Origin of the sequence: Schinkia azotoformans LMG 9581, from assembly GCF_000307855.1 — a bacterium.
GTDB classification, from domain to species: domain Bacteria; phylum Bacillota; class Bacilli; order Bacillales; family Bacillaceae_J; genus Schinkia; species Schinkia azotoformans.
Genome location: NZ_AJLR01000069.1, coordinates 1 through 46,573, shown reverse-complemented (window position 1 = coordinate 46,573; position 46,573 = coordinate 1). Strand labels below are relative to the sequence as shown.

Below are 46,573 nucleotides of genomic sequence, written 5' to 3'. Positions count from 1 at the left end.
ACGCCACCTACTAATGCTGCTGTTGTCATTACGTTAAGAACTTTTTTCATTGTTGGTTGTTTAGACATATTAATGTATTCCTCCTGATGTTTGGTATTATAATTTTTCTCACTTGTTTTCTTTTTCTATATAAGTGAGTTTGTTAACTAACTTAAAATTTACTATTCTAGTAAATCATTTTTGAATCACACATTCAATAGTAACTAATTTCCAATTCTTTTATAGTTTAATAATAGGTAACAAGTTACTACTTCATGATTGATTCGTTTATCAGCACGTTTTTCAGTTCGATTCATGTCACTGTCGTGCCTCACAAGTTATATTAAACTACTTTTCAACGATCATCTCAATGACAATTTTCTTCCAGTTTGGGTTAAATCTCCTTATAGACAATATTCTAAAATAATAAAACTCTTATCCATTAAACAGACAAGAGTTTTATTAGTCTTTTCAATTAATCTTATTAATCTTCAGTTCCCACAGCAATCGAATTTTCTTCATATGTAATCCAATCGCTCCAGCTTCCTACATATAGTTTTACATTATTAAATCCTATTTCATTTAATGCAACAATATTAGGACAGGCAGATACTCCTGATCCACAATATACAATGATTTGATCGTCACTGTTTAATTTCTTAAATTGTTCCTTTAACTCGTCTAAGGACTTCCACTCATTTTGCTCATTGATGACATCTTTCCAGAAGTAATTAACCGCTCCCGGAATATGACCTGCCTTTATATCAATGGTTTCATTTTCACCTAAATATCGGTCTTCTGCTCTTGAATCAAGGAGAACTGCTTTTTTTGTTTCAATGTTTTTCTTAACTTCTTCTACACTGCTTAAAAGATCGTGTTGAATGCTTGCTTGAAATTCTTTGCGTGGAAATGAAGGAATTTCATCATTTACCGGATATCCTTTTGACATCCATTTGCTAAAACCACCATCTAATACATAAACTTTTTCATGTCCTAAATATTTCAGCAGCCACCAAAAGCGTGATGCCATCATACCACCTTGATCATCATAGGCAACCACTTTCGTATCAGCATCAATTCCTGCAGTACTAAGCTTGTCTATAATTCGGTCTAATTCCGGCATAGGGTGTCTTCCACCGTGCTCAGTAACCTTGCTAGACATATCCTTTTCAAGATCAAAATATAATGCACCGGAGATGTGTTCATTTACATAAGCGTCAAGGCCTTTTCCTGGGCTTCCTAATACAAATCGACAATCAATAATACGAATGGATGGATTATCAAGGTTCTCATATAGCCAGTCTACATTCACAATATTTTTCAAATTCTCCACTCTCCTTAAGCAATCTTTCTTTTTTAGTTTGATATCTTTTCAACATACTCCTTCACCATTTCAACAGTAACCTGTTTTCTAACAGGTAAAGAGGTAACAATTCCTTTTTTGCCAAGTTCATTCATTTCTTTCGTAACGGCATTAATTTTATCTGTTGAAAATGCCTCACCTTTTTTACACAATTCAACCGCTTCTTCTATGTAAGCTTCTCTTTGTTGGTCTAATTCAGTAAATCTTTTCACTATGTAATGTTGTTTTTCTGAATGATCGCTTATCGCATGATGTACACTCACCGCTAGTCTCTCCTTTATAATTGTTTCTATATTATTATTCATTTTATATGAATTAGATAAAAAGTACAAAAATACTTTTGCTTTCTTTTTTAGTATTCACCAAAGAAGTCTATCTTCCTTTAAAATTTTAAAGGAAAATTAAAATTTTAAGCGAAAACTAATATATGTCAGTATAATATTTCATTTTTTACATTACAAAGGAGATCGATATAAATGAAAATTGGTTTTATCGGACTTGGAAATATGGGCTTGCCTATGGCAAAAAATTTAGTGAAGGCAAACTTTGAAGTTGTAGGAAAAAACCGCAGCAAAGGCAAAGAAGATCTTTTCGTTGAGGCGGGCGGGAAAAGCGGACTATCAGTTGCCGAAATGGCAAAGGAACTTGACGTAATCTTAACATGTCTACCTTTACCTGCAGATGTGGAGGCTGTTTATTTCGGAGCAGATGGCTTAATCGAAAATGGTCATGAAGGACTAATTTTAGTTGACCATAGCACGGTTGCTCCAGGTTTAAATAAGAAAATTGCGGATGCAGCAAAAACAAAGGGAATCGAATTTTTAGATGCTCCAATCAGCGGTGGTAATTTCGGAGCAGAGGATGGAACGTTAACCATCATGGTTGGCGGTAAAAAGGAAATATACGAAAAGGTCCTTCCCTTATTTAATGTAATGGGTAAAAACATCTATCATATTGGAGAGATTGGAAGCGGATCTGTGGTTAAATTAATCAATAATTTGATGGTTGCCTTTCATACACAGGCCGTTAGCGAGGCTGTAACATTGGGTAAAAGAATGGGTGTGGACTTAGACCTCTTATTTAATATTTTAAACAACAGCTATGCTCAAAGCCGTATTTATGATCGTCATTACAATAGCTTTATAGCAAAAGACCAATTTGAAGCTGGATTTGCAATTAAGCTTTTACATAAGGATATGAAACTTGCTGAAGAAATGGCAAGTGGAGCCAATATGGAATTGCCGATCGGTGGACAGCTGACCAATATTTTGAAGGATGCGATTGAAAACGACCTCGGTGAACAGGATATGTCCGCACTGTATGTTCTTTTAAATAAGAAATTATCAAATTTAAATTAACGATAAAAGCCAACATTTCTGGGAATCATAGAAATGTTGGCTTTTCATTCATTAAGCTAAAAACGGTATTCGTACCATATCAAACGGGGTGGCCAGCCCTAGTAATTCTTCATCGGAATGGCCATTTTCAGTTATTAACACCGCTTCAAGTCGTGTTGCAAAAATGTCAAAATGATTTAAAAACTTTTCACGGACATCATATATATTTTGATTTTTATTCATAAAAATATAGTTTCTTTTAATTTTTTCAAAAGACATTACATCTGAAAGATAGGCGTCTAAACAGCTGTCCATTGGAGTCTTTTCGATATTCTGGGAAATCCACATTGTTATTCCCTGATTCGTTAAAAGACCTACAAATTTGTTATTATCGTAAACAGGGAATTGCGAATAACCATGTTTTTTTATAGTTTTTAAAACAGCTGTTAAATGGTCCGTTTTCTGGAACGTTTTAACCTTTCGTTCAAAAAACGGAATAATCGTTTTTGGTTTTGTTAATTCGCCTGCAATCTTTTCAACTAGTTCAACGACTGATAGATGCGGCTCCGCAATTGTAAACGCTGGATAGTGACGTCCATGGACAATCGCATTTCTAAGTTCAGATAATTCTTTTAGATCGTCTTTATAGGTCATAATTAAACCACTTTTCTTCTTCGCCATATCAACCAGACGATAAAAAGGAATATGACCACGTGCATCGACCATTTTTTCAATTTCACTGTTAATGATATTAAATGCACTAAGAAAACGCTCGGAGTTTTTTAAATCTTCTCTATTAGCTGTATTTTCCATGTTTAGTTCTCCTCATAGATTGTGTATCCATTGTCTAGATCCAGCGCCTATCGCCTAGCAAACTTCAGGTCTCCTCCAGTTTGTACGGCGATGAACAAGGCGCTTGCGCTTTTCTTATAAAATAGATTGAATTTTTGATCTTGCGCTTTCAAGTTTTTCAATATCAATTGTTTCAGACAGTGCTGCAAAATACCCTTCAAAATAGTCATCAACTTCAATAGCGATTTCTTTTAAAACGTCTTCAAGAGACGACAATAAATAGGTATGATATACATCTTTTAATAGAGCTGTTTGTTTTTCAATATAGGAATGAACAGGTTCCTTAAGCTGTTCTTCGAGTCCATCCTTTAATTTACCTTTACCACCTTGTTCAAAAAACGATTTTGGACTTTTAAATATGGATAAAACAGATTTAAAAGGATCCCGTGAAATTTTTTCAAGGGCATTCTCAAAATCCATTGTCTCAAAATGGCGGGCTTCAACAGGTAATAAAGGAATTGGATGAAGCTCATCAATCATTCCTTCCATACTACGGTGTACTTCTTTCAATAATTTATTAATATGGTTTTCAATACGTAATGACGTAGCTCGTAATTCCTGGGACAAGTCAAAACCGATATGAACTAGCAATTCATCCAAACAGCTTTGGATTGCCTTTTTCAAATCCCGACCATCATCTCGCAATGATGATGGGTTAAAGGCTTCATTGTAAAAATCACTAAAGCGGTAAAAGACACGTTGGGCCACGTAGAAAAGTAATTCTTCGACTTCCTGTGCTAACGACCTTTCTTCTACCTTGAATTCCTTTGATTTTAGTTTATCATGAATTTGTCCTTTAGCTTTCTCGGCATTTTGACGTTTTTGTTCCTTTACCTCATCACTTTCCTTAGCTGTCGCAATAATATTTTGAAGCGCAGCTACAGATCGTTTTAAGTCCTCGTGTGCCGTTTGAATGGAAATTTGGACTAAATCGTTCATAATAAACGAATAGAATGCTTGTTCAAAGGCGGTGATTCTAGATTCGCTTGAAACGGACTTCCCTTCTTTTGCTTGTAATTTCTCTTCTAGCGCCATCTTACTTGATAACGGATAAATCCTTGGGAAGCGAATTCCAAATTTCTTAAGCTCATCACCTACATAATCAACAACCAATTTTAATTCTTCCTCAGACTTCGCAAGATCGGCTGCATTGACAATAAAGAACATCTTGTCCATTTCAAATGCTTCTTTCACCCGTCCAAGTTGAATTAAAAACTCTCGATCCGCTCTTGAAAACGCATGATTATAATAGGTTACAAACAAAATGGCATCTGCATTTTTGATATATTCAAAAGCAACTCCTGTATGTCTTGCATTAATAGAGTCCGCTCCTGGCGTATCTACCAATGTGATTCCTTGCTCTGTTAGTGGACAATCATAATAAAGCTCAATCCATTCCACAAAACAAGATTTTTCCTCTTTGGCAACATAATCTTCAAATGCCTTCAAATCTACAGTTAACAATTCCCCTAAATGTGGAGCAATGAAATCATAGCCAATATGAACAGCCTTCAAAAACGAATAATGCGGCTTTTCCTTCGGATCATTCCCTTCGTATGATAACGAGTTAATAACTGAAAGGGCATCTTCCATGGAAGCACATTTCTTTTGAAACAAGGCTAATGACTGTTCAACATCTTTAAAAATTTGCTCTTTCGTTTTTATTTTAACTAAAACAGTCCCATGCGGATGTTCAGCGCTCGATGGCAATATTTTATTTATCGTCGCTGTAGTCGGGTTTGGTGAAACAGGAAGCAACTTATCACCGATTAAAGCATTTGCAAACGATGATTTACCAGCACTAAATGCTCCAAATAATGCAATCGTAAAACGATTGTCATTTAATCTATTTGCTTTTGCCGCCATATCACTAGCAAGGGTATGAATACCTTTAATCCCGTTTAATGAACTAATCGCCGTTTTTAATTTTGCAACCGTTTCTCCTAAACGTTCTTTAACATTAAAGCTATCTACAGATTGAACAAGATCTTGCTCAGGGTTCATTTCTAAAACATTGTCAATCACTTGATCAGTAGGCTCAATAGATGCTCCATTCAACTCTTTATGTTCCGCCATTTCCATTTGCTTAATTTCAATCGATGGCGTAGTTCCCTTAAACTGTTTCAACCAGTTATTAGTAGCTTCAAGAACATACTGCTCTAATGTTTCCGATAAAAGCGCCAATAATTTTATTTCTACGCTATTTCTTTCTTGTTGAAGCATTTTCAATCCATCAACAGCGCGCTTATATTGCGTGTAGTTCGCTAGGTTTGCTTCAACCTCGGAAAGTTCACGATCGATAACTGAATAAATGAGGTCCTTACCCTCTTCAAATTTTTCCAATGCACGATTTTTATATAATCGTTTTAATTCATTCGAAACATCGTTTGTATAATTTAAAATATATTCCCCGGTTAGGCCTGCTCCCTTTTTAACAAGCCCTTCTAAAAGCTCCGAACTAAATCCTACTGTTAATTCTTCAAAAATACTGTTAATAAAATCCTCATTATCTATTTGATTTTGCTTGAAAAATTTAACGGAAAAATCTTTTATATGCCAATCAAGCTGTGCCTCTACTTGCTTCTTAAAACTCTCATAAAAAGCATTTAATCTTAATACTCTTTCCTCTTCTGTTTTCTTTTTCGAAAAAAGAAATCCAATCTTAAAATCAGGCTGACAAGCCTCTATAAAAGAATGGGCTAAATCCCTTGTTGCTGCAGGCATTAAATAAGCATTATCAAGAATTTTCTTAATTTCATCTTCATATTGCTCTTTAAGGTTATTTTTTCGATATTGTAATGAAGCTTGACTTTCTTCTAAATCAGTAACCTCTTGAAGAACCTGCTTTCTTTCATTTTCAGGTAAATCCTCCAGTTGGGCTTCAAAATCCTGCCGCGCGTCATCATGCTCATTATCAAAATATAGCAAATGGTCTTCTATCAGCGGTTTTGCTGAATTTAATACACTTTGAAGCAACAGTTCTTCTTTATTATTAATCTGGTTTTTCAAAAATTGGTCGAGCTTGCTATATTCATTTAACGGATGATTCAAGTCTTTTAATGATGTAAAAAATAAACCATCGATATTGACGCCCCAGCTTTTGAACGACTCTACTACACTAGTTTTGTACGATTCAAAGCTTAACTCTTCCTCATTGTGTTTATCGATCATGTTGATTACAAGGTAAACTGGTTTTTCGCGGTCTTTTAATGTTTTCGTAAACGAAAAATTCAGCTCTGATTGAACATGATTGTAATCCATTACATAAAGAACAATATCTGCTAAATGCAGAGCAGATTCAGTAGAAATACGATGGGCATCATCTGTTGAATCAATTCCGGGCGTATCCATAATGGCAACACCTTCTGGGAGGCTTATATCTTCATCACTAATTTCAATTGAGATGATGTTTTCGCCATCTTTTGCAAAGTTTTTAACTGCTTCAAAATCATATGGAGCCGGAAATTCAACAGGATCGGCTTCTTTGTAATAAACCCTTGCATAGCTTTTTCCTTTTTTGATTTTAACAAGGTTCGCACTTGTCGGAATTGGACTGGATGGTAAAACTTCCTTTCCCATAAAATGGTTCATCATTGTCGATTTTCCTGCAGAAAAGTGCCCGCAGAAAGCGATCATAAATTCTTTGCTTTTTAGTTTTTCGACAAGCTGCTTCACTTTTTCAGCGTTGTCATTGTCCCCTTTTTCTTGCAATTCTAAGTATAGTGCTGCTAAACGATTAATTTCTAACATAATAGTAATCTTTCCCCCATATATAGTGCGGTAACTAAATAAAGTAAACCCCTTTTTATGTTATCAATTGTTAAGCTTTTGCTCAATTGTTTTTCACATCCAGTATCAAATTTTGTCAGAAAAAACAAAAAAGACATAAGGAATCAACCGATCATTCCTCATGTCAATAAGATACATTGAAAATTATGTAGTTTAAAAATACACGGTCTTAGGTCTTTAAAGGCTTAATTTGACCGTGTACGTGGGTCGACTTTGTGAAGGATATAATACATTAAAGTTCCATAAGTAACAAATGTAACCGAAATAAACGCAAATACCATTTTCCAACACCATCCAATCCCGAGTTATTACCATACCGATAGTGATAATTATTATCAATTACCCGTTACCTTTATTATAATACCATTGAGACACATTTTCAATAAGAAATTTGTAACCGATTTCTTCCTTGCCCAATTTTTTATGTTCGCTCTCTCGTAGGTGCAAATCGAGCCCGTTGATGAAATACTGCTTTGTAATTCGTTTCCCTAATTAACGCATTTTCCTCGATTGGTATGCGTATGCTTAAGACAACCATGTTTAGAAGGGTAAAAATGATGGCTGTTAAAAACGCATTAAACATCAAAGGTATAACCAATAGTTCAACTACCACCACTAAATAATTGGGATGGCGGATAAATTTATATGGTCCAGTTGAAATAATATTGACATTAGGCATGATAATGATTTTTGTATTCCAAAACTTTCCTAAGGATAAAAGGCTCCACACTCTAAGGCCCTGAGCTAAAGTGAAAAAAAATAAAAAAACGATCCATTGTGATGAAGTTGCTTTATTAAAAAACGATACTTCCATCATTAATGACATAAAAAACAGAATGTGGACGATCACAATATACTTGTAATGTTCCCCGCCAACTTCAAAACCACCATTGGCTTTCATCCATTTTTCATTCTTTCTGGCAATCCCAAGCTCCGCTAATCTTTGTAATATGACTAAGGATATGAAAAGCGAAAAAAACATAGTATTCCCTCTATTCCCAACGTAATAGTAATAATTCAGAGCTAAAGCCCGGTCCGACAGCTGCTGCCAGTCCTAAGTCGCCTTTTTTAGAGCTATTTTCAAGAAATTTCTTCAAGACATATAAAATTGTTGCCGATGACATATTCCCATAATTCGTTAAAATCTCAAGTGAATTGTTTATTTTTTCTTGACCCATTCCCAAGGTTTCAACATAGGCCTCTAAAACCTTTTTACCTCCAGGGTGAGCAACAAAATGTTCGATATCCTGAATTGTCAGTTCTTGCTCGTCCAAAAAGTTTTGAACGTTTGATTTTACCCATGTCCGAATGATCGTCGGAATATCTTTTGAAAAAATAACAAAAAATCCTTCCTTTCTAATGCTCCAACCCATGACATCCTCTGAATCGGACATCAGCATGGATTGTGTTGCTAAAATCCTAGGTAAAGCTATACTTGAATCTTTAAGTGAAAGATCAGCTTCTGAACCCGTTATTAAGGCACAAGCAACACCATCAGCAAAAAGGGAGGTCCCAACCAAATTACTTTTGGAATGATCATCTTTTTGAAAAGTTAGACTGCAAAGCTCAACACTTAATACGAGAACTTTTGCTTTCGGAAATGCCTTACAATATTCAAAAGCCCTTGAAAGACCTGATGCTCCTCCAGCACACCCCAACCCCCAAATCGGGATTCGTTTACAAGACTTCCTAAACAACAATTGATTCATAATTTTCGCATCAATACTCGGTGTTGCTAGACCACTGGACGTTATGTAAAAAATAGCATCTATGTCCTCAAATGGAATTGGTTTCTGTAAATAGGTTGGGTTATGCAAACATTCTTTAATCGCTGAAATGCCAAACTCAACGGCTTTTTCAATAAAGATTTCATTCTTTTCAGCGAAGCTATGGTCCTTGCTAAACCATTCCAACGGAACAGAAAAATAACGTTCCTTTATTTGACCGTTTTCAAACACCTTCAACAAGCGCTCGATTTCATGAAAGGAATCCTGAAACAACTCTCTTGCAAATTCGACTGTTTTTTCCTGTGAGATCCGATAGGGAGGTGTACAAAGACCTACAGATACAATACTAGCCATAAGTTCCCTCTTCTCTTTATCCATTTACTGTTATATTTTCCAATTAATAATATTTTAGTCATTAGAAAATTTTACTTATCAGTGCGAAAAAAAACCTCCCTGAATTAGAGAGGTTGAAAAAGCGGAATTCATTTAGAAAACCGACGTTTTGAAGGTTTGTTGTGCAGTTTTATTATAACCGATTCTACCCTTCATTACATTGTAAATTATTGCAAAATTAATATAAAATTTATGAATATGGAAGATTCCTAATTTACGATAATCATTTTTATGGTATCATGTACCTATTCTATTTTACATAAAAAGAAATATAGGGGGGTGGGTAAACTGTCTTTAAGCGGGAATATTACTCATATATTAAACGGAACGTTGGAATCGGTTAAAAGTGTAATCCCAATGCCACTTGTAGTCGGACAACCTTCACTTATGACAGCACCGTTGGAACAAACCGAGATTGGAGTTTTAATAGGGATGGTTGGTCATGTAAGAGGTCGGTTGGTTTTAGAAAGCGCAGCCAAGACATTCGGGGCTATTGGGGAAGCAATGTTCGGCATGCCTTTAGAAGGTGAAATGCTTCAATCATTCACAGGTGAGCTTGGAAATATGCTTGCAGGTAAGCTTTGCACAATCGTGGCCTCACATGGAGTGGATATAGATATTACTCCTCCAACGGTAATGGTTGGTTCCTCCAAATTATATGGATTTGATCGTGCTTTTCGCGTACCTGTGGCAATTGAAGGAAAAGGCGAAATTCATATTATCCTAATGCTGGAAACGAAATAGAAAAGCGGAAGCGCCCGTTTAGCGACGAGCGCTTCGACTGAACCTTTATCATATAATGGGCAGGTGTTTCACTAGCGAATCGGTTTATTTTTTTTCAATTTTTGTTCTGCCTCTGATTTGAATTTTTTCAAATTCAGCACAAAATCGCGATTCTAATATAGCTATTTCTCCATCTAAAACTAATGGTTTATGTTTTTCTAAAATATCTATTTTTCCTTTAATTTTTAATATGGCTAAAAAAAGACATTCTATTAGATAGAATGTCTCAAATCATCTTTATTCGATTTCTCAATATGTTCATTTCCATCAACAATGACATCTAATTTGCCTGTTTCTGGATCAATAATTAACCCATGTACTGGAACATCCTTTGGAAAAAGCGGGTGATTCCTTATACTGTATACAGATTCTTCAACACTTTCCGCACCATTAGTAAAACCTTTGAGCCAATTATCAATGTCAATACCTGCATGACGTAGAATGTCAATTTTCTCTCTCGAAATACCGCTTAATATGGACTTGTCCAAAATTTGATTTGCGGACAATCCTGTCATCCCACAATCATGATGTGCTACTACGAAAACTTCCTTAGCGTTTAATGAATAAACAGCAACGAGAATACTTCTCATAATACTTCCGAATGGGTGAGAGACAAGAGCCCCGGCGTTTTTAATAATTTTCGCATCCCCATGACCCACATTCATTGCTTTCGGCAATAAGTCAGTCAACCTCGTATCCATACAAGTCAAAATAACCATATTCTTATCTGGATATTTAGTTGTTTTAAACTGTTCATACTCTTTGTTGTTCACAAATTGTTCATTATGGGAAAGAACTTCCTGTAAACGATTCATAACCATGACCCCCTAGATGTTTTTTAATTTTATTATTTTGATGCATGTTTCTTCCAAAGAATAACATTTTCTCTAAATAAAATCCAAAAGCAAATGATATTTTCCAACTATGGAATGAACATTTTTGAACACTGTCTTCACATTATGTTCACATTTTTCAAAACAAAAACCCTTATGCATCAAGGTTAAAGTAATTTTCACTATTTCAATAGTAATTATACTACTTATGAACATTTTGTGAAAAGTAAAAAAATGTGATGGATTCGATTTATTTCTTTTGTAATATAAAAGCATACAGAAGGTTCACTTTTTACACTAAAATGTTTTAAAACTTAAGATCAATCGAAGGGAAGTGATTCTATGGCGAAACCAGAGCTACATCGTAAAACTGAGGTAGAAGATAGCAATTCTTTAAAAGGAACCCTACTATCTGTAGGAATACTTGGACTTATTCTTGTTGGTACTTGGCTTGGTGTTTTTAATCTATTCTTACAACGTTAATCACACAATTTGAAAGGAGTTTCAGAATCCATGCACATTCATAAGTATGAAAAGATTTGGTTGCTATTTGGTATTATATCATTACTCGCATTCACAGTCACAATTGGAGTTAGTGCATTCTACATGGGTAATCAACCACCAAGCTGTCTTGTAACGGTCGACCCTACTAAACTTGATACAACTGCTCCATTTGATCAACCCGGTCTAAAGCAGGTTGGAGAAAAAGATTATGAATTAGTTATAGTTGCTTCAGCATTTAACTATGACGTAGGTCCTGAAAAGGTAATTCAAGTTCCTGTTGGATCTAAAATAAACTTTATTGGTACTACGAAGGATGTAATCCATGGTTTTGAAGTAGCTGGTACAAACGCAAACATGATGCTTGAACCCGGCTATATTAACACAGTTGAAACAACTTTTAATAAACCTGGTAAATACACAATCGTATGTAATGAATATTGTGGTTTAGGACATCACTTAATGTTCGCAACTGTGGAGGTGGTTGAATAATGAAAGGTGTTGCAAGTATCGATAAACGAGATGCAAAACTTACAATGGCGCATCTTTACGTTGCATTTGTAGCTTTATTTTTGGGTGCTACCGCTGGTCTACTTCAAACTTTAGTTCGTTCAGGTAAGGTAACATTACCAGCTGGAATTAATTATTATCAAGTATTAACTGTTCACGGTGTTTTATTAGGTCTCGTATTAACTACTTTCTTTATTATCGGTTTTATCATAGCGGGACAAAGTAAAGTTTGTGGAACACTATCAGCTGGCGAACGTCGCTTTGGTTGGATCGGTTACTGGATGATGACAATCGGTGTTGCCATCACTGCAACATTCATATTGCTTGGTGAGGGTTCTGTTCTTTACACAATGTACGCACCATTAATGGCACATCCATTACACTATACCGGTCTTACACTAGTAGTTGTAGGTAGCTGGGTAGAAGGATTTGTTGTATTCCACCGTCACGCACGTTGGAAAAAAGAAAATCCTGGTCAAACAACACCATTATTAAGCTTCATGGGTGTTGCAACATTGATTCTTTGGTTAGTAGCTTGTCTTGGTTTAGCAACAACTGTTTTAGTACAAATTATTCCTTGGTCTATCGGACTTGTACCAACAATCGATGTTTTAATTAGCCGTACTTTATTCTGGTACTTCGGTCACCCATTAGTTTATTTCTGGTTAATGCCGGCATATATGGCATGGTACGTAATTATTCCTAAAATTATTGGCGGTAAAATCTTTAGTGACTCTTTAGCACGTCTCTCATTTGTATTATTCTTGTTATTCTCAATGCCAGTTGGATTCCACCATCAATTATTAGAGCCAGGTATTGATCCATTCTGGAAATACTTACAAGTAGTATTAACATATTTAGTAGTTATACCTTCATTAATGACTGCATTCTCTTTATTCGCAACATTTGAATTACGCGGTCGCGAATTAGGAGCAACAGGTATTTTTGGTTGGTGGAAAAAGCTTCCATGGAAAGATGCTCGTTTCTTAGCTCCATTCCTGGGCATGTTATTATTCATTCCTGGTGGTGCCGGTGGTATCGTTAACGCATCCCACCAAATGAACCAAGTTGTCCATAATACGATCTGGATTACTGGACACTTCCATTTAACAGTTGCATCAGCTTGTGCTTTAACATTCTTTGGTATCACATTCTGGATGGTTCCTTCTATTACTGGACGTAAGTTGACAGAAAAAATGAATAAAGTAGCTCTAGCTCAAACTTGGTTATGGACGATTGGTATGGTATTTATGTCTGCATCAATGCACGCAGCAGGCTTATTCGGAGCACCACGTCGTTCAGCGTTCTCAACATATGCTGGTAACGAAGATTCCCTAGCTTGGATTCCTTACCAAATTGCTCAAGCTGTAGGTGGTACTATTCTTTTCCTAGGTGCTTTATTAATGGTCGTAATCTTTATTAACTTAGCATTCTTTGCACCTAAAGGTGAAGAAGAATTCCCTATCGGAGAAGTACACGAAAAAGCTGAAAAAGTTCCTGCTATCTTTGATAATTTTAAAGTATGGATCGCAGTTACATTTACACTAATCTTATTCGCTTACACCATTCCATTTATTGATATGATCCAAAACGCACCTCCAGGATCTCCTGGTTTCACTAACGTAATTGGACGTCAATAAAAACAATTATGGAAAATTATATAATATTCTATCAAAAATTACAATCCCCTTGTTATAGTACAAGGGGATCATTTTTTTAAAGATCATATATTTTTGCGTATTTTTCTTCAAGGTATTGTATTAAATAATTGGAATTTAATCCCTCACCTGTTACATCCTTGACAATTTCTAAAGGTTTTTTTATTTTTCCGTACTGATGTATATTTTCTGCTAACCATTCTTTTATCAGTACTAAATTTCCAGCCTTCAACAGATCACCTAAGTTTGGTAAATCTTTTAACAGGGCTGCTCTAAATTGCGCTGCATATATATAACCTAGTGCATAGGATGGAAAATAGCCGAAGCTTCCACCGGCCCAATGAACGTCCTGTAAGACCCCTTCCCCATCATGTTTAGGAGTAACCCCAAGATATTCTTCCATCTTTTGATTCCAGATCACCGGTAAATCCTTTACCTCTATTTCATCATTAAATAAGCCCTTTTCAATTTCATAACGAACCATGACATGGAGCGGATAAGTCAGTTCATCTGCTTCAATTCTTATTAATGATGGTTTTGACTCATTGATTCCTTTGTAAAAATCATCAATAGCAACATTGTCAAATTGTCCATTTGAATAAGCTTTTAATTTTTCATAGAAGTAAACCCAGAAATTATAGTCCCTGGCAATATAATTTTCCCAGAACAACGATTGAGATTCATGAATTCCCATCGATGTCCCTTCGCATAATGGTGTCCCAATTAAATCTTTAGATATATTTTGCTCATACAGGGCATGGCCACCTTCATGAATGGTTCCGAAAACAGCAACTCTAAAATCATTTTCAACATATTTTGTTGTCACTCTCACGTCACCTGGATTTAAGGTAATTTCAAATGGGTGAACAGTTTCATCAAGCCGCCCCGCTTCAAAGTCATACCCCATCTGCTTCAAGACATCTATACTGAAAGCTTTTTGTTCCGCTTTAGGAAATGTCTTAAATAAAAAGTCCGTCTTTGGCTGATTTTGTGATTCTGAAATTTTCCGTACAAGCGGTACAATTTTCTCTCGTAGTTTGCCGAAGGTCTCATCTAAAATTGCCACAGTTACACCAGGTTCATACTGATCCAATAATATATCGTATTTATTTCCACCCTCCTTAGGTGGTCCCCAGTAACCAATAAATTTCTTATTAAATTCAACCAGCTTTTCTAAATAAGGGCGAAACATTTCAAAATCTGCTTTTTCCTTTGCTTCCTCCCATACTGATTCAGCTTTTGATTGAAGAATGACATATTCCTTATATTCCTCTTTTGGAATTTTCGTGTTGTGCTCATAATCCTTTTTGCACTCTTCCACCGTTTTTTTCGTTATTTCAGAAAGGTCTTTCACTTTCTCTAAGGTATCAATGTAATTCTTCATTTCTTCGGATACAGACATTTGAAATACTTCCTGCGAAATCATCCCGACGACTTCAGAGCGTTGCTCGATTCCTTTTTTTGGCGCCCCTGTTCTCATATCCCAGAAAATTAACGACAAGGCTTCATTATAGGCAGACATTTTTTTTACATATTCTAAAAACTCGGATTCCGCTTTTTGAATTGATTGTTCCATTAACAATCCCCCTTACTTTATTCAACTATATATATTCTACATTTGTAGGTAATACTCCTAGTACTTGTTCTACAACCTTTTGATCCCTTAATGGCATAAAGATTGTTACCATTCCACTGTCATGATGTGTCCTAATCAAACGGCCGACACCCTGTCTTAAACGCAAAAGCATATAGGGGATGTCCATATCCCAAAAGGGATCTTCAACCGTTTTTCGTTTTGAATCGAATACTGGATCATTCGGTGGAAATGGCAAGGACCAAATGATTACATTTTTAAGTGAGGGACCAGGGATATCAAGTCCTTCCCACAAATGAACCGAACAAAGGACTGCTTTTTCATCGTTTTGAAATTTAGAGACAAGGTCACTTATTTCTTGATCTCCTTCAAATAATACCGGCCATTCTACCTTAATATTAGATAGGTATTTTTTAAATCCTTGCAAATCTTCCTTTGAATTAAAAAGGACGATGGCTCGACCACCGGTCTGATTAATTTGATGAATCGTCAACTGGCACTTTTCATCATGTGAAAGCTTTTCCTCATTATTTGGAACATAAATCTTCATTTGATCATCATAATCAAATGGAGAGTCTACTGAAAAAGAAAGATATTCCTGAATCCCTAAACTATCCGCCATATAATGAAAACTTTCATTTTCCGAAAGAGTCGCAGATGAAAAAATATAGGGCTGCTTTTTCGAAAATAAGTTTTCCTTTAGTGTTTCTTTTACAGCCCTTGGCATAATCACAAGTGTAAGATGATAATGCTCCTCCTGCACCCAGGCAATGCCATGAGCTGAATTTAGGAATAAATGTAAGGCATATTCTGCTCTTTCAATATGTTCATCTACAATATGTAATAAATAATGATCAATCGTATAGGTTTCACTTTCAAAAACAAGTTCATCAGCTAAATTTGCCAGGAGATTTTTTAAAGACCGTGCTTCTTTTTCAAGCTTATCTGTAAAAATAATTTCTTTTCGAATTGAACCTTCTACACTAATAATACTTTTACGTAATTCTTCAAAAAATACGACACTTTGATCAATCGTAGCTTCAATTAGTAAAGCAAATTGTTCGCGAACATCATTTTCAAGTAATCTAGTTAAAATATCTTCCATGATATTTTCTTTCAATCTGTAGGTTAAAGCTTTTTGAGCAGCAAATTCCAAAAGATGCCCTTCATCAAAAATAACGGAACTGCTTTCCGGTAGTAACGGCAGCTGTCCTTCCCGTTTTCTTGAATCATGAGTCCATATATGCTCCATATAAAAATCATGGGAACAAACAATGATGTCAGTCGTTTTTCGATAATAATCTCTCGATAATGTTTGCCCGCAACGGTGACGGCTTTCGCAGGCGAAACAATCTTTGAATGGATCCCAGGCCACCTCTTCCCACTCATTATCGTTTAAATGTGCATAGTCTTTACGATCTCCATAGTGATAGAAGGATTTCATTCCTTTTGTATCAAATACAAACGAGGGGAGTGATTGATGGATTCGATCATACAATCCATCCGAATCATTTAACAATGCTCCATCCAGTTTTTGTAGACATAAATACTGATCAGGAGATTTAGCCAACCGCACATCAATAGATAAACCTAAGTGCTGTTCAAGTTTTTTGATATCTCCCTCTTCTTTGACAAGCTGTTCGATTAATGTTTCATCTGCACAAGCAATAATTGCCGGTTTTCCGGTATAACGTGCATAACAAATAGCATACAGCAGGTAAACAAGCGTTTTCCCAGTACCTACTCCAGCCTCCGCAAACATCACTTTTTTCTCTTTAAAAGCACGTTCAAGTTGAAAGGCCATAAAAACTTGCTCATCACGAAGTTCAAAACCGGCCTCAGGCAGAATTTCATAAAAAACATCGCCAATCCAATCACTTAGTTTTTGATAAAAATTTTCTGTTTTGGAAAAGGCAAATGGAATACGTTCAATTGACTTCAAAATATTTCCTCCGTTAACAATGACTTCTTTGTTACTATATCATTTCCATTATGAGCATGTCTTTCTCCAAATATCCTTTTATGCTAGGAAGAACAATCTAGCATAAAATTGTTATTAAATGTAAATACTTTTTCTAACATAACTATTGGAGGTTCAATTATAATGGAGATACTCGTTCTCATTGGAAAAGATATTGCAATAACAATCGCTGGGATGGCAGTTTTCACAATGTTTTTTTCCTTCTTGGCTTACACTTACGTAAATATGTTAAGATGACGAATGACCAAATCGCGGTTGATTTGGTCATTTTAATTTGATCATTTCTTTTGTGGGCGCTTGCCCCAATATTGATAATAATTTGTTTGAATAAAGCCATTAAATAGCTTTCTTTTCTTTGTTGCATCTTTTCCGTATAATTTTTCAAAATCCGGATGCGAGGTTAACATGTAGACGGACCAGGTATCATATGGCTCAAAAGCTTTTCCCATTTCTCTGTACATGTGTTCCACTTCTTCTTTTTCCCCAAGCCGTTCTCCATACGGAGGGTTGCCAACGATGACCCCGTACTCTTTCTTTGTTGTGAAATCTTTAACTTGCATTTGTTTAAAATTAATAATATCACCAAAACCCGCTTCTAGAGCATTCCCTTTTGCGATTTCAATCATTCTGTGATCAATATCTGAGCCGGAAATATCTAGAGCTTGATCATATTTGGCTAAATCCTCCGCTTCTTCGAAGGCTTTATCCCAATCTTCCTGACGAATCCAGTGCCAATTCTGTGAGACAAATTCACGGTTAAAACCCGGTGCAATATTTTGACCAATGAGCGCTGCTTCTATTGGGATTGTTCCGGAACCACAGAAAGGGTCCACAAACGGACGATCTGGATGCCAGTTGGTTAACAGGACGAGGGTGGCTGCCAATGTCTCTTTAAGGGGCGCAATCCCCTGTTCTGCACGGTATCCACGTTTATGCAATCCTACCCCACTCGTATCAATTGTTAATGTTGCTATATCTTTTAATAAAGCAACCTCTATACGAAATAATGGCCCATTTTCCTCAAACCAGGTCGTACGCTTATAGTGATCTTTTAAATTTTCAACCACTGCTTTTTTAACGATCGCTTGACAATCGGAAATACTAAAAAGTTTAGATTTATGCGATTTCCCAATAACCGGAAATTCTCCATTTTCGGGCAGAATATCCCCCCAAGGTAATGCTTTAGTTTTTTCGAACAGCTCATCAAACGTAGTTGCTTTAAACTCGCCCACTTTTAATTTGATGCGGTCTGCTGTTCTAAGCCAAAGATTCGTGCGGCAAATCGCTGATTCATCAGCTTCAATTGTCACTTTTCCATTATCAACGGTAACATTTTCATATCCTAAATCTCTTACTTCCTTTGCTACTAGTGCTTCAATTCCCATGGCTGCTGTTGCTATTAACGTTATTTTACTCATCGTATTTGCTCCTAAAAAAAGCCCCCTCTAACATCAGTCTTTTAGAAAGAGCTTTTTCACATTTTCATATGTACTTTTAATCAAATAATTTACTACCGAAAACATGCTTCTCTAAATTCGATAGACGTTTTAAAATATCATAATTTGTATTGCCGGTACCAACACTGCTAGCTGGCGGAGTTGTACCTTTTCTATGATTTTCCTCAAGCTGCTTTTTTAATCGGAGATTCTCTTGTTGAAGGGTTTCGATCTCCTGATGAAAGACTTCATAATCTTTAATTATTAAATCAAGGAATTGGTCGACTTCATCCTTGTTATATCCTTTAATACCACTTTTAAAATCTTTTTCTAATATTTCTTTAGCCGTTAATTTTACTTTATCTGAAAGCATGAATATTCACCTCTATATTATACCCCTACTATATTATTTTCTTCTATTTTTTCAAAATATGTGTAAAATGTCAATGGGACTGTTGTCACTAGCATCACCAATATTCTCCATCTTCCATCTGTTCTTCTTCCGCTAAAACCTGTATATCATACGGTGTAATTGATTTAATATGAAAAGTTTCGTCTTTCTCTTGTTTCTTCCTTGCTATTTCAAGAATATATTTCGGTGACCCTGGCGTATCTTCATCATATAATATTAATAACCCATTGCTTTTATTGATAAAAAATTGGTTTTTCATTCGAAACTGTGATGGGTTCTCATACGGTCTCTTTGTTAAACTATCAACAAAATCTGCCTGGGCAAGGATAAATTGATAATATTCCTGCTTTTCCTCTTTCCAGTTTGCTTCCTGTTCTAAAAACGGAGTGATAATTGCTAGTTTTAAATCAGGAAAATCTTCCTGTAACTCTATCGTAACCTCTGCCGCCCAGAGCTCTACGCCAAGTTGACCGCTGACAAGGACCCATTCCAGTGCTTCATTTTCTATTAATTGAATGATGTTCTTTTTTAATGCTTTTTTAATATATTCTACTCCAGGGTGCCGAATATCATTAAATATTCCTATTTCATGGGGCTTGTAGCCTGTAACAGTATAAATACTCAAACGCAAAACCTACCTTTGACTTTTTGCAAATAAAGAGGAATCGGTCTAATACTACGACCAATTCCTTTTTATTATACTACTTACGGTCTAAAAAATGGATTTAAGCGAGGAGCTAACATCATTTCTGGTGCCATACCCATGCCCGGTCCTGGTACCATGCCTGGTGCAAAGCCGGGTGCCACGCCTGGTGCAAAGCCAGGTGCCATGCCTGGCGCAAAGCCAGGTGCCATGCCTGGTGCAAAGCCAGGTGCCATGCCTGGCGCAAAGCCAGGTGCCACGCCTGGTGCAAAGCCATCAGCAAAGCCATCAGCAAAACCAGGTCCTACTCCCACACCTCCCATAGGTCCTGAACAGCAATCGAAATGCTGTTGAGCAACATCGCAAACTTGAGAAACTGTGTGCGGGCACGTGTGTACATGTTCAAATAACTTGTGGTTATGGAATGTTGTGTGTGTTGGATGAATATGAGGTACTTGGAACACCTCCAAATTATGAACATCGCAACATTTCGTTGGGTGTATAATTGGGCATAATACTTTAGGTCCACATTGCATATCTTCCAATCTCCTTTCTTTTTATCAGGTTCACTAATAACCTATGAAATCGAAAGGGTACATGTACTAATTGAAATACCTATTTTTATGAATTTATTTTTTCTTGCAGTCTTTCAATCCTTTTTAAAAATGCTGTTTTTTCCTGTCGTGCCGTAGTTCGTATAATTCTCTTTTTATTTTTCCAAGCATTATAGCTCATTGTTGCATAATATAACGCTTTTTCATAATCCTTGTGTTGGTGTTCATACAATTTAGAAAGTTCAGTAGCAATTTCGACATCAACTGCAGAATTGCTTTCTATTAATCTTGTCCAAATTTGCGAAGCTTTCTCATATCGCTTTTGCTTTTTATAAAGCCCGCCCAAGGCTTTCGCTGCATTATTTGCCACCTGATTTGGACTGTACGCAAGGTTTTCATACAGGCTGATTGCAAGGTTTATTTGTCCTACCGCTTCATACCAGCGAGCAATTTCATACTTTTCCTCCATGCTTGTGTGAATAGTCGGTATAATTAATAGTTTTTTTGCAATATGAATATATAACGTTATTAAAGATAAAACATCAATCTCATTATGGATAAATACACCTTCAAGTCCTTTTGGATTATGGTCCTTTAAAAAGTCAAAATAAAGCATAGGTGCCAAATACCCAGGAACATCGTGATCACGCTTAATATTTAATATTTCTTTTTCTACTATCGACAACCGGACAGATGGAAGATTATTTTTCCAAAGGCGCCTTGCCGCATGAAGCAAATCAAAATGACCAAAAGCCGGTAATTTGGGAACGGTATCCCGTAATAGGGTATGCCTTGTTTTGATCTGAGGCCAATCAAAAGCCTTGCCATTATAGGTTGTTAATTTCATCGACTGATAATCACCAATATCAGTTAAAAACCCTTGATACAAAGCAACCTCGTTGCTTGGGCTCGGTAAAAAATGCTGCTTTACAACAACATAATCAGAAAATACTTGGGCATAACCAATAAGGAATATAGTATTTCCAACCCCACCGCCAAGTCCCGTCGTCTCCGTGTCAAAAAACACCATTCTTGAAGGCTCTTCCTTTGAAAATGATAATGGATGTTCAACAGCCTTTTTCCCCCAAAGATCAACAACATCATAAAGTTCATTAAAACGATGGAAACCATGGAGATAATCCAGTGGGTAAGAAACTTCACGGATGATAGAATATTGATTGTCAAAATAAAAAGGTTTTGCTTGGAACTCAGTCCATTTTTCCCTATGAGGAATGTCTATTGTCTCTACTATCTTCATTTCAGAAAGGCTATCAATATTAGCAGCTTTATGATCCTCTTCTATGTTAACCATATGTTTTTTAAAGCGATTCAGCTTGTTTTTTAATGTCATTGTTGTTCACCCTGCTTTTACTCTATCAATCTCACTAGAATTATAACATATCGACAAAAATTAGATTGTTCTAGACAAAAAATGATAGTTTTTAATAATTTTTTTATTGATAATTTTCAGTTTATTGTGTAAAATAATAATAACCTCTAAATTCGGAATGTGGGGGTTAAGTGAAACCGGGTATTGTAAACGGTTACAATATATTGGAGGAGGTAGTATCAATGGATCATGATTGCTGTATTAATTGTGGTGAAGTATTATCTGTTATCGAAAGAAACAGGAGCGAATGTTTAGATTGCAGAGACAGAACTTCACCTACCCATTCAGATGATTTAACTGAGGAATAAATTTTGCCACTTAAGAGTTACCCCACTTATAACCTATTGAAATCGTAAAGTCATCGCTAATCCGTCACCAAATTTACCTTAGCTAAGTATTTTCTAGAAAGGAACTCCTATAATTCAAAAGTGAATTATAGGAGCATTCTCTTCTGTCCATCACGAAACAATTCAATAAGCTTTAATGACAATTGTTTTCCGTCTTCTCCAGTCGCTTCCATTCCCACACAGGATGGACAACCTGATTCACACCCACAATGACTGATAATTTGCTCTGCTTCAGCAAGCAATTCCTCCATAATCTCGTAAACTTTTTCACTTAATCCTACACCGCCAGGGTAGCGGTCATACAGGAAAATGGTCGGTTTTTCGGAATGTACGGCCTTCACCTGCGGTACAACATGGAGGTCAGAAGGATCACACATAACATGTAATGGGGCTACATGCCGCAATAAATTGGCGATCCCAATAAGCCCTTCTTCCAGTTTCTTATCAGTCAATTTATTTTTAATGCCTTCATTTAAACTGATCCATGCGGCATTTGTATGAAGCTCCTCTTCAGGAAGATGGATGGGCCCCGAGCCAATGTTTTCATGCGTGTCAAACTTAATCTTTTTAAAAACGGTCGCCATTGCTTGGACCGTGACTTCCCCATACGATACAGAGGCAAACTCTGTTTCCCGCTCCTTATCAACCTCTAACACCCGTAATTGTACAGCTAAATTAGCATCTGTATAATAATCAACATCAACTTCTCTGACGAAGGCTTTCTTTTCCTCCCAGTCTAGTTTTTCAACCTGGAACTGAACACCTTCATGCAAATAGATCGCTTCGTCATGTAATAAAGTCATGGCGCTAAAGCGGTCCATTTCACCGATGACCTTTACATGGGCTACATCGGATTGATCAATAATGACAACATTTTCCTGAGATGCTGAGCGGAGGCTGATATTATGAGCTGGAAATGATTGATTCATCCAAAACCACTTTCCATTATTAAAATGGAGAACTTGTTCTTCCGTTAAAAATTCAAGGATATCTTCAAGTTCTACTCCGTCAAAAGTGTCCCCTTTCTTAAATGGAAGCTCATAAGCTGCACATTTTAAATGATCGACTAAAATGATTAGATTATCAGGGTTAATCTGTGCTGTTTCCGGGCTACGGTTAAAAAAGTAATCTGGATGCCCGATAACATATTGATCAAGCGGTGCCTGGGATGCAACCATAAAAATTAGCGCTTCACCCTGTCTCCGACCAGCTCGACCTGCCTGCTGCCAGGCACTGGCAATTGTCCCAGGATAGCCAGTCATGATACAAACTTGAAGTTGACCAATATCAACGCCTAATTCAAGCGCATTTGTACTAACTACACCGTAAATATCACCATTTCGGAGACCATGTTCGATTTCACGCCGTTGTTTAGGAAGGTAGCCTCCCCTATAGCCACGGATTGACTTCGGTCCTAACTCCTTTTGGACAAGCCCTTGTAAATAAGTTAAGAGAATCTCAACACGGACTCGGCTCCGTGCAAAAACGATGGTCTGTATTTTATTTTTCAAAAATTCACTTGCAATCTTTCTGACTTCTAATGTTGCACTTCTTCTAATGTTTAATGGTTTGTTAACAACGGGTGGATTATAAAAAACAAAGTGCTTCTTGCCTGCTGGCGCTCCGTTTTTATCGATAAGAGTCACCTTCTCACCAGTTAATTTCTCCGCTAGCTCTTTCGGATTTGCAATCGTTGCGGAAGTACAGATAAAGATTGGATTGCTTCCATAAAATGCACAAATCCGCTTTAATCGTCTGATGACATTAGCCACATGGCTTCCAAACACACCACGATATATATGAAGTTCATCGATTACGATAAATTTCAGATTTTCAAATAATGCGACCCATTTCGTATGATGCGGCAAGATCGCAGAGTGAAGCATATCGGGATTTGTAATGACAATATGCCCGGCTTGGCGGACTTTTTGCCGAATATTCGAAGGTGTATCCCCATCGTATGTATAGCTATTAATGTTAATCCCAAGTGCCTCGATCAATTCATTTAATTCACTTTTCTGATCTTGGGCAAGGGCTTTTGTAGGAAAAATGTATAATGCTCTGCTGCTCGGATCATCTATTATTTGCTGCAGTACCGGCAGATTGTAGCAAAGCGTCTTTCCTGATGCTGTCGGCGTAACCGCCACAAAATTTTCTCTTTTTCTAGTAATATCAATGGCTTGCCCTTGGTGAGTATAAAGCTCTTTAACGCCTCTTGATTGCAAAGCTTCTTTAAGCCGAGAATCTATTGAAACAGGAAAAGGAACTGTTTGTGCCTCCCGTTCCGGAATTGTATGCCAGTTTACGATATTATTTGAATACTGTTCATCAGTTTGAATGTGTTCGATGATTTGTTGAAGATTTTTTCGAAATTGCATTATTATTCACCTCATTTGCTCTACCTCTATTTTAGCAAAAAAAGACTAACTAAAAGGAGTTTTCGATTCCTTTATTGTTAGTCTTTTTACTATGACTTCTCTTAATAAAGTTAAATTTTCGTAAACACAATTCCAAGTACTGCCGCAACAACACCAAATAATTGATATTTTTTTAGTTTTTCCTTAAAGACCCAACAGCCGCCAAGGACTACAATCAAACAGTTTAGACTAACAATTGGAAAGACAATGCTCGCAGTTCCAGTATTTAACGCGAAGAAATAGCTGCTATAACCAATCACACTTATTAAACCAACAAGTGCCCCGGTATTAGCCTCCCGCAGTATCCATTTCTCTTTCCCTACTAAACTATTAATTGCGAGATAGATACTTCCTCCCCCATACATGGAGATTAAAGTATTTAAAGAGTCAAAGTGCAAATAGGATGACGTTTTCATCAGAATTCCAAGGGCACCAAACGAAAAAATAGCCAAGATGATTCGTATAATCCATGATGAATATTGAATATTCCCGCCTGCCTTTGGTGAATATTGAATAACAATGGCAGAACCAAGCATCAATACAATGCCGACCCATTGCATCGGCGTAATATGTTCATGGAAAATAAGAGCCGCACTTAGAATTGGAAATAATGCATTCGTTCCAATCAAAGGGGACGTTAAGCTTGCCGGACCTTTTTCAAATGCTTTTGACATTTGAATATTCCCATTTGCATTTAAAATCCCTATCAATGCACCAAGACCAATGGTCAATAAGTTAAATTGGGCCATTCCGACGATCATCCCATAGCCTAGCGATAACAAAAACGCCACAAAATAAAAGAAGAACTGAATATGGACCTTAGAATATCCCTTTCCTGTACTCCATTTAAAAATAATGTTATTAAGCCCAAAGCAAATCATAGTTATAAATGCCGCTACAATCCACAAAGTGATCCTTCTCTCTATTTATTGTTTCTATTATTCTAATCCCGACACAATTATTTCACAATACTTTTTAACATATTTTATTATTTTTTAAGTTTTGATATTGATATACCAGTAATACCAGCAATAATCGTTAAAACAGGTGATAAAAGACAGAAAAACGCAAATATAGAGTACTCAATTGTAGGAACTCCTAAGACCCTTGTTAAAAAAATTCCACAGACGCTCCATGGGACTAGAGGATTAACAACAGTTCCCGCATCCTCTAATACCCGGGACAAATTCTTAGGATGAAGATTGATTTCTTTATAGGATTGAGCAAATGTGTTTCCTGGCAATAGGATAGAAAGGTATTGCTCCCCCATCAAAAAATTCACCCCGATTGAAGAAAGGGCTGTCGAGAAAATTAAAATAGAAGGTTTAATTAAGTACTTTTTAATACCATCTAATAGTGCTGATATAATACCCAGTTTTAATAGTAGCCCCCCCATTGAAAGGGCTAATAAAACTAAAGATATCGAAAACATCATACTCTCCATCCCACCTCTTGTTAAAAGAGAATCGATCTCTGCATTTCCGGTTTCAGACTTGAAGCCAAAGTATAAAAGAGACAATATCTTTTCTAAAGGAAAATTCGTCTGCACAAATGGAGTTAATATAAGTGCTGATAAAGTACTAGTTCCAAGAGTCACAATGGCGGATACTTTTTTCATGGATAAGACAGCAAGCAATATAAATGGAATAACTGAATACCAATGAACGAAATTCAACTCCAATAGCATTTCTTTCAGTTCGTCCATCTTGTCGATATTTGATATTTGTTTCCCCGGTGACAAAAATATAAATAAAACAAGAGATATGATAAACGCAGGAACGGTGGTCCACAGCATATTTTTAATATGTTCAAAAAGATCAACACCTACAACCATCGAACTAAGGGTCGTTGTATCCGATAATGGTGATAATTTATCCCCGAAAAAGGCACCAGAAACAACTGCACCTGCTGTTATCGCCAAAGATAAATCTAATGCAGTTGCTACGCTTATAAATGTAACTCCTAAAGTCGCCGCCGTTGTCAACGAGCTGCCAATAAATAGTCCAATAATTGAGGTTACCAAAAATACGATTGTATAAAAATATTGACTGCTATCCAAGCTGAGGGCAGCATAAATAAAGGTCGGTATCGTTCCGCCCGCAATCCAACTACTTATCAACATTCCAATAAAGAAAAATATAAAGACGGCCCCTATACCTGATTGCACACCGTTTGTCATACCTTTTTCTAAATCTTTGATAGACACTTTTTTTACAAGTCCATATGCTATTAACCCAATAATGGATAGGGTTATTGGAATATGGGGCACAACTCCAAGGCTAATCATGGAATAGCTAATAAAAACGAGTAATATAATAATAATAATTAAAGCTTCAAATGACTTCATTCTCAAAACAGGTATATCTTGCTGCATACATTTCCTCCTAGCCCACAAGCCATCGCTTAAACGCTTTTACGCGCTAAATAATTTTATCTTAATATATTATTCTAACAAAAATATGTCAAGGGAAATCTTTTACACTGAAATACGGATAAAATTGTAAAAGTTGGGTATTTTTAATACTATATAAGAAATGTAAGTTAATCAGGAGGAAGATTATCATCATGAACCTATCTAGTAACATGGAGTTTGAGATTAAAGGAAATTTTATGCCTAATCTACACAACTCTGAAAGGCTAAAAATATTAGAAGTATCACCAGAAAGTGTAGTTATTCAAATGCAAAATTCTAACAGTCGTGGCGTCTTTCCGTTGGACAACTTTCAATATTGGATTCGAAAAAATTCTCTCATTTATATATCTGACCATGACGAAAGAATGAATGGTACCGAAAATTAGAAAAGCGAAAGCGCACGTTTAGCGAAGTTTACGAGCCACTGGGCGCTGGAGCTGGACAATAAAACGGGCTGACTCCTAAAGTCAGCCGTTTATGTTGGTTATTTTAGCTTCGTAATAAAATGTAATTCGTTTTGAAATTTATCTAACAGCTCTGCGAAGGAGTAATTAATAAGGAAAGGAAACAGTGTTTCAAGCACTTCGATGTAATCCTGACCCAACGCTTCACGCAAGGTCACATATTGATGAAATAGAAGCGCTTTTTCAAAATCTACTCCTAAATCATATAAACCACTATAAAGGTTTTCCTTTGGAATTAGTTTAATTTTTTTTAAGATTTTTTCATTGTTTTCCACTAAATTCCTTTCTAAGTAATAGGTGACATAATCGGTATATATCATTTGTCCAATATCATCTGTATCCTTTTTCTTATTATTAAAACCGATTACTTGCTGGTCCATATTTTCACGAATGATAAATGTTTTGTTTCCTTGTAAATGTGTAATAAAATTCTTCACACTTTTATCAAATATTTTGTTAAATTGAATGATTTCATGAAGTTTAACAGCAAAATCTCGATGTTCATCACCAACAACAAATAGTCTGTCTACAATTGGTAAAATTTTAAGAACACCATCGGATAATTGACTGGATGCATCGTATATGATAATGTCGAACTGCTTTTTCAATTGTTTTACTTTCCGCTTTTGTTCTATTAATGTTAATTTAGAAAATTCATGAATAAGTTCATTTGATATTTCTTCTTTCTCTAATGGTCCGTAAGAAATGAACGCCACCAATAAAGTTGTGTTTGATTTAAGCCAGTTATAAATGGATAACGACAGCTCCGTTACACCTGACTTTGCTTTCGGTGAATAAAAACCAACTAAATACATGTTAACTCACCTGCCTTTATATATCTTATTCAAAAACCCCATAAACGTTTGGACAAACTCCTACAAAACGAAATTCAAATGGCGTTTGATAAATCTGAAAATTGTGAAATTTACTTTTTTATGATATAATCGCTTTACGGCACCAATTCCAATTTTTGATGCCATGTAAGGTCAATTGGTGATGGGGATTCTAAATTAAATTAGAAGGAGGGCTTTTATGTACCAAGTAAAAGAAAAAGAAAGAATTTTTATTTATACAGGGCCGGATGGTTCTGGAAGGAAAACAATCGCTAAGATGGTTTCCACAGTTTTCGATATGGAGACTGTTATTTCTTATACAACTAGACAACCTAGACATTATGAAACAGATGGGAAGGACTACCATTTCGTAAGTGAAGATGCATTTGCAAAAATGGAAGAGCAACAGGAATTTTTGGAAAGTGTTGAAATCGACGGAATTAAATATGGTATTCGTGAAGAGGATATTATTAAGGCTTTTGAAAACCATGATTTTATATACTTAACACTAAATCCCGAAGGAACAGAAAAACTTAAAAAGATGTATGGAGATAAAGTAATCCGCCTCTTCGTCTACGCTGATAGGGACACTGTCGTTAGCCGACAAAAGGAAAGACAGGACTCAGAAGAAGACATCCGAAGACATTTATCACATTATGATGATACGATGAATTACAAAAATGAATGTGAACATGCCTTTGAAAACTTCGATTCACCTCAAGTCTCCTTCCAAGTTAGTGAAGTGATTGAAAAATATCTTGATCGAAACCTTGTTCAAACTGATTATTAATAAGAAAAACGGAAGCACCCGTTTAGCGAAGTTTACGAGTCGCTGGGTGCTGAAGTTAGACAATTGTGCGCTATAACTATGTTTACTTTTCATAAATCAAAAAAGCTCAGACCCACCCTCTGAGCTTTTGATTTATTCAATTTCCCCTTCCCATTCTACCATGCCACCGCTCATATTCGTTGCATTGAATCCATGTCCTTCAAGGAATCGAGTCACTGCCCCGCTCCTTGCACCTGAATGACAAACGATAATATATTCTTTTGATTTATCTAATTCATCCATTCTAAATTCAATATATCCTATTGGAATATGGACTGCACCTGGAATTTTACCGGTGGCGACTTCGAAATCTTCACGGACATCGATAATATCTATCTTTTTTCCTTCATTTATTAAAGTTTCAACTTCTTTTGCGGTTATTTGTTTCATCCATTTTTCCTCCTAATTGCCTACCCATAACGGTATCCTAAAATAAATAAAAAAGAATGTCAAACATCATGCTTTTAGTAATACTACATGACGGACATTCTTTTTTTGTGATGAATTAAAACCCGGTTATTTCGTCAATTTGACTAAACATGGCGACGTAATTTTTGATTTCACCACCATTGTTTTTTACAGTATTTATGGTCACCCAGACTAAGTACAATTGTCCGTCTTTTCTCTTATTCCAAATTTGTCCACTCCAAATTCCGTGTTCCTTTACTGTTTTCCACAGTTCTTCATAAAAATCATTTGAGTGTTTATCCGATTTTAAAATCCGTGGATTTTGTCCAATTACCTCTTCCTCGCTAAAACCGGTTACCGTTGTAAAGGCTGGATTCACTTTTTGAATTTTGCCATTTAAGTCAGTAACAAAAATTCCTTGGGTTGAGTGGTCAATGATCTCATCGGCCATACTTAATTTATCTTGATAGAACATCCAAATCACGATAATTAACGATGCCATTGCAACTTGCGATAAAGCCATATAACCGATTGCGTAATGACCCGTTAAATTAAATAAGAAGGATAATAATAATGGTGGGAAGAAACCACCTAATCCCCCCATTGCCGCAACAAGTCCATTCACAATACCGCCTTGTTTAGAGAAATACATTGGAACCAGTTTGAATATGACTCCATTTCCGATACCGGCAAATAATGAAATCGTTAAGCATCCGATTGTGTAATAAAGTAAGGATGGGTTAAATGCTAATAAAACACCAGATAAAGTTAAAGCCGCAAACACAATCATTAATATTTTGAAAGAATTAAATTTGTCTCCAAGCCATCCACCGAGTGGACGAACAAAGGTTGCAAGCGCAATAAATCCAGCCGTTCTTAAGCCAGCATCCACCTTATCCAAGCCAAAATTTGTAACCAAGAAATTCGGTAAATAAACTGTAAATGTTACAAACACACCGAATGTTAGGAAATAAAATAAACATAAAAACCAAAGTTTTTCATCCTTGTATACACCTTTGATTTGTTCCATTAAAGGTGTGTTTACTTTTGTTTCTTTTTTATCTCCTAAGAAAAAGTTCAATATTGCAATAAAAATGACTAGAATGATGAAAAATCTTACCGTTGTTTGCCAACCAAATTGGTTAGCAAGCACTGGTGCTGAAAATGTAGTAATGGCTGTTCCGACATTACCAACCCCATAAATACCATTAACAAAACCATGGCGTTCCTTTGGATAATACTTAGGTAGTGATGTAACTCCGACTGAAAAGACAGCCCCACTCAAGCCAAGTACCAAACCTCCTATCAAAAGGTCAACAAACGAATCGGCAATGCTAATATAAAATATTGGAAGAACTAATAACAAAAAACTAATGGAAAATAATTTTCTCGCCCCAAAACGATTTGTCCAATATCCAATTGGAATTCTCATTAATGATCCAAGTACTACTGGAATAGCAGTAATTAAAGCCAATTGATTTGTTGATAGGCTAATCTCTTCTTTTATAAAAGGCATTAAAGAAGATAAAATAACCCACACCATAAATCCTGCAATTAAACTAAATGTTTGCAATGGCAGTTGAATTTTTGTATTCATTTTCAAACTCCCCTTTTCTTTCAAACTTCTTTGATAGAACACATGGTAATGAAAAGTAAACCCCTAAAGATGTGAGGAACCTCACATCTTTTTTCGAGTTCAAACATTTGTCACAAAGGACAAAAATTTTTATGTAATCTACAATGTTTTTTCGGCAATTTGTGTCTTTTTTGTGACAAATGCCGATTGTGTGAACAAACTCACTGTTTAGGGTCCTATCTTTATTGTTTCATAGTCATTAGGAAATGATTCAAACATTCTAATACAAGATGTTTAGAAAATTTGAAGTGAGGAGAGATTTTTATGAAAAATAATCGGCGTTCCCCATTACTAAATCGCTTAAAATATTTAACTCCTATTGAAAAACAAGCTAATAATCATAGTCAGACCACATATGAAAATCGTGACTGGGAGCAAGCATATCGCAACCGTTGGCAGCACGATAAGGTAGTTCGTTCTACACATGGTGTAAACTGTACCGGATCATGCAGCTGGAATATTTTTGTAAAGAACGGGATTGTGACTTGGGAAGGACAGAATCTTAATTATCCTTCAACAGGTCCTGATATGCCTGATTTCGAACCGCGCGGCTGTCCGCGTGGGGCAAGCTTTTCTTGGTATATCTACAGTCCACTTCGTGTTAAATACCCATATGTTCGCGGTATTTTATTAAACATGTGGCGTGAGGCTTTAAAAGAAAACTCTACACCACTTGATGCATGGAAAAGCATTGTTGAAAATCCTGAAAAAGCAAAAGCGTACAAACAAGCAAGAGGAAAAGGCGGCCTAGTACGTGCTGAGTGGGATGAGGTTTTAAAACTTATAGCCGCTTCGATTTTATATACGATAATCAAATATGGGCCTGACCGCAATGTTGGATTTTCTCCGATACCTGCTATGTCGATGCTTAGCTATGCTGGCGGCGGTCGCTTTATGTCACTAATCGGTGGTCCAATGTTAAGCTTTTATGATTGGTATGCAGACCTCCCACCTGCTTCCCCTCAAATATGGGGAGATCAAACTGACGTACCAGAAAGTAGTGACTGGTATAATTCCGGCTACATCATGACTTGGGGTTCGAATGTACCGCAAACCCGTACACCTGATGCTCACTTCTTAGCCGAAGTTCGCTATCGTGGTACAAAAGTTGTGTCCGTAAGCCCTGATTACGCTGAATCAACTAAATTTGCGGATGACTGGATGAAGGTCAAGCAAGGTGCCGACGGTGCGTTAGCAATGGCTATGGGCCATGTTATTTTAAAAGAATTTTATGTAGAAAATCAGCATGATTATTTTATCAACTATGCGAAGCAATACACTGATTTCCCATTCGTCGTTACATTGAAAAAGGATGGCGACCACTTCCTTCCTGATCGTTTCTTAAACGCAAATGACCTAGGTAAAGAAGTGCAAAATGGTGAATTTAAACCAGTCTTATTTGATGAAAAGAATGGAAAACTCGTCATCCCTCATGGCACAATGGGCGCTCGTTGGGAAGGCAAAGCAAAATGGAATTTAAAAATGGTTGATGAGGAAACTGGAGAAGGCTTTGATCCTCGACTATCCTTCCAAGGTATTGAGGAAGAAATAGCAACTGTCAAACTTCCATACTTCTCACATCAAGGCAATGAAGTATTGTACCGCAATGTTCCAATAAGAAAAGTAGAGAATAACAGTGAAGTATTCTATACGACAACTGTCTTTGACCTAACTCTTGCCAACTATGGAATAAACCGCGGTCTTGGTGATCATGCGGCAAAAGCATTAGATGATAACATTCCGTTTACACCAGCTTGGGCAGAAAACACGACTGGAGTAAAGAAAGAGCTTATTACAAAAATCGCTCGTGAATTTGCACAAAATTCACTTGATACAAATGGTCGTTCGATGATCATTGTCGGTGCAGGTATAAACCATTGGTTTAACTCTGATACAATTTACCGTGCTGTCTTAAACCTTGTTTTATTAGTTGGTTCCCAAGGTGTGAACGGAGGCGGTTGGGCGCACTATGTTGGTCAAGAGAAGCTAAGACCAGCAGAAGGATGGCAAACTATTGCAACAGCAAAGGATTGGACAGGTCCAGCGAAATTACAAAATGGTACATCTTTCTTCTACTTTGTAACGGACCAATGGCGTTATGAAGAACAACCGGTAAGCGACCATATTTCGCCGATTTACGAGAAGGCTCGCTATAATCATTATGCCGATTACAATGTGATGGCAGCAAGACTAGGATGGCTCCCATCCTACCCAACATTTAATCAAAATGGCATTGACTTATATAAAGAAGCAGTTGCATCAGGGGCTAGCTCTCCACAAGAAATTGGTCTATTTGTTGCTAAACAGCTAAAAGAAAGAAAATTACAGTTTGCAATTGAAGATCCAGATAATCCAATCAACTTCCCGAGAAATCTATTTGTATGGCGCTCCAACTTGATTTCAAGTTCCGGTAAAGGCCACGAATATTTCTTAAAACACCTACTAGGTACAACGAACGGATTATTAAATGATGATGCGGAAAGCTTACGTCCAGAAGAAGTAAAATGGCATGATCAAGCACCGGAAGGAAAACTTGATCTATTGATTAATTTAGATTTCCGTATGGCTGGTACAGCCCTTTATTCAGATATCATCCTTCCGGCAGCAACTTGGTATGAAAAACATGATTTAAATAGTACGGATATGCATCCATTTATTCATCCGTTTAATCCGGCTATTTCAACTCCATGGGAAGCACGTTCTGACTGGGAAATTTTTAAATCGATGGCAAAAACCGTATCTGAAATGGCGACAGATCTAAATCTGGACCCAATGAAGGAAGTTGTCGCTACTCCGCTTCTACATGATACACCGCAGGAGTTAGCACAGCCACTAGGTGCAATTAAGGACTGGTCGAAAGGTGAATGTGAGCCAATTCCTGGCAAAACTATGCCACAAATTCATGTTGTCGAAAGAGATTATAAACTTATTTACGATAAATGGATTTCTATCGGTCCAAACGTGAAAAATGCACCACATGGAATTAAGGGAATCTCATGGTCTGCAGCAGAGGAATATGAAAAGTTGAAAAACGTGCTTGGTACGGTCAGCGGCGGTGTTGGTGACGGATGCCCTAACATCAGCACAGCTAAAAATGCCTGTGAAGCCGTATTGACTTTATCGTCTACTTCTAACGGTAGAATGGCTGTAAAGGCTTGGGAAGCACTTGAAAAGACTACTGATCTTGAATTAGTGGACTTAGCTGCTGAGCGTGAAGAAGAATGCTTTACGTTCGAGCAAATTACAGCACAACCAAAAACGGTTATTACTTCCCCCGCCTTCAGTGGTTCTGAAAAAGGAGGAAGACGCTATTCTCCATTTACAACAAATGTAGAACGTTTGATTCCTTGGAGAACTGTAACAGGAAGACAATCTTTCTATGTGGATCATGAAATGATGCAGGAATTCGGCGAAGCGATGGCAACATTTAAGCCAATCTTACAGCCGAAGCCATTCAGAAAAAATCGCCCTGAAGTTGAGGGAAAAGAAATCGTATTGAACTATTTAACACCGCATAATAAATGGTCCATTCATAGTATGTATTTCGACTCACAGCCAATGTTAACCCTCTTCCGCGGCGGTCCAACTGTTTGGATGAACAAAGATGATGCAGAAGAGGTTGGTATCGAAGATAACGACTGGATTGAATGCTTTAACCGTAATGGAGTTGTTGTAGCGAGAGCTGTCGTTTCGCACAGACTTCCACGTGGTATGGCCTTTATGCATCACGCACAAGACCGTCATATCAACGTACCGGGATCAAAATTAACAGGTAATCGTGGGGGAACACATAATAGCCCTACGCGAATTCATATGAAGCCAACCCATATGATTGGCGGCTATGGACAATTAAGCTACGGCTTTAACTACTATGGACCGACAGGAAACCAACGTGACTTAAACGTTGTGATCCGTAAACTGAAGGAGGTTGATTGGCTTGAAGATTAAAGCACAGATCGGCATGGTCATGAATTTAGATAAATGTATTGGCTGCCATACATGTAGTGTAACTTGCAAAAACACCTGGACAAATCGTCCAGGTGCAGAATATATGTATTTTAACAACGTTGAAACAAAACCAGGTATCGGTTATCCAAAACGTTGGGAAGATCAAGAGCATTATCGCGGCGGCTGGGAAGTTAAAAACGGCAAACTGCAATTAAAATCAGGTACAAAAACAAATCGCTTACTAAATTTGTTTGCTAACCCTAATCTTCCTGAAATCGATGATTACTATGAGCCTTGGACCTATGATTATGAAACATTAACAAACAGCCCTGAGCGAAAAACACAGCCGGTTGCCCGTCCAAAGTCTTCTTTAACGGGAGAATATATGGAAATTCTTTGGGGACCGAACTGGGAGGATGACCTTGCTGGTGCTCACGTTACAGGTCTTAGGGACCCTAACGTTGAAAAAATGGAAGAGCAAATTAAGACGGAATTTGAAGATGTATTCATGATGTACCTGCCAAGAATTTGTGAACACTGCATAAATCCATCTTGCGTTAGTGCCTGCCCATCTGGTGCTATGTATAAACGTGATGAAGATGGAATTGTCCTTGTCGACCAAAACGCTTGCCGCGCATGGAGACATTGCGTATCTTCATGTCCATATAAAAAGGTTTATTTTAACTGGCAAACAAATAAAGCAGAAAAATGTACACTTTGCTTTCCAAGAATTGAAGCTGGTATGCCAACCATCTGTTCCGAAACTTGCGTAGGACGTATTCGTTACCTCGGTGTTATGCTATATGACGCTGACAAAGTGGAAGAAGCAGCATTAGCTGATGAAAAGGACTTATATCATGCTCAATTAGGGATTTTCCTAGATCCAAATGATCCTGAGGTCATTAAGCAGGCAAAAGCAGAAGGCATTCCAAATGAATTCATCGAAGCTGCTCAAAAATCACCAATCTACAAAATGATCATTGATTGGAAAATAGCACTTCCCCTTCATCCGGAATATCGGACAATGCCAATGGTATGGTATATTCCACCACTCAGTCCAATCATGAATATGTTTGAAGGCGTTGGAAGTACATCAAATGCGGAAGACATCTTCCCTGCTATCGATGAAATGAGAATACCGATTGAGTATCTTGCCAACCTATTAACGGCAGGAGATCAATCCCATATCCGTCAAGTATTAAAGAAGATGGCGGTCATGAGAACATATATGAGAAGTTTGCAAACGAACAAACAGCCAAATGTTGGGGTTGTAGAACAATTGGGCTTAAAAGAACAAGATATTAAAGATATGTACCGTCTACTTGCTATAGCAAAATATGAAGATCGTTTTGTGATCCCTGCTTCCCATCGTGAACACGTTGCTGATCTTTACGATGAGCAAGGAAGCTGCGGTTTAGCATTTGCAGGCGGACCAGGTTCTTGTGGAACACTATAGAAAAGCGGAAGCGCCCGTTAAGCGACGTTTACGAGTCACTGGGCGCTGGAGCTAGACAATAGAAAGTGGGTGAAAACTATGAATAATACAGATAGCCAGCTAACCTTTCAGATTTGCTCATACTTATTAAACTATCCTGATCAAGAATTTATGGATTCACTTCCGGAGGTTCTAGAGGAAATTGGTTCCATTCAAAGTTCTGAAACTAAACAGGAGCTACAAAAATATTGTGAAAAGGCAAAAAAGCAATCCTTGTCAAAACTAGTTACTACCTATATTAACACATTTGATTTTGGCAAAAAGACAAATCTGTATCTTACCTATATGTCTAATGGGGAACAACGTGAACGGGGAATGGAGCTATTATTCCTTAAAAACTTTTACAAGCTACATGGTTTTGATGTAACTGACAAAGAATTGCCTGATTATTTACCGATTATGCTTGAATTTGCTGGACAGGTTGATGAAGCAGCGATGAAGACGATATTCGAAAGATATCTTTCCAATATTGAAGAAGTTTCTAAAAACTTGGATTCTGGCAAAAACCTTTATGGTCATATTATCAAGGCGATATTGTTGGAGCTTGGTAAAGCAGGTATAACTAATACGCGACAAAGGAGTGAAGCTCTTTGATTAATCAATTTTTATGGGTCGTCCTCCCCTACATTGTGCTCACAATTTTCATTGGCGGTCATATTTATCGTTACAATCATGATCAATTTGGCTGGACAACTAAATCAAGTCAGCTTTTAGAGAAAAAGCTACTTCGCGTAGGCAGCAATCTATTTCATTGGGGAATTATCTTTGTCTTTGGCGGACATGTTATGGGATTATTAATTCCGATTGGAGTTTACGAAGCAATGGGAGTTAACGAACACCAATACCATACGATTGCTCTTCTTGGTGGAATTCCCGCTGGTATAGCGGCAACGCTTGGGATTATCATTCTTACAAACCGCCGTATGACGGTAAAACGCATCCTTCAGACGAGTACGAAAGGAGATTGGGTTTCCCTATTTTTCTTACTGATCGTCATTTTATCTGGTATGTCAGCAACATTATTAAATTTAGATTCACATGGTTTCGATTATCGTACAACAATTGGACCTTGGTTAAGAGGTGTTTTAATGTTACAAGCGGATGCAAGCTTGCTTACAGAGGTACCCCTGTGGTTTAAAATTCATATGATTGCGGCAATGGGACTCTTTGCTGCATGGCCATTTACACGTCTTGTACACGTATTTAGTGTACCTCTTCGTTATTTAACACGCAGTTATGTTATTTACAGAAAGCGCGAGCCAAAGCAGCAAAGCCTATAAACCCTACTTTTAACAAAGCCGCTCGGATTATTCCAGCGGCTTTGTTTTACTATAAAACAGTTAAAATCAAAATAAATACAATATAACAACAATTTTGATTGTTATTGACGAATATCCCTTCAATTGATAACATTTAATCTATTATATCTATATAATTAACAACCTTGTATAAGTTCAAGAATACGGCTTGAACGTTTCTACCAGCTACCATAAATAGCTTGTCTACAAGGATTAGAAAGTGTCATACTTCCTATTTCCTTTGTAGAATAAAACTTTGGTAGCTATTTTACCAAAGTTTTTTTATTTTATATCATTCAAAGGGGAAAGACACCATGGAGAAATTTTTTCAATTTAAAGAACGACAGACAACCTACAAAAAAGAAACGTTGGCAGGGATTACAACTTTCCTTTCTATGGCTTATATTCTGGTCGTAAATCCGATTATTCTTAGTCAATCAGGTATGGACCAAGGTGCCGTATTTACAGCTACTGCCCTTTCTGCCATTGTTGGAACATTATTAATTGGAATACTAGCAAACTTTCCAATTGGAATAGCTCCGAGTATGGGTTTAAACTCATTTTTCACATTCTCAGTTTGTATCGGAATGGGCATCAAATGGGAAGTCGCCTTAACAGGTGTGTTTGTAGCCAGCATTATTTTCGTAATCTTAAGCTTGTTTAAAATCCGTGAAAAAATTATCAATGCTATTCCGCAGGATTTAAAGTTTGCTATTGCTGGCGGAATTGGTTTCTTCGTGGCCTTTGTCGGTCTAAAAAATGCAGGAATTATTGTTTCCAATGAAGCAACATTTGTATCAATTGGGGACTTAACTTCACCTCTAACAGCACTAGCTGTCATTGGTTTTGTAATAACTGTTTTAATGTTAGTGCGCGGTATTCATGGAGCAATCTTTTACGGAATGGTCATTACAACAATAATCGGGATGATCATTGGCTTAATTGATATCCCTTCTTCGATTGTAGGTACTATTCCTAGTCTTGAACCAACCTTTGGTGTTGTCTTTTCTAATTTAGATAGGATTCTAAGTCCACAACTATTGGCTGTTATTTTTACCTTCTTATTTGTCGCTTTCTTTGATACAGCCGGGGCCCTTATTGCGGTTGCCAGTCAAGCCGGCTTAATGAAAAATAACCAAATTCCTAATATTGGACGAGCATTACTTGCTGACTCTACTTCTGGTGTTGTCGGGGCTGTTTTAGGTACTTCGACAACTGCTTCCTTTGTAGAATCTTCGGCTGGAATTGCCGTCGGTGGCAGAACAGGATTTACATCCGTCATTATTTCGACTTGTTTTTTTATTGCTCTATTTTTTTCACCGATATTATCAGTCATAACGCCCGAGGTTACAGCCCCTGCTCTTATCATCGTAGGAGCATTGATGGCAATGGAAGTGAGTAAGGTTAATTGGAATAAGATAGAGGTCGTCATCCCAGCCTTTGTTACAATCATCATGATGCCGTTAACCTATAGTGTGGCAACAGGAATTGCCCTTGGTTTTATTCTTTATCCACTAGCATTACTATCACAAAAACGATATCGTGAAATACATCCGATTATGTATGTACTTGCTCTTCTATTTGCCTGTTACTTTATTTTTGTTTAATAATTTAAATCCGAAAAGAAAGGCCGATCATTTTTGATGAACCGGCCTTTCTTATGTCGATGATTCTTCTTCCGGCTTAATTGCCATAAATGTTGCAATAGCTGCAATAATACTTAGTCCTGCTAATATATAAAAAAGAGAGTTTTCCGCATTCTTCATCATAATAGCCATTAGTGGGGGCCCCGCTGCCACACCTATAAATCTCATCGAACTGTATATCGATGATACCGTTCCACGTTCTGATTTATCGATTCCTGATGTTATGAATGCATCAAGGCATGGTAAAGCTACCCCTATCCCAATTCCAGCGGCTAAAAATAACCAAATCATAAACCACATATCTTTAGAAAAGCTCAGTACTGCTGTAGAACTAGATAGTAAAACAATTCCTCCAAAGGTAAGCCATTTCATCAGCACTTTATTTTCTTTAATTAATTTACCAGTAATATACGAGGCAAAACATAGGCCCCCCAATGGTATTGCTAACAGAAGGCCCTTTTTTACATCCTTTACCCTATAAACCTTTTCCAAAAAATCAGATAAATAAAATAAAACAGCAAACAATACAAACATTAAAATAATCCCAATCAAAAACACAGCGTATAGCCATTTCCAGTTATTTTTAAAAGTATCCTTCATATTGGCTATAAACTTTTTGAAAGGAATCGGTTTTTGCCGCTTATTCGGAGTTTTCACTAAGAAAAACATAAGTAAAATTGAAATCAAGCAAAAAACTGGAATGGAAAAGAAAGGAAGATACCAAATAACTCCTGCTAAAAAGGCTCCTAAAATCGGACTCAGTACTTTACCAAGGGTATTGGATGTTTCAATTAGCCCTAATGAGCTGCTAACCTCTTCATCACTTTTAAACATATCACCAACGAGCGGTAGCACAATAGGAAAGGCTCCTGCTGCACCAACCCCCTGTAATGCTCGACCGATTAATATAACCCAATATGGGTTATCCATTTTCCAGCCTGCCCATGCCGCAATTAGTCCGCCAATAGCCGATATCATCAGACTAGGGATTATGACCTTCTTTCTCCCAATATGATCAGACAGGAATCCTGCAAGAGGAATAAGAAGGATCGCAACAATCGAGTAAATCGTAATAATCATACTCGCTTGAAAAGCTGTAATCTTCAATTTACTTTCCATAACAGGGAGGACTGGAATAAGCATCGAATTCCCTAGTGTCATAACAAGTGGAATGGATGAAATAGATAATACAGCCCATTTTTGATTATTAGGTTTAGCCTTGGAATCACGTTTTGAGCCCTTTTTCATCTTAACAGCATGAAGGTTTTCAACATAATCCATCTGTGACACGCCTTTTTATATTATTTTATCGCGATTAATTATTTTACATTAATCTTAATATGGTCAATCGGTGATAAATTATCCTTCCTCCATTCTTAATTGTTTGATTGATTCTTTAATAATTCCTCATAAGATTCAAAAATATAATGTAACCATTGTTCATGTATTTTTTGACTTCTATTAGTGAGCCGGTCATAGATGCTTTTGTCAGGTAGCATAGAAAACAATTTTTGTTCTGGCCCCCCAAAAACATCATCAGTATTTACCTCAATTAACCACAGTTATACAAATCGTCTATGCTTGCATAAGAGTTATTTGTTATTGACTGTATTATCAAGCCATAACCATTTTCTTGTTTTTCAATTTTCCCGATTTTTTCCCCACCCCAGGTAGAAACAGACTTGACATATAAACATAAATATCTATTTAACATTCGATTTAACGATTCAATACTCAATACATCTGTTTCAGGAAAATTAAATTCTTTAATAGCGGATGTTTTTAAAATTTTATACATTTCCCATTTATTTATAAAAAATCTCTCTGGATCAACAATTGAGGCCAATTTAATCCTCCTTACTCATCCACTCAGATAAATCATAGTGATGAATATTAGTTATTTTGTTTTCATTATCAACATTTACGACAACAGGTTTTAATTGAAGAACCTCTCCTTCCTCGAATAAACCCAAACTTAAGATAATGGCAACATCATTCTCTTTAAATAAATGTGCTGGAGGACCATTTAAACAAATCGTACCTGATCCAGGATGCCCTGGAATTGCATATGTTTTCCACCTTGCTGCATTTCGGAGATTCGTTATTTGAACCATTTCATAAGGGAAAATATTAGCTGCTATCATAAGTTCTTTATCAATCGTAACGCTACCTGGATAATCAAGATTAGCCTCTGTAACGGTCGCTCTATGAATTTTTCCTTTACACATCAAACGTTTCAGTGAAATCACTCCTTTTAGTGGCATATTACATGGTTATACTACACAAAGTTCCATCGAATGGTGCTTAATGTACATCAGGTTATAGATAAAAAAAACGAGGGATTATAAAGTTCCCTCGTGTTAAAAGACAAATCAATCCTGTTCCTTATTCTGTTTCTTATCACTCATCGAACGATATAACTGAGTGGTCATGCTACCCTGTATGATGTTTTCTAGAAAAAAATCACCAATTAATTTCAAATACTCTTCGTCATCAAACATCTTTTTGTTTTGTAACTCCATTTCAGCCAATCCATCATATGTTGCAAGAAGGGCATATGTATAATCCTTTCCAGTAATAGGTGTTAATATATCTACCTTATGATCATATTTTTCATTTCGAAAATTTTTAATTTCGGTTAAATTTTCGAGCCCTTCCTTAAACTTCTCTTGTTTTATCTCAAATGTTTGATAAACATAAATAATCACGATCTACACCTCCCCACTATTCTTTAAGATATGGATTAATTTGGTGAATTAAATTTTGCAGTTCTTTTGATTGGTTATAATACATTTGCTTTGCAGCAACATCATCCGTTTGTAAGGCAAAGCCTTCTAAATTAGCTTGTATTTTTCTTAATTGAGCAGCCAGAAGCGGTTTTTGTTTGATTTGTTGAGTTTTAATATTATCATCATATAAATCAACATATACGTTTCCCTGGGAATCAATTTGGGCTAAAAATACATCATCAATAGAGTTTGCCCCCTTCTTCATTATTTCCCCAAGAACCCATTCTTTTGAATAGCCTAAATAATGTAATCGTTTTTCCATTAGTGACCCATCGATAATGATCATGGATGGTTTATGTTCCTCTTCAACGGTCATATTAAGGTCCTTTGGAGTTAAAGGTTCATATTCCGCTTTTTTCATAACACTCATTTGCCCATCTGTTTCTAACACTGCTAATTCAATTTCAGATAATTTAAAAGCGTTTTTCTCCCTAAGACCTGCCATTAGATCATTATAGGTTAATTTACTTTTTAAGAGGTTTTTCTCCAATACCCTTCCTTCTTTAATAAGAATGGTTGGGCTCCCTTCGACAATTTTCCTAAACCGATAAGATTTTATGGCCCCAAAAGCAAGAAGGATCGACAAAGACGTATATACTAAAAGTCCAATTATTCCATTTAAAAATTCAACTGAAGAATCTATTCCAACAGCAGCAGCCATATTGCCAATTGTAATTCCAATTACATAGTCGAAGAATGTTAGTTGTGATATCTGTGATTTACCAAGGATTCTGGCAAGGATAAAAATAATAATAAAAGAAGCAAGTGAGCGAACAAGTATTACTTCATATTCAGTCATGACAATCTCCATCCTGTTTAATATCTTTTTTATTATTGGATAAAATAATTAGAAAAATACTTATCGGAGGAATTTATGCAAGTTAATCTAAAATTCATCATGATGTCTGTTTGTTTTTTTATCCTAGTAGGATGTTCCGATGAAAAAATAAAAAATAAGCCCATTTACCAAAAATCCGAGGAAATTATGGACCTACTTAATCATTCACAATGGGAAAAAGCAGGAGATGAAGCAAAGGCTATTAGCGATCTTTATAAAAAAAACAGATGGAAATTACAATTATTAGGGGGGGAAATGGAATACAGTGAATTAGAACAAGAAATATCTAAGTTAAAAATATCGATTGAAGAAAAAGATAAACGGGAAGCAAAAACTAATATTGTCTTAATTCAAGATTATATTAAAGCAATTTATTTCAGGTAAGCATCAAAAAGGCTGTCCCTTTTTAGAGACAGCCCTACTTTTGACATTAAAAACCTTGGAACTCTGGCTCTTCCTGTTCAATATATTGAACACGCTCTTCGAGTTGTTGGATCATTCCTTTTGCTTGGGTAGCGCAGTTAGCATAGAGCTGTTTCGCAGCTTGATCCTGTGTTTGCAAGGCAAATGATTCAAAATCAGCTTGTGCGCTCTTTAGACTAACTAACGCTTGTTTCACTTGTGTACCTACTGTCATTGATTAAAACCTCCTTTATCAATTATATTATCTTCTGCTTGTGAATAAATATAATTGTAAATAAATGGGGTTAAACAAATTTTAGATAATTACGGTGATTGAACTGATCAATTTTTATATCCCTGCCAAGGAATTCACTAAATATCTGATCCGTTAATATATTATTTATTAATCCTTTAGCAAATATTTGTCCAGCTCGAAGTAGCGTAATGTACTTGAAAGCGGGCAAAATCTCTTCGACATGGTGTGTTACATAAAGCATGGACGGTGCCTCAGGGTCATCTCCAAGTGTATTTATAAACTCCAAAACTTGCTCACGGGCAAGAACGTCTAATCCTGCACATGGCTCATCAAGTATTAATAGTTTTGGCTTAGCCATTAAAGCCCGCATGATCATAACTTTTTGTTTTTGACCTTGTGATAAAGTTTCAAACGTTCGATGAATGAGGTCTGTACAACGGAAACGTTCCATGATTGATAGAGCATAATTGATATCATCCTGATTAGGATCCTCGTGCAAGCCAAATGAAGCATATTTCCCACTTAATACGATGTTTTCCGCATAATCATAACCAGGCATTAAATTATCGATGGCGGAACTTACAATGCCGATTTGCTTACGTAGTTCATACAAGGGATACTTGCCAAACTCTTTTCCTAATACCGTTACTTTCCCGGAAGATGTCCAAAGATAACCAGTTATAATAGAAAGAAGTGTTGTTTTTCCGGAACCATTTAATCCAAATAACACCCAATTTTCACCGGTATGTATATCCCAATTTATGTTTTCTAGTACTAGTTTTTCATCTAATATTTTAGATACATTTTTTAAAGAAATCATCATTATGAGCCTCCCCCAAATACTATTAATTCTCCTATTATACCAAATAAACGAAATTACATATTGACGAAACGTGTAGAAATTGGTAATGATAAAATAAAAAAGCAATTAAAATTATTTTCCCCCAATATTATATGAGGTGATTTAAATGACAAACAGACGTGCAGTAGTAAGTGTAATTGGTAAAGACCAAGTTGGAATTATTGCAAAAGTTACAAATGTACTAGCTGACAATAAAGTAAATATTCTTGATATCAGCCAAACCATTCTTCAAGACTTTTTTACAATGATGATGCTTGTCGATGTTTCCGGAATCGAGAATCTAGATTCACTTCAACAAAAATTTGATGGAATTAGTGAGGAAATGGGATTAAAAATTAATATACAGCTTGAAGAAATTTTCCAGGCCATGCATCGTATTTAAGGGGGAGAAAATAATTGAAGATGAATATTGCAATTGATGAAATGATTGAAACGATTCGGATGGTCCAAATGGAAAATTTGGATATACGTACAGTCACAATGGGAATCAGTTTAAAGGATTGCGCCGATTCCGATTTTGATAAAATGAATAAAAAAGTTTTTGATAAAATTACAACGCATGCGGCGAGATTAAGAGAGGTGGCTGAAGAAGTTAGTAGGGAGTTTGGTATCCCCATTATTAATAAAAGGATTTCGATTACTCCAATTGCTGAACTTCTTGGAAATGCAACTGTCAATCAAGCCGTTGAGTTGGCTAAAACACTTGATAAAGCTGCTCACCAGCTCGGTGTTGATTTCATCGGAGGATATTCTGCCCTTGTACATAAAGGAATTACAAAAGGTGATCAAACATTATTAGATGCTCTGCCAGAAGCCTTAACTGTAACGGAGCGGGTTTGTTCCTCTATTTCTGTGGCAACGACAAGAACTGGCATTAATATGGACGCCGTTCGTCAGATGGGCAACATCATTAAGGAAGCCGCAGAGCGAACCAAAGACCGAAATGGTCTTGCTTGTGCAAAGCTTGTTGTATTCTGCAATCCGGTAGAGGATAATCCATTCATGGCTGGTGCCTTCCACGGTGCCGGAGAAGGTGAAGTCGTTATTAACGTAGGAGTTAGCGGTCCAGGTGTGGTCTTAAATGCATTGAAGCGCTACCCAGAGGCTGATCTTGGTCAAGTTTCTGATGTTATTAAACGGACAGCGTTTAAAATAACCCGTGCAGGGGAATTAATTGGTCGGGTTGTCGCTGAGCGTCTTAATGTGCCATTCGGAATTATGGACCTATCATTAGCCCCAACCAATGCCCTGAATGATAGTGTTGCCGAAATTCTAGAAGAAATTGGGTTAGAACGAGTTGGAACACATGGAACGATTGCTGCCCTTGCGCTTATGAATGATGCCGTAAAAAAAGGCGGTGCAATGGCCAGTTCCTATGTTGGAGGCTTAAGCGGTGCTTTTATCCCTGTTAGTGAGGATAACGGAATGATCAAAGGGATCGTGGATGGTGCACTTTCATTGTCCAAGCTCGAAGCAATGACATGTGTTTGTTCCGTAGGTCTTGATATGATTGCCATTTCAGGTGATGCCTCTCCTGAAACAATTGCTGCAATGATCGCAGACGAGGCTGCTATCGGAATGATTAATAAGAAAACAACAGCCGTACGCGTTATCCCTGTTCCAGGTAAAGCTGAAGGCGAAATGGTTGAGTTTGGCGGACTTCTTGGGCGTGCACCTGTAATTGGAGTAAATGCTTTTAGCTCTGAAAAACTTATTAAACGCGGTGGACGAATTCCTGCGCCACTTCAGGCATTGATTAACTAAAAAACGAAAAAACAAATCTTAGCTACAAATTAGCATCAGAAAAAGCAGAGGTTTTTGCCCTCTGCTTATTTATTATTGAGCTACTTTTTACTAGTGAACAATAGAGACCTAATGTGCAGTAGGCATAGCAGGAGGACCGAAACTGGCTTTCCAACATTGCGGACAGGGAGTGCGGGTTCTGCCCTTGGCGTGG

43 protein-coding genes, 1 pseudogene and 1 riboswitch are annotated in these 46,573 nt (G+C 36.7%); of the genes and pseudogenes, 16 read left to right on the top strand and 28 right to left on the bottom strand.

What is annotated here, in order from left to right:
* Window positions 1-463: 463 nt before the first annotated feature.
* A complete protein-coding gene (locus BAZO_RS10620; protein ID WP_003331480.1) occupies window positions 464-1,303 on the bottom strand; it encodes a sulfurtransferase in 840 nt (279 codons plus the stop codon).
* A 32-nt stretch (window positions 1,304-1,335) separates the two neighbouring features.
* On the bottom strand, window positions 1,336-1,605 hold the full coding sequence (locus BAZO_RS10615; RefSeq protein WP_003331478.1) for a YpbS family protein: 270 nt from the start codon (window positions 1,603-1,605) through the stop codon (window positions 1,336-1,338).
* A gap of 213 nt (window positions 1,606-1,818) precedes the next feature.
* Between BAZO_RS10615 and BAZO_RS10610 the strand changes: the two genes are divergently transcribed.
* Complete coding sequence (locus tag BAZO_RS10610) at window positions 1,819-2,700, top strand: NAD(P)-dependent oxidoreductase (protein WP_003331477.1); 882 nt, start codon at window positions 1,819-1,821, stop codon at window positions 2,698-2,700.
* A 51-nt stretch (window positions 2,701-2,751) separates the two neighbouring features.
* On the opposite strand, the gene BAZO_RS10605 is transcribed toward BAZO_RS10610, so the two are convergent.
* From BAZO_RS10605 to BAZO_RS10590, 4 genes are all read right to left on the bottom strand, one after another.
* Window positions 2,752-3,492, bottom strand: coding sequence for a CBS domain-containing protein (locus tag BAZO_RS10605; RefSeq protein ID WP_003331476.1), 741 nt, complete (start codon window positions 3,490-3,492; stop codon window positions 2,752-2,754).
* 114 nt (window positions 3,493-3,606) lie between these two features.
* Window positions 3,607-7,281 carry a dynamin family protein gene (locus BAZO_RS10600; RefSeq protein WP_003331475.1) on the bottom strand — a complete coding sequence of 1,225 codons (3,675 nt, stop codon included), beginning with the start codon at window positions 7,279-7,281 and terminating at the stop codon, window positions 3,607-3,609.
* Between the two features lie 460 nt (window positions 7,282-7,741).
* Complete coding sequence (locus BAZO_RS10595) at window positions 7,742-8,302, bottom strand: isoprenylcysteine carboxyl methyltransferase family protein (RefSeq protein ID WP_003331474.1); 561 nt, start codon at window positions 8,300-8,302, stop codon at window positions 7,742-7,744.
* Between the two features lie 10 nt (window positions 8,303-8,312).
* Window positions 8,313-9,401: a type III polyketide synthase gene (locus BAZO_RS10590; protein WP_003331473.1), complete on the bottom strand. Its 1,089-nt coding sequence runs from the start codon at window positions 9,399-9,401 to the stop codon at window positions 8,313-8,315.
* A gap of 327 nt (window positions 9,402-9,728) precedes the next feature.
* Between BAZO_RS10590 and BAZO_RS10585 the strand changes: the two genes are divergently transcribed.
* Window positions 9,729-10,184 carry a chemotaxis protein CheX gene (locus BAZO_RS10585; RefSeq protein WP_035197320.1) on the top strand — a complete coding sequence of 152 codons (456 nt, stop codon included), beginning with the start codon at window positions 9,729-9,731 and terminating at the stop codon, window positions 10,182-10,184.
* A 251-nt stretch (window positions 10,185-10,435) separates the two neighbouring features.
* Here the strand turns inward: BAZO_RS10585 and BAZO_RS10580 are convergent, their stop codons facing one another.
* Window positions 10,436-11,038, bottom strand: coding sequence for a beta-class carbonic anhydrase (locus tag BAZO_RS10580; protein WP_003331471.1), 603 nt, complete (start codon window positions 11,036-11,038; stop codon window positions 10,436-10,438).
* A 360-nt stretch (window positions 11,039-11,398) separates the two neighbouring features.
* Between BAZO_RS10580 and BAZO_RS22050 the strand changes: the two genes are divergently transcribed.
* The 3 genes from BAZO_RS22050 to BAZO_RS10570 are packed head-to-tail and all read left to right on the top strand — an operon-like array spanning window position 11,399 to window position 13,707.
* Window positions 11,399-11,539 carry a cytochrome c oxidase subunit 2A gene (locus BAZO_RS22050; protein WP_087946160.1) on the top strand — a complete coding sequence of 47 codons (141 nt, stop codon included), beginning with the start codon at window positions 11,399-11,401 and terminating at the stop codon, window positions 11,537-11,539.
* Window positions 11,540-11,569: 30 nt separating this feature from the next.
* Complete coding sequence (locus tag BAZO_RS10575) at window positions 11,570-12,049, top strand: cytochrome c oxidase subunit II (protein ID WP_003331469.1); 480 nt, start codon at window positions 11,570-11,572, stop codon at window positions 12,047-12,049.
* Window positions 12,049-13,707, top strand: a complete 1,659-nt coding sequence (locus tag BAZO_RS10570; RefSeq protein WP_003331468.1) for a b(o/a)3-type cytochrome-c oxidase subunit 1 — start codon at window positions 12,049-12,051, stop codon at window positions 13,705-13,707. Before BAZO_RS10575 ends, BAZO_RS10570 begins: the two co-directional genes overlap by 1 nt.
* 76 nt (window positions 13,708-13,783) lie before the next feature.
* Here the strand turns inward: BAZO_RS10570 and BAZO_RS10565 are convergent, their stop codons facing one another.
* The 8 genes and pseudogenes from BAZO_RS10565 to BAZO_RS10535 form a co-directional block, all read right to left on the bottom strand.
* Window positions 13,784-15,301 carry a carboxypeptidase M32 gene (locus BAZO_RS10565; protein WP_003331467.1) on the bottom strand — a complete coding sequence of 506 codons (1,518 nt, stop codon included), beginning with the start codon at window positions 15,299-15,301 and terminating at the stop codon, window positions 13,784-13,786.
* A gap of 25 nt (window positions 15,302-15,326) precedes the next feature.
* Window positions 15,327-17,261: an ATP-dependent DNA helicase gene (locus BAZO_RS10560; RefSeq protein WP_003331466.1), complete on the bottom strand. Its 1,935-nt coding sequence runs from the start codon at window positions 17,259-17,261 to the stop codon at window positions 15,327-15,329.
* 317 nt (window positions 17,262-17,578) lie between these two features.
* Entirely contained in the window at window positions 17,579-18,718 is a 1,140-nt protein-coding gene (locus BAZO_RS10555; RefSeq protein WP_003331465.1) for a THUMP domain-containing class I SAM-dependent RNA methyltransferase, read from the bottom strand.
* A 76-nt stretch (window positions 18,719-18,794) separates the two neighbouring features.
* Window positions 18,795-19,109, bottom strand: a complete 315-nt coding sequence (gene gpsB / locus BAZO_RS10550) for a cell division regulator GpsB (protein ID WP_003331464.1) — start codon at window positions 19,107-19,109, stop codon at window positions 18,795-18,797.
* Window positions 19,110-19,203: 94 nt separating this feature from the next.
* Window positions 19,204-19,773, bottom strand: a complete 570-nt coding sequence (locus BAZO_RS10545) for an SLOG family protein (RefSeq protein WP_003331463.1) — start codon at window positions 19,771-19,773, stop codon at window positions 19,204-19,206.
* An 80-nt stretch (window positions 19,774-19,853) separates the two neighbouring features.
* Window positions 19,854-20,105 (bottom strand): hypothetical protein, encoded by a 252-nt coding sequence (locus BAZO_RS23310; protein WP_003331462.1) that lies wholly within the window; start codon window positions 20,103-20,105, stop codon window positions 19,854-19,856.
* A gap of 3 nt (window positions 20,106-20,108) precedes the next feature.
* A pseudogene (locus tag BAZO_RS23305) lies at window positions 20,109-20,327 on the bottom strand (CotD family spore coat protein); the annotation flags it as partial.
* Between the two features lie 85 nt (window positions 20,328-20,412).
* Window positions 20,413-21,696: a ribonuclease H-like domain-containing protein gene (locus BAZO_RS10535; RefSeq protein ID WP_003331461.1), complete on the bottom strand. Its 1,284-nt coding sequence runs from the start codon at window positions 21,694-21,696 to the stop codon at window positions 20,413-20,415.
* Window positions 21,697-21,917: 221 nt separating this feature from the next.
* Between BAZO_RS10535 and BAZO_RS23205 the strand changes: the two genes are divergently transcribed.
* Window positions 21,918-22,043 (top strand): hypothetical protein, encoded by a 126-nt coding sequence (locus BAZO_RS23205; RefSeq protein ID WP_267880053.1) that lies wholly within the window; start codon window positions 21,918-21,920, stop codon window positions 22,041-22,043.
* A 125-nt stretch (window positions 22,044-22,168) separates the two neighbouring features.
* Here BAZO_RS23205 and BAZO_RS10530 read toward each other — a convergent pair whose 3' ends face one another.
* From BAZO_RS10530 to nhaC, 3 genes are all read right to left on the bottom strand, one after another.
* On the bottom strand, window positions 22,169-24,460 hold the full coding sequence (locus BAZO_RS10530; RefSeq protein ID WP_003331460.1) for a DEAD/DEAH box helicase: 2,292 nt from the start codon (window positions 24,458-24,460) through the stop codon (window positions 22,169-22,171).
* Window positions 24,461-24,570: 110 nt separating this feature from the next.
* On the bottom strand, window positions 24,571-25,407 hold the full coding sequence (locus tag BAZO_RS10525; RefSeq protein WP_003331459.1) for a DMT family transporter: 837 nt from the start codon (window positions 25,405-25,407) through the stop codon (window positions 24,571-24,573).
* 80 nt (window positions 25,408-25,487) lie between these two features.
* The gene (gene nhaC, locus BAZO_RS10520) at window positions 25,488-26,873 is read right to left on the bottom strand and encodes a Na+/H+ antiporter NhaC (RefSeq protein WP_003331458.1); all 1,386 of its coding nucleotides are present in this window, start codon (window positions 26,871-26,873) and stop codon (window positions 25,488-25,490) included.
* Window positions 26,874-27,064: 191 nt separating this feature from the next.
* Here nhaC and BAZO_RS10515 point away from each other — a divergent pair, with 191 nt between their 5' ends.
* Window positions 27,065-27,298 carry a hypothetical protein gene (locus BAZO_RS10515; protein ID WP_003331457.1) on the top strand — a complete coding sequence of 78 codons (234 nt, stop codon included), beginning with the start codon at window positions 27,065-27,067 and terminating at the stop codon, window positions 27,296-27,298.
* A gap of 98 nt (window positions 27,299-27,396) precedes the next feature.
* Here the strand turns inward: BAZO_RS10515 and BAZO_RS10510 are convergent, their stop codons facing one another.
* A complete protein-coding gene (locus BAZO_RS10510) occupies window positions 27,397-28,191 on the bottom strand; it encodes a hypothetical protein (RefSeq protein WP_003331456.1) in 795 nt (264 codons plus the stop codon).
* A 217-nt stretch (window positions 28,192-28,408) separates the two neighbouring features.
* On the opposite strand from BAZO_RS10510, the gene BAZO_RS10505 reads away from it, so the two are divergent.
* Complete coding sequence (locus BAZO_RS10505; protein ID WP_003331455.1) at window positions 28,409-28,999, top strand: guanylate kinase; 591 nt, start codon at window positions 28,409-28,411, stop codon at window positions 28,997-28,999.
* A 132-nt stretch (window positions 29,000-29,131) separates the two neighbouring features.
* Here the strand turns inward: BAZO_RS10505 and BAZO_RS10500 are convergent, their stop codons facing one another.
* On the bottom strand, window positions 29,132-29,428 hold the full coding sequence (locus BAZO_RS10500; RefSeq protein ID WP_003331453.1) for a rhodanese-like domain-containing protein: 297 nt from the start codon (window positions 29,426-29,428) through the stop codon (window positions 29,132-29,134).
* Window positions 29,429-29,543: 115 nt separating this feature from the next.
* A complete protein-coding gene (locus tag BAZO_RS10495; RefSeq protein ID WP_003331452.1) occupies window positions 29,544-31,043 on the bottom strand; it encodes a nitrate/nitrite transporter in 1,500 nt (499 codons plus the stop codon).
* 303 nt (window positions 31,044-31,346) lie between these two features.
* On the opposite strand from BAZO_RS10495, the gene BAZO_RS10490 reads away from it, so the two are divergent.
* The 5 genes from BAZO_RS10490 (at window position 31,347) to BAZO_RS10470 (ending at window position 39,430) form a co-directional block, all read left to right on the top strand.
* Window positions 31,347-35,030, top strand: coding sequence for a nitrate reductase subunit alpha (locus BAZO_RS10490; protein ID WP_003331451.1), 3,684 nt, complete (start codon window positions 31,347-31,349; stop codon window positions 35,028-35,030).
* Window positions 35,020-36,486, top strand: a complete 1,467-nt coding sequence (gene narH, locus BAZO_RS10485; protein ID WP_003331450.1) for a nitrate reductase subunit beta — start codon at window positions 35,020-35,022, stop codon at window positions 36,484-36,486. The genes BAZO_RS10490 and narH overlap by 11 nt, the downstream gene beginning before the upstream one ends.
* A gap of 78 nt (window positions 36,487-36,564) precedes the next feature.
* The gene (gene narJ, locus BAZO_RS10480; protein WP_003331449.1) at window positions 36,565-37,119 is read left to right on the top strand and encodes a nitrate reductase molybdenum cofactor assembly chaperone; all 555 of its coding nucleotides are present in this window, start codon (window positions 36,565-36,567) and stop codon (window positions 37,117-37,119) included.
* Entirely contained in the window at window positions 37,116-37,805 is a 690-nt protein-coding gene (gene narI, locus BAZO_RS10475) for a respiratory nitrate reductase subunit gamma (protein WP_003331448.1), read from the top strand. The genes narJ and narI overlap by 4 nt, the downstream gene beginning before the upstream one ends.
* A gap of 144 nt (window positions 37,806-37,949) precedes the next feature.
* Window positions 37,950-38,050: riboswitch (purine riboswitch) on the top strand.
* Window positions 38,051-38,137: 87 nt separating this feature from the next.
* Window positions 38,138-39,430, top strand: coding sequence for an NCS2 family permease (locus BAZO_RS10470; RefSeq protein ID WP_003331447.1), 1,293 nt, complete (start codon window positions 38,138-38,140; stop codon window positions 39,428-39,430).
* A 51-nt stretch (window positions 39,431-39,481) separates the two neighbouring features.
* On the opposite strand, the gene BAZO_RS10465 is transcribed toward BAZO_RS10470, so the two are convergent.
* From BAZO_RS10465 to BAZO_RS10445, 5 genes are all read right to left on the bottom strand, one after another.
* Entirely contained in the window at window positions 39,482-40,750 is a 1,269-nt protein-coding gene (locus BAZO_RS10465) for a bacillibactin exporter BcbE (protein WP_003331446.1), read from the bottom strand.
* Between the two features lie 271 nt (window positions 40,751-41,021).
* Complete coding sequence (locus BAZO_RS10460; protein ID WP_003331445.1) at window positions 41,022-41,315, bottom strand: YheC/YheD family protein; 294 nt, start codon at window positions 41,313-41,315, stop codon at window positions 41,022-41,024.
* 1 nt (window position 41,316) lies between these two features.
* Window positions 41,317-41,709, bottom strand: coding sequence for an aspartate 1-decarboxylase (gene panD, locus BAZO_RS10455; RefSeq protein WP_039957387.1), 393 nt, complete (start codon window positions 41,707-41,709; stop codon window positions 41,317-41,319).
* Between the two features lie 132 nt (window positions 41,710-41,841).
* A complete protein-coding gene (locus tag BAZO_RS10450) occupies window positions 41,842-42,177 on the bottom strand; it encodes a hypothetical protein (protein ID WP_003331443.1) in 336 nt (111 codons plus the stop codon).
* A 16-nt stretch (window positions 42,178-42,193) separates the two neighbouring features.
* Window positions 42,194-43,057 carry a DUF421 domain-containing protein gene (locus BAZO_RS10445; protein ID WP_003331442.1) on the bottom strand — a complete coding sequence of 288 codons (864 nt, stop codon included), beginning with the start codon at window positions 43,055-43,057 and terminating at the stop codon, window positions 42,194-42,196.
* Window positions 43,058-43,132: 75 nt separating this feature from the next.
* Here BAZO_RS10445 and BAZO_RS10440 point away from each other — a divergent pair, with 75 nt between their 5' ends.
* Window positions 43,133-43,480, top strand: a complete 348-nt coding sequence (locus BAZO_RS10440) for a DUF4363 family protein (RefSeq protein WP_003331440.1) — start codon at window positions 43,133-43,135, stop codon at window positions 43,478-43,480.
* A 46-nt stretch (window positions 43,481-43,526) separates the two neighbouring features.
* Here the strand turns inward: BAZO_RS10440 and BAZO_RS10435 are convergent, their stop codons facing one another.
* Both BAZO_RS10435 and BAZO_RS10430 read right to left on the bottom strand, forming a co-directional pair.
* Complete coding sequence (locus tag BAZO_RS10435; RefSeq protein WP_003331439.1) at window positions 43,527-43,733, bottom strand: DUF1657 domain-containing protein; 207 nt, start codon at window positions 43,731-43,733, stop codon at window positions 43,527-43,529.
* 70 nt (window positions 43,734-43,803) lie between these two features.
* Window positions 43,804-44,577: an ABC transporter ATP-binding protein gene (locus BAZO_RS10430; RefSeq protein WP_235786726.1), complete on the bottom strand. Its 774-nt coding sequence runs from the start codon at window positions 44,575-44,577 to the stop codon at window positions 43,804-43,806.
* Window positions 44,578-44,722: 145 nt separating this feature from the next.
* On the opposite strand from BAZO_RS10430, the gene BAZO_RS10425 reads away from it, so the two are divergent.
* Together BAZO_RS10425 and BAZO_RS10420 are read left to right on the top strand one after the other, a co-directional pair.
* Entirely contained in the window at window positions 44,723-44,998 is a 276-nt protein-coding gene (locus BAZO_RS10425) for an ACT domain-containing protein (protein ID WP_003331437.1), read from the top strand.
* Between the two features lie 20 nt (window positions 44,999-45,018).
* Complete coding sequence (locus tag BAZO_RS10420) at window positions 45,019-46,380, top strand: PFL family protein (RefSeq protein WP_003331436.1); 1,362 nt, start codon at window positions 45,019-45,021, stop codon at window positions 46,378-46,380.
* Window positions 46,381-46,573 lie beyond the last annotated feature (193 nt).

Excerpts from the sequence above, each read along its gene's own strand:
- BAZO_RS10610 (WP_003331477.1), top strand. The coding sequence starts at position 1,819 with ATGAAAATTGGTTTTATCGGACTTGGAAATATGGGCTTGCCTATGGCA.
- BAZO_RS10605 (WP_003331476.1), bottom strand. The coding sequence starts at position 3,492 with ATGGAAAATACAGCTAATAGAGAAGATTTAAAAAACTCCGAGCGTTTT.
- BAZO_RS10600 (WP_003331475.1), bottom strand. The coding sequence starts at position 7,281 with ATGTTAGAAATTAATCGTTTAGCAGCACTATACTTAGAATTGCAAGAA.
- BAZO_RS10595 (WP_003331474.1), bottom strand. The coding sequence starts at position 8,302 with ATGTTTTTTTCGCTTTTCATATCCTTAGTCATATTACAAAGATTAGCG.
- BAZO_RS10590 (WP_003331473.1), bottom strand. The coding sequence starts at position 9,401 with ATGGCTAGTATTGTATCTGTAGGTCTTTGTACACCTCCCTATCGGATC.
- BAZO_RS10580 (WP_003331471.1), bottom strand. The coding sequence starts at position 11,038 with ATGAATCGTTTACAGGAAGTTCTTTCCCATAATGAACAATTTGTGAAC.
- BAZO_RS22050 (WP_087946160.1), top strand. The coding sequence starts at position 11,399 with ATGGCGAAACCAGAGCTACATCGTAAAACTGAGGTAGAAGATAGCAAT.
- BAZO_RS10575 (WP_003331469.1), top strand. The coding sequence starts at position 11,570 with ATGCACATTCATAAGTATGAAAAGATTTGGTTGCTATTTGGTATTATA.
- BAZO_RS10570 (WP_003331468.1), top strand. The coding sequence starts at position 12,049 with ATGAAAGGTGTTGCAAGTATCGATAAACGAGATGCAAAACTTACAATG.
- BAZO_RS10565 (WP_003331467.1), bottom strand. The coding sequence starts at position 15,301 with ATGGAACAATCAATTCAAAAAGCGGAATCCGAGTTTTTAGAATATGTA.
- BAZO_RS10555 (WP_003331465.1), bottom strand. The coding sequence starts at position 18,718 with ATGAGTAAAATAACGTTAATAGCAACAGCAGCCATGGGAATTGAAGCA.
- gpsB (WP_003331464.1), bottom strand. The coding sequence starts at position 19,109 with ATGCTTTCAGATAAAGTAAAATTAACGGCTAAAGAAATATTAGAAAAA.
- BAZO_RS10535 (WP_003331461.1), bottom strand. The coding sequence starts at position 21,696 with ATGACATTAAAAAACAAGCTGAATCGCTTTAAAAAACATATGGTTAAC.
- BAZO_RS23205 (WP_267880053.1), top strand. The coding sequence starts at position 21,918 with ATGGATCATGATTGCTGTATTAATTGTGGTGAAGTATTATCTGTTATC.
- BAZO_RS10530 (WP_003331460.1), bottom strand. The coding sequence starts at position 24,460 with ATGCAATTTCGAAAAAATCTTCAACAAATCATCGAACACATTCAAACT.
- nhaC (WP_003331458.1), bottom strand. The coding sequence starts at position 26,873 with ATGCAGCAAGATATACCTGTTTTGAGAATGAAGTCATTTGAAGCTTTA.
- BAZO_RS10515 (WP_003331457.1), top strand. The coding sequence starts at position 27,065 with ATGAACCTATCTAGTAACATGGAGTTTGAGATTAAAGGAAATTTTATG.
- BAZO_RS10510 (WP_003331456.1), bottom strand. The coding sequence starts at position 28,191 with ATGTATTTAGTTGGTTTTTATTCACCGAAAGCAAAGTCAGGTGTAACG.
- BAZO_RS10505 (WP_003331455.1), top strand. The coding sequence starts at position 28,409 with ATGTACCAAGTAAAAGAAAAAGAAAGAATTTTTATTTATACAGGGCCG.
- BAZO_RS10500 (WP_003331453.1), bottom strand. The coding sequence starts at position 29,428 with ATGAAACAAATAACCGCAAAAGAAGTTGAAACTTTAATAAATGAAGGA.
- BAZO_RS10495 (WP_003331452.1), bottom strand. The coding sequence starts at position 31,043 with ATGAATACAAAAATTCAACTGCCATTGCAAACATTTAGTTTAATTGCA.
- BAZO_RS10490 (WP_003331451.1), top strand. The coding sequence starts at position 31,347 with ATGAAAAATAATCGGCGTTCCCCATTACTAAATCGCTTAAAATATTTA.
- narJ (WP_003331449.1), top strand. The coding sequence starts at position 36,565 with ATGAATAATACAGATAGCCAGCTAACCTTTCAGATTTGCTCATACTTA.
- BAZO_RS10470 (WP_003331447.1), top strand. The coding sequence starts at position 38,138 with ATGGAGAAATTTTTTCAATTTAAAGAACGACAGACAACCTACAAAAAA.
- BAZO_RS10465 (WP_003331446.1), bottom strand. The coding sequence starts at position 40,750 with ATGGATTATGTTGAAAACCTTCATGCTGTTAAGATGAAAAAGGGCTCA.
- BAZO_RS10445 (WP_003331442.1), bottom strand. The coding sequence starts at position 43,057 with ATGACTGAATATGAAGTAATACTTGTTCGCTCACTTGCTTCTTTTATT.
- BAZO_RS10440 (WP_003331440.1), top strand. The coding sequence starts at position 43,133 with ATGCAAGTTAATCTAAAATTCATCATGATGTCTGTTTGTTTTTTTATC.
- BAZO_RS10435 (WP_003331439.1), bottom strand. The coding sequence starts at position 43,733 with ATGACAGTAGGTACACAAGTGAAACAAGCGTTAGTTAGTCTAAAGAGC.
- BAZO_RS10430 (WP_235786726.1), bottom strand. The coding sequence starts at position 44,577 with ATGATGATTTCTTTAAAAAATGTATCTAAAATATTAGATGAAAAACTA.
- BAZO_RS10425 (WP_003331437.1), top strand. The coding sequence starts at position 44,723 with ATGACAAACAGACGTGCAGTAGTAAGTGTAATTGGTAAAGACCAAGTT.
- BAZO_RS10420 (WP_003331436.1), top strand. The coding sequence starts at position 45,019 with ATGAATATTGCAATTGATGAAATGATTGAAACGATTCGGATGGTCCAA.